This is a genomic window from Streptomyces atratus, from assembly GCF_014648655.1.
GTDB classification, from domain to species: Bacteria; Actinomycetota; Actinomycetes; order Streptomycetales; family Streptomycetaceae; genus Streptomyces; species Streptomyces atratus.
On record NZ_BMRN01000031.1, the window covers coordinates 1 to 57,671 of the forward strand.

The 57,671-nt window shown below is 69.8% G+C and carries 46 protein-coding genes and 5 pseudogenes; 17 read left to right on the forward strand and 34 right to left on the reverse strand.

Annotated features, from left to right (window positions below; translation table 11 throughout):
• Positions 1-99 precede the first annotated feature (99 nt).
• Positions 100-420, reverse strand: a pseudogene (locus tag IEZ15_RS31945) (pyridoxamine 5'-phosphate oxidase family protein); the annotation flags it as partial.
• A 526-nt stretch (positions 421-946) separates the two neighbouring features.
• Here IEZ15_RS31945 and IEZ15_RS31950 point away from each other — a divergent pair.
• Complete coding sequence (locus IEZ15_RS31950; RefSeq protein WP_189280476.1) at positions 947-1,804, forward strand: class I SAM-dependent methyltransferase; 858 nt, start codon at positions 947-949, stop codon at positions 1,802-1,804.
• A 179-nt stretch (positions 1,805-1,983) separates the two neighbouring features.
• Positions 1,984-2,121, forward strand: coding sequence for a hypothetical protein (locus tag IEZ15_RS45310; protein ID WP_189280477.1), 138 nt, complete (start codon positions 1,984-1,986; stop codon positions 2,119-2,121).
• Positions 2,122-2,963: 842 nt separating this feature from the next.
• Here IEZ15_RS45310 and IEZ15_RS31960 read toward each other — a convergent pair.
• Positions 2,964-4,190: an MFS transporter gene (locus IEZ15_RS31960; RefSeq protein WP_229846229.1), complete on the reverse strand. Its 1,227-nt coding sequence runs from the start codon at positions 4,188-4,190 to the stop codon at positions 2,964-2,966.
• 59 nt (positions 4,191-4,249) lie between these two features.
• Between IEZ15_RS31960 and IEZ15_RS31965 the strand changes: the two genes are divergently transcribed.
• Complete coding sequence (locus IEZ15_RS31965) at positions 4,250-4,819, forward strand: CGNR zinc finger domain-containing protein (protein ID WP_229846230.1); 570 nt, start codon at positions 4,250-4,252, stop codon at positions 4,817-4,819.
• A 3-nt stretch (positions 4,820-4,822) separates the two neighbouring features.
• On the opposite strand, the gene IEZ15_RS31970 is transcribed toward IEZ15_RS31965, so the two are convergent.
• The 3 genes from IEZ15_RS31970 to IEZ15_RS31980 form a co-directional block, all read right to left on the reverse strand.
• Entirely contained in the window at positions 4,823-5,275 is a 453-nt protein-coding gene (locus IEZ15_RS31970; RefSeq protein ID WP_189280478.1) for a hypothetical protein, read from the reverse strand.
• Between the two features lie 300 nt (positions 5,276-5,575).
• Positions 5,576-6,229 (reverse strand): hypothetical protein, encoded by a 654-nt coding sequence (locus IEZ15_RS31975; RefSeq protein WP_189280479.1) that lies wholly within the window; start codon positions 6,227-6,229, stop codon positions 5,576-5,578.
• Between the two features lie 366 nt (positions 6,230-6,595).
• Positions 6,596-6,895 carry a hypothetical protein gene (locus tag IEZ15_RS31980; protein WP_189280480.1) on the reverse strand — a complete coding sequence of 100 codons (300 nt, stop codon included), beginning with the start codon at positions 6,893-6,895 and terminating at the stop codon, positions 6,596-6,598.
• A 460-nt stretch (positions 6,896-7,355) separates the two neighbouring features.
• Here IEZ15_RS31980 and IEZ15_RS31985 point away from each other — a divergent pair, with 460 nt between their 5' ends.
• The gene (locus IEZ15_RS31985) at positions 7,356-8,399 is read left to right on the forward strand and encodes an AraC-like ligand-binding domain-containing protein (protein ID WP_189280481.1); all 1,044 of its coding nucleotides are present in this window, start codon (positions 7,356-7,358) and stop codon (positions 8,397-8,399) included.
• A gap of 224 nt (positions 8,400-8,623) precedes the next feature.
• A complete protein-coding gene (locus IEZ15_RS31990) occupies positions 8,624-9,208 on the forward strand; it encodes a response regulator (RefSeq protein ID WP_308427462.1) in 585 nt (194 codons plus the stop codon).
• Between the two features lie 234 nt (positions 9,209-9,442).
• Here IEZ15_RS31990 and IEZ15_RS31995 read toward each other — a convergent pair whose 3' ends face one another.
• Positions 9,443-10,165, reverse strand: a complete 723-nt coding sequence (locus IEZ15_RS31995) for a response regulator transcription factor (protein ID WP_189280483.1) — start codon at positions 10,163-10,165, stop codon at positions 9,443-9,445.
• Positions 10,162-11,388 carry a sensor histidine kinase gene (locus IEZ15_RS32000; RefSeq protein WP_189280484.1) on the reverse strand — a complete coding sequence of 409 codons (1,227 nt, stop codon included), beginning with the start codon at positions 11,386-11,388 and terminating at the stop codon, positions 10,162-10,164. The genes IEZ15_RS31995 and IEZ15_RS32000 overlap by 4 nt, the downstream gene beginning before the upstream one ends.
• A 247-nt stretch (positions 11,389-11,635) precedes the next feature.
• On the opposite strand from IEZ15_RS32000, the gene IEZ15_RS32005 reads away from it, so the two are divergent.
• The 5 genes and pseudogenes from IEZ15_RS32005 (at position 11,636) to IEZ15_RS32025 (ending at position 18,458) form a co-directional block, all read left to right on the forward strand.
• Complete coding sequence (locus IEZ15_RS32005) at positions 11,636-13,876, forward strand: MMPL family transporter (RefSeq protein ID WP_229846231.1); 2,241 nt, start codon at positions 11,636-11,638, stop codon at positions 13,874-13,876.
• A gap of 330 nt (positions 13,877-14,206) precedes the next feature.
• Positions 14,207-15,946, forward strand: coding sequence for an alpha/beta hydrolase (locus tag IEZ15_RS32010; protein WP_189280485.1), 1,740 nt, complete (start codon positions 14,207-14,209; stop codon positions 15,944-15,946).
• 229 nt (positions 15,947-16,175) lie between these two features.
• Positions 16,176-16,757: pseudogene (locus IEZ15_RS32015) on the forward strand (transposase); the annotation flags it as partial.
• A gap of 42 nt (positions 16,758-16,799) precedes the next feature.
• Positions 16,800-17,357 carry a YrhB domain-containing protein gene (locus IEZ15_RS32020; protein WP_189280487.1) on the forward strand — a complete coding sequence of 186 codons (558 nt, stop codon included), beginning with the start codon at positions 16,800-16,802 and terminating at the stop codon, positions 17,355-17,357.
• Between the two features lie 186 nt (positions 17,358-17,543).
• On the forward strand, positions 17,544-18,458 hold the full coding sequence (locus tag IEZ15_RS32025) for a ketopantoate reductase family protein (RefSeq protein WP_189280536.1): 915 nt from the start codon (positions 17,544-17,546) through the stop codon (positions 18,456-18,458).
• On the opposite strand, the gene IEZ15_RS32030 is transcribed toward IEZ15_RS32025, so the two are convergent.
• The 3 genes from IEZ15_RS32030 to uvrA all read right to left on the reverse strand — a co-directional run bounded on the left by IEZ15_RS32030 (position 18,455) and on the right by uvrA (position 22,917).
• On the reverse strand, positions 18,455-18,754 hold the full coding sequence (locus tag IEZ15_RS32030; protein WP_229846232.1) for a hypothetical protein: 300 nt from the start codon (positions 18,752-18,754) through the stop codon (positions 18,455-18,457). The genes IEZ15_RS32025 and IEZ15_RS32030 overlap by 4 nt on opposite strands.
• Before the next feature lie 300 nt (positions 18,755-19,054).
• Positions 19,055-20,071, reverse strand: a complete 1,017-nt coding sequence (locus IEZ15_RS32035; protein WP_189280488.1) for an RNA polymerase sigma factor — start codon at positions 20,069-20,071, stop codon at positions 19,055-19,057.
• Positions 20,068-22,917, reverse strand: coding sequence for an excinuclease ABC subunit UvrA (gene uvrA / locus IEZ15_RS32040; RefSeq protein WP_189280489.1), 2,850 nt, complete (start codon positions 22,915-22,917; stop codon positions 20,068-20,070). The genes IEZ15_RS32035 and uvrA overlap by 4 nt, the downstream gene beginning before the upstream one ends.
• Before the next feature lie 767 nt (positions 22,918-23,684).
• Between uvrA and IEZ15_RS32045 the strand changes: the two genes are divergently transcribed.
• The gene (locus IEZ15_RS32045) at positions 23,685-24,095 is read left to right on the forward strand and encodes a hypothetical protein (protein ID WP_229846233.1); all 411 of its coding nucleotides are present in this window, start codon (positions 23,685-23,687) and stop codon (positions 24,093-24,095) included.
• Here IEZ15_RS32045 and IEZ15_RS32050 read toward each other — a convergent pair.
• On the reverse strand, positions 24,060-24,707 hold the full coding sequence (locus tag IEZ15_RS32050; protein ID WP_189280490.1) for a UbiX family flavin prenyltransferase: 648 nt from the start codon (positions 24,705-24,707) through the stop codon (positions 24,060-24,062). The two genes, IEZ15_RS32045 and IEZ15_RS32050, sit on opposite strands and share 36 nt — an antisense overlap.
• A gap of 109 nt (positions 24,708-24,816) precedes the next feature.
• Positions 24,817-26,256: a UbiD family decarboxylase gene (locus IEZ15_RS32055; RefSeq protein WP_189280491.1), complete on the reverse strand. Its 1,440-nt coding sequence runs from the start codon at positions 26,254-26,256 to the stop codon at positions 24,817-24,819.
• Between the two features lie 219 nt (positions 26,257-26,475).
• On the opposite strand from IEZ15_RS32055, the gene IEZ15_RS32060 reads away from it, so the two are divergent.
• The gene (locus IEZ15_RS32060; RefSeq protein ID WP_229846234.1) at positions 26,476-27,468 is read left to right on the forward strand and encodes an Lrp/AsnC family transcriptional regulator; all 993 of its coding nucleotides are present in this window, start codon (positions 26,476-26,478) and stop codon (positions 27,466-27,468) included.
• 61 nt (positions 27,469-27,529) lie between these two features.
• On the opposite strand, the pseudogene IEZ15_RS32065 reads toward IEZ15_RS32060, so the two are convergent.
• Positions 27,530-27,758, reverse strand: a pseudogene (locus tag IEZ15_RS32065) (DNA glycosylase AlkZ-like family protein); the annotation flags it as partial.
• A 617-nt stretch (positions 27,759-28,375) separates the two neighbouring features.
• Between IEZ15_RS32065 and IEZ15_RS45315 the strand changes: the two are divergent.
• A complete protein-coding gene (locus IEZ15_RS45315) occupies positions 28,376-28,846 on the forward strand; it encodes a hypothetical protein (RefSeq protein WP_229846235.1) in 471 nt (156 codons plus the stop codon).
• Positions 28,847-29,128: 282 nt separating this feature from the next.
• Here IEZ15_RS45315 and IEZ15_RS32075 read toward each other — a convergent pair whose 3' ends face one another.
• From IEZ15_RS32075 to IEZ15_RS32090, 4 genes and pseudogenes are all read right to left on the reverse strand, one after another.
• Entirely contained in the window at positions 29,129-30,577 is a 1,449-nt protein-coding gene (locus tag IEZ15_RS32075) for an amidase (protein ID WP_189280492.1), read from the reverse strand.
• 251 nt (positions 30,578-30,828) lie between these two features.
• The gene (locus tag IEZ15_RS45320) at positions 30,829-31,263 is read right to left on the reverse strand and encodes a hypothetical protein (RefSeq protein ID WP_229846236.1); all 435 of its coding nucleotides are present in this window, start codon (positions 31,261-31,263) and stop codon (positions 30,829-30,831) included.
• A 215-nt stretch (positions 31,264-31,478) separates the two neighbouring features.
• Positions 31,479-32,822, reverse strand: coding sequence for an endonuclease domain-containing protein (locus IEZ15_RS32085; RefSeq protein ID WP_189280493.1), 1,344 nt, complete (start codon positions 32,820-32,822; stop codon positions 31,479-31,481).
• Positions 32,823-32,865: 43 nt separating this feature from the next.
• A pseudogene (locus tag IEZ15_RS32090) lies at positions 32,866-33,228 on the reverse strand (transposase); the annotation flags it as partial.
• A gap of 67 nt (positions 33,229-33,295) precedes the next feature.
• Here IEZ15_RS32090 and IEZ15_RS32095 point away from each other — a divergent pair.
• Positions 33,296-33,454, forward strand: a pseudogene (locus IEZ15_RS32095) (IS5/IS1182 family transposase); the annotation flags it as partial.
• Positions 33,455-33,568: 114 nt separating this feature from the next.
• Here the strand turns inward: IEZ15_RS32095 and IEZ15_RS32100 are convergent.
• A complete protein-coding gene (locus IEZ15_RS32100) occupies positions 33,569-34,096 on the reverse strand; it encodes a peptidoglycan DD-metalloendopeptidase family protein (RefSeq protein ID WP_189280494.1) in 528 nt (175 codons plus the stop codon).
• A 398-nt stretch (positions 34,097-34,494) separates the two neighbouring features.
• Between IEZ15_RS32100 and IEZ15_RS32105 the strand changes: the two genes are divergently transcribed.
• From IEZ15_RS32105 to IEZ15_RS32115, 3 genes are read left to right on the forward strand one after another with little or no spacing between them, the layout of a single operon-like run.
• Entirely contained in the window at positions 34,495-35,247 is a 753-nt protein-coding gene (locus IEZ15_RS32105) for a peptidoglycan-binding protein (protein ID WP_189280495.1), read from the forward strand.
• A 30-nt stretch (positions 35,248-35,277) separates the two neighbouring features.
• On the forward strand, positions 35,278-35,649 hold the full coding sequence (locus tag IEZ15_RS32110) for a hypothetical protein (RefSeq protein WP_189280496.1): 372 nt from the start codon (positions 35,278-35,280) through the stop codon (positions 35,647-35,649).
• Positions 35,650-35,652: 3 nt separating this feature from the next.
• On the forward strand, positions 35,653-36,243 hold the full coding sequence (locus tag IEZ15_RS32115; protein WP_114242385.1) for a hypothetical protein: 591 nt from the start codon (positions 35,653-35,655) through the stop codon (positions 36,241-36,243).
• A gap of 16 nt (positions 36,244-36,259) precedes the next feature.
• Here IEZ15_RS32115 and IEZ15_RS32120 read toward each other — a convergent pair whose 3' ends face one another.
• From IEZ15_RS32120 to IEZ15_RS32195, 16 genes are all read right to left on the reverse strand, one after another.
• Positions 36,260-37,630 (reverse strand): DUF6519 domain-containing protein, encoded by a 1,371-nt coding sequence (locus tag IEZ15_RS32120; RefSeq protein WP_189280497.1) that lies wholly within the window; start codon positions 37,628-37,630, stop codon positions 36,260-36,262.
• A 70-nt stretch (positions 37,631-37,700) separates the two neighbouring features.
• Positions 37,701-39,845: a hypothetical protein gene (locus IEZ15_RS32125; protein ID WP_189280498.1), complete on the reverse strand. Its 2,145-nt coding sequence runs from the start codon at positions 39,843-39,845 to the stop codon at positions 37,701-37,703.
• Positions 39,842-43,039 (reverse strand): putative baseplate assembly protein, encoded by a 3,198-nt coding sequence (locus IEZ15_RS32130; RefSeq protein ID WP_189280499.1) that lies wholly within the window; start codon positions 43,037-43,039, stop codon positions 39,842-39,844. The genes IEZ15_RS32125 and IEZ15_RS32130 overlap by 4 nt, the downstream gene beginning before the upstream one ends.
• Complete coding sequence (locus IEZ15_RS32135; protein ID WP_189280500.1) at positions 43,036-45,828, reverse strand: putative baseplate assembly protein; 2,793 nt, start codon at positions 45,826-45,828, stop codon at positions 43,036-43,038. Before IEZ15_RS32135 ends, IEZ15_RS32130 begins: the two co-directional genes overlap by 4 nt.
• Entirely contained in the window at positions 45,825-46,187 is a 363-nt protein-coding gene (locus IEZ15_RS32140) for a GPW/gp25 family protein (RefSeq protein WP_114248745.1), read from the reverse strand. Before IEZ15_RS32140 ends, IEZ15_RS32135 begins: the two co-directional genes overlap by 4 nt.
• A gap of 5 nt (positions 46,188-46,192) precedes the next feature.
• Entirely contained in the window at positions 46,193-46,546 is a 354-nt protein-coding gene (locus IEZ15_RS32145) for a hypothetical protein (protein WP_114242380.1), read from the reverse strand.
• Positions 46,547-46,553: 7 nt separating this feature from the next.
• Positions 46,554-47,081, reverse strand: coding sequence for a phage baseplate assembly protein V (locus IEZ15_RS32150; RefSeq protein ID WP_157986959.1), 528 nt, complete (start codon positions 47,079-47,081; stop codon positions 46,554-46,556).
• Positions 47,078-48,196: a hypothetical protein gene (locus IEZ15_RS32155; RefSeq protein ID WP_189280501.1), complete on the reverse strand. Its 1,119-nt coding sequence runs from the start codon at positions 48,194-48,196 to the stop codon at positions 47,078-47,080. The genes IEZ15_RS32150 and IEZ15_RS32155 overlap by 4 nt, the downstream gene beginning before the upstream one ends.
• A complete protein-coding gene (locus tag IEZ15_RS32160) occupies positions 48,196-48,522 on the reverse strand; it encodes a LysM peptidoglycan-binding domain-containing protein (RefSeq protein ID WP_189280502.1) in 327 nt (108 codons plus the stop codon). The genes IEZ15_RS32155 and IEZ15_RS32160 overlap by 1 nt, the downstream gene beginning before the upstream one ends.
• A gap of 31 nt (positions 48,523-48,553) precedes the next feature.
• Positions 48,554-49,195, reverse strand: a complete 642-nt coding sequence (locus tag IEZ15_RS32165; RefSeq protein WP_189280503.1) for a hypothetical protein — start codon at positions 49,193-49,195, stop codon at positions 48,554-48,556.
• Entirely contained in the window at positions 49,192-49,473 is a 282-nt protein-coding gene (locus IEZ15_RS32170; protein WP_157986958.1) for a hypothetical protein, read from the reverse strand. The genes IEZ15_RS32165 and IEZ15_RS32170 overlap by 4 nt, the downstream gene beginning before the upstream one ends.
• Positions 49,470-50,666: a Pvc16 family protein gene (locus IEZ15_RS32175; protein ID WP_189280504.1), complete on the reverse strand. Its 1,197-nt coding sequence runs from the start codon at positions 50,664-50,666 to the stop codon at positions 49,470-49,472. Before IEZ15_RS32175 ends, IEZ15_RS32170 begins: the two co-directional genes overlap by 4 nt.
• A gap of 1,477 nt (positions 50,667-52,143) precedes the next feature.
• Entirely contained in the window at positions 52,144-52,875 is a 732-nt protein-coding gene (locus IEZ15_RS32180; RefSeq protein ID WP_189280505.1) for a hypothetical protein, read from the reverse strand.
• Positions 52,876-52,879: 4 nt separating this feature from the next.
• Positions 52,880-53,401 (reverse strand): phage tail protein, encoded by a 522-nt coding sequence (locus IEZ15_RS32185; protein WP_189280506.1) that lies wholly within the window; start codon positions 53,399-53,401, stop codon positions 52,880-52,882.
• 11 nt (positions 53,402-53,412) lie between these two features.
• Positions 53,413-55,254, reverse strand: coding sequence for a phage tail sheath family protein (locus IEZ15_RS32190; protein ID WP_189280507.1), 1,842 nt, complete (start codon positions 55,252-55,254; stop codon positions 53,413-53,415).
• A 706-nt stretch (positions 55,255-55,960) separates the two neighbouring features.
• Positions 55,961-57,607, reverse strand: coding sequence for an esterase/lipase family protein (locus tag IEZ15_RS32195; protein WP_308427464.1), 1,647 nt, complete (start codon positions 57,605-57,607; stop codon positions 55,961-55,963).
• Positions 57,608-57,671: the final 64 nt, after the last annotated feature.

The window sequence follows — 57,671 nt, forward strand, 5'->3', positions numbered from 1 at the left end:
CCTCTCCCTCCTGACCTTCCATCAAGATCAGGTTCAGGCGAAGACCACCAAGTGGGTCACTTTTGATCCGCCGTCAGAGGGTCAGAATTCAAGCGACGCCGAGAACGCGTCCGCTGCGTCCCCGGGCACGTTCTGGTCGGTGAAGCACTCCGCCTCGCCCTGCAGAAGCACCACATCGAAGGTGTCCGGCAGCGACAGGCGCACCCGTGGTTCCTTGCGGACGTTCCGCGCGGTCACGGAAGTTGCGCTGGTGCACATCCACACCGCTCGACCGTCCCACGAAAACCACAGCGGCACCTGGTGCGGCCCGTGATCAGGGTGAGCTGTTGATACCCACACGTCGCGCTCTGTGGCGAGCCGTTCCAGAGAGTCGCGCCTACGTTCCGCCACCTGGCGACGAACGAATTCCGTGTTCTGCATGAGTACCGACCCTAGCCAGCAGGCTCGGGGTGCACATGGGGCGCCGGTCCTACTCCCAACGACCGACAAGCCCTTCAGCCTCGCTTCGGTTCTGCCTCTCCCGTTCCGCCATCCTGGCCACCTGGCCGGTGGAGGACCACCTCGACCTCCTCGGCACCTGCCGCCCATTCCGGCTCTGCCGCCTGGAGCCCGCCGAAGGCTTGCAGGTTGTGAGCCTCACACCCCATTCCCCCAGGCAGAAGCGGTGAGCTGCGAGGCTGTGAGACGGAGCTCGCGCTCATGCTTCCGCCCTGACCTCTGACACAAGATCTTGACCCTTTGCCAAGCGATCTTGACGGCCAACGAAGCAGGTCTGCCGCATGTGGGCGATTCAGTGCATGGATCCATTCGTGCTTCCGTACGCCCCGCCGTATGCCTCACTGCGCGGCCGTTCCGGGGAAGTAGTGGAGGCAGCGGGGCCGATCGGTCGGGTCGGCCCGGCGGCACCACCCCGCCCGGTGGGCCAAACGGAAGCGAGGAGTTGGACATGAGCGATCCATCGGCCCGGGAGGTCGGCGAATGGTACGACCGCTTCGGAGGCCTGTATGGCCTGACCATGGGCGACAGCATGCACCTGGGCATGTGGACCGACGGCGTGCGGACGCAGACGGGGGAGCCGACGGCCGACGAGATGTGGGAGGAACTCACCCGGGCCCAGGACTCCTGGACCGGCAGCCTCATCGACGTGGTCGGGCTGCTGCCGGGACAGCGGATGCTGGACGTCGGCTGTGGCACCGGCCGGCCCACCGTGCGAATCGGTGCCGAGTCGGGCGCGAGCGTGCTCGGCGTGACGGTCAGCGCCGCGCAGGTCCGGGCCGGCCGCGACCGCGCCTTGAAGGCGGGACTGTCCGACCGCGTCGCCTTCGAACAGGCGGATGCCATGGCTCTGCCCCAGGAGTCCGAGATCTTCGACGCCGCGTGGGCCATCGAGTCGTTCGCTCACTTCTCCGACCGCCCCGCCGCGATCCGCGAGGTTCGGCGGGTGCTGCGGCCCGGGGGCCGCTTCGTTCTCGCGGACTGCTACGAAGCCGTGCCCTTCACGCCCGAGGAAGTCCAACTCTTCCAGGCCGCGTTCGCCCTCTCCCGCCTCCCCGCCGGACCCGAGGACTACTCCCGCATGCTCGGCGAGGCCGGCTTCGCCATCCAAAACATCCGCGACATGTCCCGGGAGTTCAAGCCCACCTACGAGCTGATCCCGCGCCTGTTCGCCGCAAGGCGCGCCCAGATCGCGGAGCTGGTGGGCACCGCCGCGATGGCGCAGCTCGACACCGTCTACCCGAGCATCCTCGCCTTGTGCCGTGACAAGATGGGATACACCATGATCAACGCCGTAAAGTCCCCCTGACACGGCCAGGCCCGCCCGACTCTCAGGTTTCCGCCGCCAGCAGGCCAGTCACCAAACCGCCCGGCACAGCTCCCCATCACCAGCCGGCATCCCGGGCAGGCCGGGCCTTCGCCTGCGGGGAGGAGCGGTTCACCGTGGAACGGGCCGGTCAAACTAGCCTGGCAAACGGCCAAGATCGCTTGTCAGAGGACACGCACGCCCTGGTCCGGCCCGCCGGCACGGAGGACGATGGAGTCATGGGCGTGCATGACCAGGACCAGGGCGACGTCGCCGAACCGGCGCGGCCGCCGCTGACCGCGCCCGCGCCCCCGGGGTGACGGCCTCGCTGCGCGAGGCCATGGACGACGTCCGGCACACGGTCACGGTCCTCGCCGCCCGGGTCCGTGACGCGCACGCCGCCCAGGTCTGAACACCCCTCGGTTACCCGAGCTGGGAGGCGTATCTCCAGTACCCGGGCCCGAGGGCCCGGGGCTCCGCCATTCGGCGGGGCGTCTTCCGGCATTGCAGCATCCTTCCCTTCTCGATACCGCTGCCGCCCTTCCCCATGTGGCCGGCCTTCCCGGCCTCGGAGTACTACGGCGGCTCCGCCCCGTCCCGGACCGATCGGCGGTCGATGCGCCCAGCCCCGGCAGCCTGCTGGAGACAGGTGGCGGGGCGAGGTTCGGGACGGTTCCCGTGTTCACTGCGGTTCGCTCGACGGAGTAGGAGCCCGACTGTGTCCCTGCGGTATCGCCACGAGTACGCCGCAGGCTTTACTCGTGGCCTCCCGGCCAGCTTTCGTAGACCGGCCCAGGAGTTGTCAGACCACCCGAGAGGACGACCCGAGTACGCACCGCTTCCGGCCCAGATCCGCCAGGTTCGAGCCGGAGGCACTTTAAGGGACGTAAAACGCCGGTTCCTCGCGTACCCCTCTCCATCACGCTTGCCGGACCCGCCCCACCTGGCAGTACTGGTCACGTCCCGGCTTCGTCAGGGCCGCTCTCACCCTCCCCGGCATCACCCGGCTCAGGCTGCTTTCAGCTTCAACCCGCCTGCTGCGACAGGAGGTTGGTGCAGGTCTCCCACCTCCACTCGAACCAACAGAGCCTCACGGCGCAACCAAGATCTGTGCCAGAACCGAGAAGCGACAGCACCGGTCCGCGAGCCGGGCGGACCGCCGCTACGCAGCGTCCGGGACCCGGCGGCGAACCGCCTCCGCGACGTTGTCGAGACCGGGCGACTCCGGTGTCACCCGGAGGTGCAGGGCAGCGAGCAGCAGGCAGAGAGCGGCCATCGTGGACCACAGCGTGGTCGTCCCCGCGCGGGCGAGCAGTTGGGTGCCGAGGACGGGTGCGAGCGTCGCGGCGATGCCCCAGCTGGTGCCGAAGACGGCCAGGTAACGGCCGCTTCCGCCGGGCGGCGCGAGATCGGTGACGAGCGCGTAGATGCGGCCCATGACCAGCAGGTCGCCCAGGCTCCACACGGCGGCCGAGGCGAGCAGGGCCGGCAGGGTGCGGGCGAGGGCGTAGCCGGTCAGCCCCGCGGCCAGGAGGAGATGGGCGAGGGCGAGCGCGCCGGGTGTCGTGAGCCGGGTCGCCCAGGGCAGCCGGACGAGCGGCTGGGCGAGCACGGTGGTGGCCGCGGCGGCGGTGAACAACAGCCCGGCGTAGGCGGCGGGCAGGCCCTGCCGCGCGAGCGCTAGTGGCAGGGTCATCACGGTCTGCTGGTTGATCAGGGCGTAGGCGGTTCCGGTGGCCAGGACGCCCAGCAGGGCTCGGTCCCGCAGCGGTCGCACGGCGGTGCCGTCCTGGTCCGCTCCGGGCGGTGCCGGACGGTCGCGTGGAAGAGCCAGCCGGATCAGCAGCGCGCAGGCCAGGCACGTGGCGGCGTCGGTGACGAAGAGCCAGCGCAGGTCCCAGTGTCCGAGCAGGGCGGCGAGCAGTCCGGCGCCCATGCCGCCCGCCGCGAGCGCGGCGCTGAACAGGCTGAAGGCGCGTACCCGTTGCCGCTCCGGCACGGACTCGCCGATGATGGCCTGGCTCGGCGGTTCGTAAAGTTCGAAGGCCAGCCCGAGCAGCACTGCCCCGGTGACCGCCCAGGTGAGCGACGTGGAGGCCGCGATCGCCAGCTGCGCGGTGGCGCATCCGCAGAGCCCGAGCACGATGGTCGTGCGCCGGCCGATCCGGTCGGCCAGTCCTCCCCCGGCCAACCGCGAGGGGATCGTCGCGAGCCCGAAGACGGCGCTGACCAGCCCGGCGGTGGCCAGGCTCGCGCCGTGGTCGGCGCAGATCAGCGCGGTGAGGAAGGGCAGCGAGAAGGCTCCGAGCCGGTTGACGACCTGAGCGAGCAGCAGCAGGCGGACGGTGCGGGGCAGCGGTTCGGAGCGCAGCACAGCACCTCCCGTCACTGGCCAATCGTCTATTGTCAGTGACGTACACCGTAGGCGGGTGAAAGGTAACTGGTCAAGTGTTGTTCGACAGTCACATGTATGTCCTCCTCGATGCCTCGGTGGCGCTCGTCAACGCGCTGACCGACGGTGAGGCGCGCGGTCGTCGCTACCTCGCCCCCGAGGGCGCCGAACGGGTCGGGGCGGTCCGCGCGGCGCTCTCCGCCGGGGCAGACCTGGGACTCGGCGAGGCCGACCAGTTGGCCGACACCGCCCGCACCCTACGGACCGTGTTCGAGGCCGCAGCCGCCGACCGCCTCGACGACGCGGCTCCCGCCCTCAACGCGCTGCTGCGTGAGACCGGCGCCCGCCCGCAGCTCGACCGGGCTCCCGGGGAGCCGTGGCAGGTCCACTTCCACGGTGCTGACGACTCCTACGCCGTCGGTTGGAGCGCCGGCTGTGCCACCGGCCTCGCCATGGCCCTCGGCGGCGATTACGCCGGACGCCTCGGGGTTTGCGCAGCCCCGCGCTGCGACCGGGTCTATGTGGACACGTCCCGCAACGCCGGCCGTCAGTTCTGCTCGACGGCCTGCCAGAACCGCGTCAAAGCAGCGGCGTTCCGCGCGCGGCACGCGAGCGACCAGGCGTGAACCTCAGCCCCTCGCCTGTGCGAACCGAGCGGCCTTGCCCTCCACCCAGGCCCGTTTCGCGGCGCTTCGAGGTGGTGCAGGGACCGCCCACCCAGTGCAGGTGTTGCCTGTGACAGTGTCTCCGCCACGGCCCAGCGCCGAGGGCTGTTCGGCCAGTGCCTGGAGTGCGGTAATCGCCCGCTCGCGTTCGACGCCTTCCAGCGGTTCAAGGAACTCGGCGAGATCGGCCTGCCAAGCGGCCGCCTGAAGGGACCTTTGGAGCGCCCCGCCCTCAGTTGTCACCGCGTTAGCGGTACGGTCCAGCCTCCGGAGTTGGTGGCGCTCGCGCTCCGGGTCTCCCTGGGCCAGCAGGCGCGCCACGGCCGCGCGCACCCCGGCCCACGTATCCGTACCCGCCGCCTGCACCACGGCAGCGCCACCAGCCGCAGTCAGTGCCGTCAACGCCTCCGAGAGCATCCCCAGACCCCCTTCGCGCAACCCCACCGGACGAACAGAAAAGTAGCCCCGGCCATCCGCCCCCCACTGCAGAGTTCCGCGATCAGGCGCGCGTACACGGACACCATCATGGAGCGCTGATCCCCGCAGATTTGCCCCGCTCGCCCGCACCCTCAGCGGCCTCCAGGCTTTGACGGGCCGTCGTCGCACACCGTGGTCCGCCAAGCCGTGATGTCCGCACCCCCCCCGCGTCGCCTGCCCCTCCGAGTACGCGCGCCGACTGTCACTTCTGACATCAAATGCGCCAGTACCAGTGCCGTATTACGCGTCAGGTGTCATCGGATACGTATCCCCGTCGATCCACAGCTTGTCGTTGTCAGTGACGAAAAGGAAAAGGCCGATTCCGGGCGGCGGATTACGCAGATAGGCGACGGCGGACTCGGTGAGCCGGACCCTGCCGTTCCCGAGGTGGGTGATCCCCGCCGGTTCTGTGTGTCCGGCGAGCCACTCTGCCCGCTCCATACCCACGACCGTGCTGTACGACCGCTCCGAACTACGCAGGAGGTCGTCGTACCGGGCGAAGGTCAGGACGGTGTCCAGTGCCTCCTCGAACGTCTGCGGCCCCAGGAACTCCCTGTTCCTGAAGGTGCCGTCGCGCGGTACCCGGGCGTAGGAGAGCCACATGGATCCCGAGGACACGACGTGACCGACCGGGAAGCCGTCCGGAGAGCCTTCGCCCAGGCGCACGGACACCTTCTGCTCGCCGCGAGGATCGGAGGGCTCCTGGAAGAGGAAGAGGCGGCGCACCTTCAGCCGCTCCTTGAGGTCCGGGTCGATGCGGTCTATGTCCATGGGTTCCTCCTCCACGGCCAGCAGTGCCTCCGTGGAGCGGATGAAGTCGATGTTCACCGACGCGAGGAAGGGGGCAACCCTGACGCACTGCCAACCGGTCGGCTCTATTTGAGCGACGATCAAGTCGACCTCCTTGCGGATCTTCCTCATGGACAGGGCGCGGGTATCGACGTCGAAGCTGACGCTGAACGTCTGCTCACCCTGTTCAAAGGCGACCCTGGCGCCTGAAACCAGCCTCTGTATCCGCCAAGCGTGTAGAAGGCCCATTCTCTTCCCCGATCTGATAGGCCTCCGACGGCTCGAAAGCCTGCTCAACTATCGTGTGAAACCGCACGATTCGCGAGAGCACGGCAGCCCGCCGGGCGTCGGTGCTGGTGATACAACGCCGCCCGTCATCGTACGCTTCGACCAATCTTGATGTTCCAGGCTTTTGTGCCGCCCTTTACCAGGGTTCGGTTGGATGTGCGCCTGCTTCAGCAGGTCGGGAGATCAGCACTCGGACACCATCTCAGGCGTCACTTCACCATCGTCGCTCGTGATCGAGGTGCTTGCGTCGATATACCCTGAGCCGCCGTCGTAGGAGATCTTGTACGTGGCGCCGTAGCCGTAGCCACTGGCATCGGTCTTGCCTGGCTCGTAGCAGTCGACTGTGATCGGTGTCAGCGTCGTGAGCTGCTGTTCTGGCTGCGAACCGATAGGGTTCGCGTTCGGCCAGACGGCGACACTGTCGTAGTTCGCGATCTTTCCATCGATTCCGCCGCATCCCGAAAGTGTCAGCAGCGCGAGCACAGCGCCTCCCACTGACACCACGGCCCTTTTCCTGTTACCCACTCGTCTCCCCCGTGTCTTCGGAAACGCCGTAATCCTTAGGAAAACCGGCGATTATCGGCGCTGGCCGGTAGCCACGAGACCGCATAGTGCCTGCGCCGCCAGCCAGATCATTTGCATGCAGCCCAAGGGGATTCCTTCCCTGGCCCGCCGTACCTCGAACGGGGCCAAGCCCTGCCCATGGGTTCCTCCCTCGGATGGGACGGTTGCGGGGCTGCCCCACCTCAGTCGGGCGGGGACCCGCCCCGCCTTGCCCTGGCGCACAGCGGATCCTGTGACTGACTGTAGGACTGGATCGTGCGCCGTGAATTGCGCGTGCGCGTAAGGAAGTTGTTGCAGTGCGCAACGCTTGATGCCATGAGCGCGAGAATCAACTCTGGATATGCACACTACGAGAAGGCTGCGGTGAAGGGTGTCTTCGATGGCCGTGGAAACCTACGTTGTGGATACGTTGACAACCCGTGACGTGACGTTGCGTGAACGCACCGACTTCTGGAGCGAGCACGTGACGTCGTATCAAAGCCGGGTGGGCTACATGTACCCGCGCACCGACAACTTTCATGCGGGGACGATCCGCCAGTGCACTGACGCCTATCAGATCGTCATGTTCTGGTCGGACACGATCAAGTACACCCGGACCGCGGGCCAGGCGCGGCGCGACCCGGACGAGGACTACCGCTTGCTGCTACCGGTCGCCGGGGAAATGGTGCTGCGGCAGGACGACCGGGAGGTACGGCTGGTGCCGGGGGCCGGGTGCCTGATCTCGTTCGCCACACCGTTCGAGATCCTGCAGGAAGCCTCCATGCGGGCGCTCATCATGTCGATCGCCGCTCAGGAGGTGAACGGGCGATTGAATCGGTCGTCGCCGCTCACTGCAGGCCTCGACTTGACCACCGGCCTCGGCCGGGTGGTGGGCGGCATGCTGACCGGTCTGCATGAGGAGCGCGACACCCTCACCAGCGGCCAGTTCGACGCGGTGTCGGACCGGCTGGTCGAGCTGCTGTGCATGCTCGCCGCAGGCGAAGACCGCCCCACCGCCCCGGGCCATCTGGCCGATGTGGAGACGGTGGTCCGCCGGTACATCCGCGAGCATGCGGCCGACCCTGATATGACCGGCGTCACCGTGGCGCAGGCGCTGGGTTGGTCGCTGCGCCAGGTGCAGCTGGTCCTGCAGCATGCCGGGACGACCCCCCGCGAGCTTATCCGCGAGGAGCGGCTGCGGTTGGTACGAGACCGGCTGCGGGCACCCGCGTACCGGCATATGACGATCACCGAGCTGGCCTATGCCTCGGGATTCTCCTCCTCGAGCGCGCTCAGCACGGCATTCCGGCAGCGCTTCGGGGTATGCCCCCGCGAGATGCGGCACGCGGGCCCCAGTCCGTCGGCGATACGCGCCGGAATTGCTCGCACCGAAGGCCGGCCGGACCACAGGCAAGCGAGCGGGCGGCAAGACGGGCTCGCGTGAGCGCGGCCTCGCCCAGCACTCGCCCTGCTCACCCGCCTGAACCGCGAGCCCCGCGACACTGCTCAGGCTGCCGAGAGCGCGCAGACGCGGTACACCCAGAAGACTACGAGCCGACCGAGAGCGAAGTGGACGAGTCGTGGCACTGGCGGCGAGGGCCCCACGTAGTAGGCGGGCGGTGCAGGCCGGGGTCGGGGCGGGCAGTGTCAGGAACTCTCGCCGGGCGCTTGGCCGGAACGCCGGCGGTCGGGGAGGCTGCCGACGGCGTCGAGGCCGTCGAGCGGGCGCGGCAGTTGCGGCCGGACGTGGTCCTGATGGACGTGCGGATGCCGCGCCTCAACGGCATCGAGGCCACCCGGCAGCTCCTCGCGGAGTCGGCCGAACCGCCGAAAGTCGTGGTGATCACCACCTTCGAGAACGACGGCTACGTCACCGCTGCACTCAGCGCCGGGGCCAGCGGCTTCGTGCTCAAGCGGCTCCCGGTCCCGCAGATCGCGGAAGCAGTGCGGGTGGTCGCGGCGGGCGAGGCGATCCTCTTCTCGGCGGCCCTGCGCCAGATGGTCACCGCCCGCCCGCTGGGCTCCGCCGAGGCGCTGCCGCAGGCGGCGCTGACGGGCCGGGAGGAGGAGGCGCTGCGGTTGATGGCCACCGGCCTGTCCAACCCGGAGATTGCGGAGTCGCTCACGGTGAGCCTGGAGACGGTGAAGACACACGTCGGGAACGTGCTGACCAAGCTCGGCGCGCAGAACCGGACCCACGCGGTGGTGATCGCGTACGAAACCGGCCTGGTCGTGCCCGGGGTCACGGGCTGACGCGACATCAGGTGGCCTGACCCGGCCTGCCTGTGCCGCTGAACCAGCGTCCGGGGCAGTCCACGCTCTGGACGCCTCCCCACCCCGGGGCAGGCCCGGCTATGGGAACTTGGGGAGTTACCCGCCCTCGCGGTGGGAGAAGTCGGCCGCGTAGGAGTTTCGGGAGGCCCTGCCGATGGCCCGGCCCTCCTCGACACCACCCTGTGCAAGCAGTGAGCGCACCGGTCGGCCCGGCTATGCGGTGTTTCCGTCGCCGCGCGGGTTGCCGGTTGCCGCGCGGGCGGTGACCAGCCCCGATTCGTAGGCCGCGATGACCGCCTGGGCGCGGTCACGGACGTCGAGCTTGCCGAAGATGCTGGTGATGTAGTTCTTGACCGTGGAGACGCTGATGTGCAGGTCGTGGGCGATCTCGGCGTTGTCCAGACCGGTGGCCATCAGACGCCACACCTCGACCTCCCGGGGTGTGAGTTCGCCCAGGTCGGTGGGGAGTGGCTGCGACGCGCCGTGAGGGGCCCGTACGTAGGTGGAGATCAGCCGGGTGAGCAGACGCGGCGCGACGACGGCCTCGCCTGCGTGGACGGTGCGGATCGCCGCGCTCAGGTCCTCCGGCGAGCTGTCCTTGGGCAGGAACCCGCAGGCTCCGGCGCGCAGGGCACCCACGACGTACTCGTCCATGTCGAAGGTGCTGAGGGCCAGGACCCGGCAGCCGGGCACGGTGGCGGCGAGTTCCCCGGTCGCGCCGACACCGTCGAGGACGGGCATCCGAATGTCCATCACCACGACGTCGGGGCGCAGTCGGCGGGCGAGGGCGACAGCCTGCGCGCCGTCCTCGGCCTCTCCCACGACCTCGAAGGACGGGTCGGGGGAGAGGATCAGCGACAGGCCGCGCCGGACCAGCGGCTGGTCGTCCGCGATCAGCACTCTGATCCTCGGTGTGTTCGGCCGGGTCCCGGTCATCGGTGTGCCCCCTCGTGCTGGACGGCTGCTTCGGCCGCCTCGTCCGTGGTCAGCGGCAGGTCGGCCACCACTGCGAACCCACCGTCGGCCCGCGGGCCGACGGCGAGGGTGCCGCCGTGCAGGGCGACGCGCTCGCGCATGCCGATCAGGCCGTAACCGCCCGAGCCCACCGACGACGCCCCCTCCTGCGGCGGTGTGCTCCCGCCGTCGTCCCGCACTTCGACGGTGACCCGATCCTGGCGATACGTCAGCCGCACGGACGCGCGGGCGGGCCCCGCGTACTTGCGGGCGTTGGTGAGGGCTTCCTGGGTGATCCTGAACACCGTGAGGCCGACGGTCGGCGGCAGCGGGCGCTGCGGCCCGTGGACGCTGAACTCGGTCGGCAGTCCGGCAAGGCGGGATTCGGCCACCAGAAGGTCGAGGTCGTCGACGCCCGGCTGGGGCTGCGACGGCGCGGACTCCGGTTCGTCACCGGCCCGCAGCACATCGAGGAGCTGGCGCATCTCGCGCAGGGCGAGCCGCCCGGAGGATTCCAGGGTGACCAGGGCGTCCCGGACCACCTCCGGTCGGGCGAGGTTGGCCCGGGCTCCGCCGGCCATCAGCTGCATGGTGGTGATGTGGTGGGCCACGATGTCGTGCAGCTCCCGTGCGATGCGGCGGCGTTCGTCGGCCACCGCACGGTCGGCGAGAAGTCTGCGGTTCGCCGCCACCTCCCGCTGCCAGCGGTTGACCGCCATGGCGGTGCCGACGACGATCAGGGCGGAGAGGGGCGTGACAGCGGCGTCCTGCCAGGGCGGAATCCGGCCGTGGCTCTGGCTCAGCAACGTCAGCGACACCGTCGCGACGGCCGCGACCGCTGTCACCCGGCCGGTGCAGGCCCTGGCGACTGAGTACAGGGCGACCAGCAGGACGGCACCGAAGTGTCTGGGCAGCGGCGCGGTCAGGGTGGCTGTCGTATCGAGTGCCAGTACGGCAGCGAGCGCCACCACCGGGTGGCTGCGCCGGACGAGCAGCGGCAGGGCTGCCAGCGCGACGAGGAGGAACCCGGCCACGCTCACGGCGTATCGGCCGTCGGGGTCGTCGAAGAACACGTAGCTGAGCAGGTTCATCGCGCAGGCCCCGCCGGTCACGAGTGCGTCGTTGCGGGACCACGGCGGCCCGGCGCTGCCGATGTTCAGCGGCTCCCGGGCATCGCCGGGCCCGATGTGTCGGCGCCTGCGCATGTCTGTTCTCCCTGTGTCCGGCCTTACGGCCTCCGGTACAGAGTTGCACAGCAGCTGCAGCGACAGCACCGTCGGCGGCAGCTCGCGGCCCGCGACCAGGATGGGGACCAGGACCAGGACCTGGGTCCTGGTCCCTGGCCGGGGCAGGACCCAGGGCCCCGGCCCGGATCATCCGCTGCCAGGACGCTTACCGGCCCCTCGGGGTGATGGTCTGGATACCGGCCGGGAGCCCCCGGCAGACGTCCGCATGCAAGTCCGTCCGCCGGAGGACATCGTGATCCGCGCCCTGACCGGATACTCCACCAGACACCCGTGGAAAGTCATCGCCCTCTGGGCGGTGCTGGGTGTCGTGCTGAGCGCCCTGGCCCCGACACTGATCGGCCGCGTCACCCAGAACCAGACCGGGGATTTCCTGCCCAAGAGCTACGACTCGGCCGCCGCCCTGGAGATAGCCGAGGAACAGTTCGGGGTGAACCCCGACGCCACCACCGTGACGATGCTGGTCGCCCGGTCCGACGGCAAGGCTCTCGGCGCCGCCGACCAGAAGCGGGTCGAGGCCGAGGCGGCGAAGCTGGCGCAGCGCCGGGTGATCATGCCCAGGGAGGGCGACAGACCGAAATTCCTGGTCCCGGACCGCTCCCAGACACCCCGGATCGCCCCGGCAATGGTGGCACCCGACCGGAGTTTCGAACTGCTCTCCGTCGAGCTGATCGGGAACCGTACGGACAAGGGGGTCCAGGGCGTCTACCGGGCCTTCCGGGACGCCGCCCGGACGCAGTTCTCCGAGGCGGGGATGCGCACCGGCTTCACCGGAAGTCTCGCCGACACCGTCGACACCACCGATTCCCACGAGACCGCCGCGAAGGTCGGGGGCGCCCTCCTCATGGGGCTCATCCTGCTGATCAACGTGCTGGTGTTCCGCAGCGTGCTGGCGGCCCTGCTGCCGCTGGTCGCGGTCGCCATGATCATCGGCGTGGCGGGGGGAGCCGTCGCGGGTGCCGCGATACTCACCGGGCGCAAGCTCGACGCGGGCACCCCTGATCTGATCAGCGTGGTCCTGCTCGGCATCGGCATCGACTACCTGCTGTTCCTGCTGTTCCGCTTCCGCGAGCAACTGCGCGCCCGGCCGGAGCAGTCCGCCCGCGAGGCGGCCGGGCAGGTCTCGGGACGGGTGGGCACCGCGATCACCTCGGCGGCGCTGACCATCGTGGCCGGGTTCGCCACGCTGGGCGTGGCGACCTTCGGCCAGTCCCGCTCGCTGGGCCCCGCCATCGCCGTCGCGGTCCTGGTGATGCTGCTCGGCAGCCTCACCCTGCTGCCGGCGCTGCTCGCGGCCGCCGGGCGCAAGATGTTCTGGCCCTCCAAGGCCCTTGGCCACGAGCCCGACGAGGGCCGTGCCGCCCGCTTCGGGGCGCGGGTCGCACGACGACCGATGACGATGACGTTCGCCTCCGTCGCCCTGCTTGCCGCGCTGGCCGCCGGGCTGATCGGGATCCGCATGGACTACGGCCAGGGCAACGCCGCTGCCAAGACCCCTGCGGCGGCCACCGCGACCGAGATATCCCGTGCGCTGCCGGCCGGGGTGTCGGACCCGACGAGCGTCTTCGTCACCGCCACTGACGGCGGCACCCTCACCGCAGGCCGGCTCGACGGCCTCTCCCGTGCTCTCACCCAGGTCAAGGGCGTGGGCCAGGTCGCACGGACCGTCCTGAACAAGGACCACCGCGCCGCCCGGATCGACCTCTACCCGACCGCGGACCCGCAGAGCCAGCAGGCCCGCGACCTGGCCTCCGGGCCCGTACGGGCAGCGGTCGCCCAGCACACACCCGCCGGAACGACGGCACACGTGGGCGGAACGGCGGCGATCTACGCCGACATCTCCACCGCCGTCGACCACGACCTGAAGATCGTGTTCCCGGTCGCGGCCGCACTGATCGCGCTGATCCTCCTGCTGCTCCTGCGCAGCCTGCTCGCACCGGTGATCCTGATGCTCTCCGTCGGGCTCGGCTTCGCCGCCACCCTCGGCGCCGCCACCCTGCTCTTCCAGCACGTCCTCGGTAAGCCGGGCGTCAACTTCTCCCTCCCGCTCGTGCTGTTTCTGTTCGTCGTGGCACTGGGCACCGACTACAACATCCTGATCAGCGACCGGATCCGGGAGGAAATGCAGCGACCGGGCCCGGCCCGCGCCGCCGTGGCCCGCGCGGTGCAGCACACGACACCGGCCATCGCGACCGCAGGCCTGGTCCTTGCCGGCTCCTTCGCCACCCTCGCCACGACCCCGGGCAACGAGCAGATCGCCTTCGCAATGACGCTCGGAATCCTGCTCTCCGCGCTCGTCCTCTCGCTGGTGCTGGTCCCCGCCCTTACCGCACTCCTCGGACGGAGCATCTGGTGGCCGGTCCGCCCACGGCCCACCAAGGGCGGCCACCCGCAGCACCGTGCGAACGCACCTGCCCCGGAACCCGACCGGGTCATGATGGCGGACTGACCTAACGGCTCAGGTGACCTGTGAGCACCTCATCTGTCCGGCGTGGCCTCGCACGGTTGAGCGTGCGCACCCGTGACAGCCACCAGATGTTTCAAGAGCCGTCAGAAACACCCTGGAAGCCCACTGGAAATCTTGAAATCGCGCCCGGCCCAGGCAGGTTTGCCCCGATCGATATTCAGGGGCGAAGCGGTTGAGTCAGGCAGTCAAAACAAGATCTTCATCGGACTCCACAGCAACGAGGTGCCTGGTACCGAGCCGAAGCCGACTTCCGCGCCGCCCTGGACACCGCGTTCCGCGGCACCGACCGTACCCACCAACCCAAGGAGACCTGTGACCATCCTCAGCCCCACCGCGTGGCGCGCCTCCGCCGCGAACCTCACCCTCGCCGCCTGCTTCATCACTTCCCCCGCCCTGGCCTCAGCTTCAGAGACCCCCGCCAAGAACGGCACCGGAGCCGGGCTCGACCAGTACCACCGGCAACACCTCGGCTGGGGCAGCTGCGTCACGGGCCCCGTCGACACGACGGGCCGCGATCTGGACAAGGCCGGTGTGCAGTGCGCGGACGTCACCGTGCCGCTCGACTACGCCCACCCCGCAGGGCGCACGATCACCCTCGCGATATCCCGGCTCAAGGCCACCGACACCCACCACCGCATCGGATCGATCCTGCTGAACAACGGCGGGCCAGGCGGACCTTCAGTCCAGTCGCCGCCGGACGTCCGCAAGGCGATGAAGGACGTCGGCGCGCGCTACGACATCGTCGGCTTCGACCCACGCTTCGTCGGCCGCAGCACCCCACTGGACTGCGGCTGGCCCGTCGGCACGTCCTGGTTCTCGGCCGGCACCAGCCGGGCAGGCTTCGACGGCCAGGTCGCCCTGCAGAAGAGCCTTGCCAAGAAGTGCCGCACCCATGACGCCTCAGTGCTGCCGTACATCAGTACCCGCAACACGGCCCGTGACATGGATGTCGTCCGCGGCGCGCTCGGCGAGCGGAAGATCTCCTACCTCGGCTACTCGTACGGCACCTACTTGGGCGCGGTTTACACCCAGATGTTCCCCGGCCGCTACGACCGCGTCGTGCTCGACGGCGCGGTCGCCCCCGCCGACTACGGCCCCCGCCTGACGAAGGGCACCGAGCGCGCGAGCGAGAAGGCGCTGTCCGCCTGGGCCGCGTGGGCGGCGGACCGCGACGCCGAATACGGCCTCGGCCGCACCCGCGCCCAAGTGCTCACCACCGTCGACCGCGTCCTCAAGGCGTCCGCCAGTGGCCCGCTGACCGTCGGCACCGGCTCGGACACCTTCCGGATCGACGACACCCAGGTGCCGGTCCTCCTCTACTCCAGCATCGGGGACGACACCGACCCGACCCGGGCGTTCCTCGCCGAGCAGCTGGCCGTGCTGAGCAGGGCCGCACGGGGCACGGCGCCGACGCCGCTCTCGCCGGAGTTCGCCGCGACGCTCCGGTACCTACTGCATGGCGCGGCCGAACCGTCGGGAGTCCAGGCCGCGGTCCTCTGCGGGGACGTGGCCGCCCCGCGCGACCCCGAGGTCTACTGGCGCGACATCGAACGCAGCCGGGCCGCGCACCCGGTGTTCGGACCAATGACCAACAACATCGGCCCCTGCGCCTTCTGGGACCGCCCCCGCGAGGAACCCACCCAGGTCCGCCGCGACGCCCCGGTACTGATCGTGGCAGCCACCGGCGACCCCCGCACCACCTACAAGAGCAGCGTGACCCTGCACGAGCAACTGCCCGGCTCCAAGCTGCTCACCCTCAAGGGCGCCAACCGGCACGCCCTCTTCGGCCGCTACGGCAACGCCTGCGTGGACGACGAGGTCAACAGGTACCTGGCTACCGGAAAACTGCCGACGAAGAATCAGACTTGCGTCAAGCGCGCCGGTGAGGCGTCTTCGTCGGATTTGATGACGACGAAGGCGTTGTCCGCGCCGATGGGGGCGTCGATCAGCATCAACACCGCGGCGATCACTGGTGTAGCCGCCGCGCTGATCGTCGCTGGTGGCGGCACCGCCGTCGCAGTACGCCGCCGCAAGACCCGCCGCGCCGCCTGAGCGGAACCGGCGCAACCCAAGGGCGGCATCCCCTCGGCGGGGTGCCGCCCTTCGCCGGCGTCTGGCCCACCGTCATCCGCCTCCAACCCCCGAACCGCTCCCGCAGCATCCGGACCTCGGTATCGGCCAGCACTCCCGAACCAGCCAGGGAGCACTGCGACCACTGAACCGTTCCGGGTTTGATCGAGGCTCGGTGTCCTGCGACGTGCCGCGCGACATCACCGAGGATGCCGAACGGCTCCACACGCTGTTCCGGCAGCCCACGGCCCGCCAGCTGCCCGCGGTCGAGGAAGCCATGGGAATCCGGACCAAGGCCCTGCTGATCCAGTTGAACGCCGTTTGCAAGGCCGTCGACGAGCTCGCCAAGGCTGTGGAGCGATCCTTCCGCACTCACCCCGACGCGCCGATCATGCTCAGCTTCCCCGGCATCGGCCCCGGTGTCGGGGCTCGCCTCCTGGCAGAGATGGGCGACGACCGCACCCGCTTCGCAACCGCCGGCGGACTCAAGGCGTACGCAGGCGTGGCCCCCATCACTAGGGCCTCCGGCAAGCGCAAGTACGTCGGCCGCCGGTTCGTGAAGAACAACCGGCTCAACCATGCCGGACACCTATGGGCCTTCGCCACCCTCACCCACTCGCTCGGAGCCAACGCCCACTACCGACGACGCCGTGAGATTGGAGACTGGGATGCCCAAGCCCTCCGGCATCTGTTCAACCGCATGCTCGGCCAACTCCACCACTGCCTTCAGCAGCGGGTGTTCTATGACGAGAGCGTTGCCTTCCCTCCGGTGGATGGCTCCACCCTGGCATGAATACCGATTGGCTGACCGCAGAGTGGCCCGCATGATGGGTGCGTGATTTCGAAAGAGCGTGCTGTCGAACTGGTTGAGCAAGCACTGCTGCGTGAACACCAGGGCCGTCCGCTCTCGCAGGACACCGTGCCGCCCGAGGTGGTTTCGGGCGTGGCGCGGCACGAGTTCGGATGGCTTGTGTCAACGCAGTCCCGAGCATGGCTTGAAACGGGAGATTCACGGCATCTCATCGTCGGTGGCGGACCGATCCTGGTCGACGGCGAGGACGGCAGCGTCTACATGATTCCGATCGTGACCTTCAAGATGGACAACTGGCAGGACGAGTACCGCCGGCGCTTCAAAGGACATACGCCGTCCAACGCGAAAGCCCCGCTCAGTGCACATGTGGCGCAGATTCTCGCCGACAAGGGACGCCTGGCTGCCCTGCGCGCACTACGTCAGCAGGCACCGACACTGGAGCTGGAGCAGGCGCTGACATACGTGTCGGCACTGGAACGCGGCGATGCACCCAGCTGCGAACTCGTGGCGCTGTCGGAGCCAGATGTGCCGCCGTCCGAGGTCTCGCTGATCCAGATGGCAGGGCCTGACCTTCGCCCCTGAAGTGATCCACTTGACGGCTATCAATGGTTGGTCCGGTTGAGGATCAAGCTCTCCTGATACGGCGCCTCTGCGCGTTCTGGTCCGCACCCCCAGTCCCACGCATGGCGGGCACCTCTGCAACGATCGTCTTGAAGGCGGCCACCGATCATCGGGGCCGACCTACGAGAGGACAACTTCGTGACACTCATGACGAGCAAGCCCACGGTGGCCATTTTGGGTTCGGGCGGCATCGGCGGTCTGCTGGCCGCCCTACTGTCCCGCTCCGGGCACCGCGTCATCTGCCTGGCCCGCGAAGCCACGGCACACACCTTGCGCAGCAGCGGGATCGAGGTACATAGCCGCCAGTTCGGCGACTTCACCGCAGCCGTGGAAACGGACAGCGAACTGCGAGAGCCGGTCGACGCGTGCCTGATCACCGTCAAGCAGATCGCTCTGGATGCCGCACTTACCCGCGTCCCGCCCGCAGCCCTCGGCGACGCCCTCGTCGTACCGCTGCTGAACGGCGTCGAACACCCTGCCACCCTCCGCGCTCGCTACCGGCCTGACCGGGTGGCCCCCGGAGTGATCCGCGTGGAGTCAACCCGCCTTGCCCCCGTTGGCACCGGGCCCGTCGTCATCGAGCACGGCAGCCCGTTCGTCGAGATCGACCTGGCCGCCGGCACGGCACCCCGCCCCCACGTCGAAGCCCTGGCGACCGCCCTGTCCGCCGCGGGCGTGACGGCCCGCCTGACTGAGGACGAGACCACAGCCTTGTGGGCAAAAATGGCCTTCCTCGCCCCCTTCGCCCTCCTCACCACCCGGTACGGCGCGCCCCTCGGAGAGGTCCGCACCCGCCACCACGAGGAGCTGGAGAGCCTGGTCGCCGAAACCGCCGCGGTCAGCCGTGCCTGCGGCGCACCGGTGGACCCCGCTCAGGCCTTGGCGCGCTACGACGCCTTCCCTCCCGACGCCAAGTCCTCCATGCAGCGCGACGCGGAAGCGGGCCGGCCGCTGGAACTCGACGCCATCGGCGGAGCGCTGCTGCGCGCGGCCGACCGCCACGGTGTGCTCGTGCCGGTGGCGACCCGCGTGGTACGGGAACTGCAGTCCGCAGGACACTAGAAGGGTGACTCCAGGGAGTACCCGCCCTCGCGGAGAGGGACGGATTCGGGCTTTGATTCGGCAACGCGCTGTCTGGCAGCCCGCTGCTCGGCCACTGTGGGGTGGACGGCGATCGCCTCGGCCGCCTTACCTTGCCGGACCAGGACCTCGAACAGTTCCTCACGTGCCTTGATCGTACCGAGGGCCCGCAGTTCAGTGGTGGCGGCGTTGAGGTGGCCGGCGGTGCTGAGGAGGCCGGCCTTGACGATACGGGGGTCGATCCAGCGGCATCGGTATTCGCTTCGAGGGGTCCGCAAAGCAGGTCAGCCAAGGCGCGGTGGACCCTGCGTACACCCGAAACGAGTCCCCGCCCTCCGCCGTGCCGATCAACGTTGCCCAGTCGGACCGCACCGACGTAGCAGCAGAAGGGCAACCGACCAGCGCGCAAAAGGCCGAAGGGCTCTCATCCGAAGCGACCGCAAGCCGGAGGGCTCTCTCGTCGGGACTGTAGTCCTGAACGAGAGGTGGGCAAGCCGGTACACCGGCTCCCTGCTGCGGTTTGGTGGGCGGCTCGGTTGTCGCAGATCAAGCGGGCCTGGAACATCAAGCGGCGTGCGTCACGCGTCGCTGAGGTAGTCCCGCAGCTCATGGGAGCGTGAGGGGTGCCGGAGCTTGCTCATCGCTTTGCCCTCGATCTGGCGTATGCGCTCGCGGGTCACGCCGTAGGTGTTGCCGATCTCCTCCAGGGTCCGCGGGCGACCGCCGAGGAGGCCGAACCGTAGAGAGATGATGCCGGCTTCACGAGGGCTGAGGCCGGCCAGGATGGCCTGGATGGCTTCCTGGAGAAGTCCGAAGGCGACCACTTCCCAGGGGGAGGGCAAGTCGCTGTCCATGATGAGATCACCGAACCCGGTATTGCCATCGTCGGACAGACTGACGTCCAGCGAAACGGGCTCCTTGGTGTAGGCGTCGAGCTCGATCAGTTTCTCCATCGGGACTTCCGCCTTGTCGGCCAGTTCCTGCGGGGTGGGCTCGGACCCGGTGTCGCGGAGGAACTCACGGCGGATCCGTGCCACGCGGTTGATGATTTCCACGGTATGCACTGGGATGCGGATGGTGCGGCTCTGATCGGCAAGGGCCCGGGAGACTCCCTGCTTGATCCACCAAGTGGCGTAGGTGGAGAACTTGAAGCCCTTGACGTAATCGAACTTCTCGACGGCTCTGATGAGTCCGGTGTTGCCTTCCTGAATGAGGTCAAGAAAGTGGAGTCCTCGTCCGGTGAAGCGCTTGGCGACGGCGACTACCAGGCGGAGGTTGGCCTCGGTGAAGTGCTGTTTGGCGCGGTGTCCGTCTTCAGCGAGGAGGCTGAGTTCGCGACGGTAGTGCGGGTCCAGGCCTGGCTCTTCGGCGAGAAGGTGCTCCGCGTACAGTCCGGCTTCGATGCGTTTGGCCAGCTCCACCTCCTGTTCGGCGGTGAGCAGTTTGACCTTGGCAATAAGCCGGAGGTAGTCCTTGACTTGGTCGACGGTGCCGCTGTCCGTGGGAAGACTGGGTGGAGGCGCCTCGCTCTCGTCGTCCTGGTCCAGCTGGAGGTCCTGCGGGTCCTGCGGGTCCGGCAGATCCGTGGCGTTCATCGGTTCCCCACCAAGTGCTTGAGGAACTGCCCGGTGTGTGACCAATGGTGGGCCGCGATCTCCTCCGGGGTGCCCTCGGCGACGACCTCTCCGCCTCGGTGTCCGCCTTCTGGGCCCATGTCGACGATCCAGTCGGCCGTCTTGATCACGTCGAGGTTGTGCTCGATGACGACGACCGTATTGCCGCCGTCGACGAGGCGTTGCAGGGCAGTCAGCAGCCGGTCAACGTCGGCGACATGCAGGCCGGTGGTGGGTTCGTCCAGTACGTAGAGGGTTCGACCGCGGCTACGGCGTTGGAGTTCGGCGGCGAGTTTGACACGCTGCGCCTCGCCTCCGGACAGGGTGGTGGCCGCTTGGCCGAGCTTGACGTAGCCGAGCCCGACGTCGTCCAGGGCCCGTAGGTGGCGGGAGATGATCTGGTGGCCGTCGAAGAACTCCAGGCTTTCTGCCACGGTCATGGCGAGGACGTCGGCGATGGATTTGCCCTTGTAGTGGACATCCAGGGTCTCGCGGTTGTACTGGGCGCCTCTGCACACCTCGCACGGCACGTACACGTCCGGTAGGAAGTTCATCTCGATCCTGACGGTGCCATCGCCGTAGCAGTGCTCGCAGCGGCCGCCCTTGACGTTGAAGGAGAACCGGCCGGGCTGGTAGCCACGGACTTTTGCCTCCGGGGTCTGAGCGAACAGCTTGCGCAGGTGGTCAAAGACGCCCGTGTAAGTTGCCGGGTTGGACCGAGGGCTGCGGCCGATCGGGGTCTGGTCGACCTGGACCACCTTGTCGAGGTGCTCGACGCCGGCGATAGTGCGGTGTCGGCCGGGCACCTTGTACGCACGGTGGATCTGCTGGGCGAGGGCGGTGTGCAGGATGTCGTTGACCAGGGTCGACTTGCCGGAGCCGGAGACGCCGGTGACCACGGTGAACAGACTGAGCGGGAAGGACACGGTGATATCACGTAGGTTGTGCTCGCAGGCCCCGTGCACGGTGAGGGCCCGGCCTGCCGTCGGCTTTCGGCGCCGTGCGGGCAGGGGAATGGTTCGGCGTCCGGAGAGATAGGCGCCGGTGACGGACTCGGGGTGCTCGGCGACCTCCTGCACGGTGCCTGAGCAGACGATGCGGCCGCCGTGTGTACCGGCGCCGGGGCCGATGTCGACCACCCAGTCGGCGACCTGCAGGGTCTCCTCGTCGTGTTCGACGACGATCACGGTGTTGCCACGGTCGCGTAGCCGCTTGAGTGTTTCGATGAGGCGCTGATTGTCGCGCTGGTGCAGCCCGACGGAGGGCTCGTCCAGCACGTAGAGCACGCCGGTCAGGCCGGCGCCGATCTGCGTTGCCAGCCGGATCCGCTGGGCCTCCCCGCCGGAGAGGGAGGCGGCAGGCCGGTCGAGTGAGAGATAGTCCAAGCCCACGTCGAGCAGGAATCGCAACCGCTCACCGATCTCCGCGAGGACGGCTTCCGCGATCCGCCGCTCACTGCCCGTCAGCTGCAACGCCGCCACAAAGCGGGCGAGTTCACCGAGTGGCAGCGCGGCTGCCTGAGCGATGCTGTGCCCTCCCACGGTGACCGACAGGACGGCTGGGGCCAGGCGGGCGCCTCCGCAGGCCGCACAGGGCACTGCACGCATGTATCCACCGAAGCGATTCGACGCGCCACCGGACTCGATGCCTTCGGCGAAGCGGCGCACGATGTGCGGGATCACGCCTTCGAAGCGGGCCAGGTACGAACGCTCGCGGCCCAGCCGGTTCCGGAATGAGAGGTGCAGCCGACGGTCCGCCCCGTGCAGCACCATCTCCCGCGTCTCGGAGGAGAGCTGGTGCCAGGGAGTGGCGGTGCTGAATCCGGCGTCGGCGGCCAGAGCTTCGAGAAGACGGGTGAAGTAGTCGGCGCCGCTGGTGTTGGTCCATGGGGCGATGGCGCCCTCGGCCAGCGACTTGGTCTCGTCGGGTACGACGAGATCGGGGTCGACTTCCATGGACGAACCGATGCCCGTGCAGGCAGGGCAGGCGCCCCAAGGGGCGTTGAAGGAGAACAACCTCGGCTCCAGCGACTCCAGGCCGATGTCGTGGGAGCGTGGGCAGGCCATCGCCTCGGAGAAGACCAGCTCGCGCCCTGCCCGGCCAGGCTCCCGGTCGATGAACTCGACCCGCAGGACACCGCCACCGACTCCCAGCGCAGTTTCCACTGACTCCGTCAGCCGCTGCCGGATGTCTTGCTTGACGGCCAGCCTGTCCACGATTACGTCGATGGAGTGCTTCTTGCGCTTGTCGAGCGCGGGCGGGGTGGCCAGTGCGAGGACCGTCCCGTCCACCCGTACCCGGCTGAATCCGTCGGCGGACAGCTGACGGAAAACCTCGGCATGCTCGCCCTTTCGGTCACGGACGACCGGGGCCAGCACCTGGAAACGGGTTCCTTCGTCCTCGTCCAGCAGCAGGTCGACGATGTGCTGCGGGGTCTGCCGGCTGACTGGTTCGCCGCACTCGGGGCAATGGGGGCGGCCGATGCGGGCGTACAGCAACCGCAGGTGGTCGTAGACCTCGGTGATGGTGCCGACCGTGGAGCGCGGGTTGCGACTCGACGTCTTCTGATCGATGGCGATCGCCGGGGACAGCCCCTCTACGGCATCGACGTCGGGCTTCTCGAGCTGCCCGAGAAACTGTCGCGCATATGCCGAGAGGGATTCGACATAACGCCGCTGACCTTCGGCGAATATGGTGTCGAACGCCAGACTTGACTTTCCGGATCCGGACACACCCGTAAAAACGATCAGCGCGTCCCGCGGCAGTTCCACGGAAACATCACGGAGATTATGCTGCCGCGCGCCCTTGACGACAAGCCGATTTCTCACTTCGTCAACCTCAGGTGTTGAGAGTTAGCCAGATTCCACCGTAACACCACAACATTGCTGGCCAGGGCGGCTGCTCAGCAGTTTTCAGCTGTGGGGGATATCGCGCTTGACAGTGAGTCCAGCGGTGTGAGCAAAGAATTATGCAGCCAGCCGGAAGGCAGTGGGAATGGCCTAGTATTCGCTGTTGACTTCTGGTCGACCCTGTGTGCAACAACAAGGCATCAGGCGATGATGTCGGCGGCCATGGATGATTAGATGGTGTGGGGAAATCCTTCTCACGGTCGTGATTCGACGGGGTGATTCGCGACAGCTGAGCTACGACGCCCGCGCGCGAATCACGGAATGAGCCTCCCCGTTCGGCGACAGTCTCGTCGTCCATCTCGAGCGAACGGAGCGGGTGCGGCAGGGCGCGGGTGTGAGAGCGCAGCGGTCTCAGGCAGGGACATTACGGGCCGTATGTCCATGGCACTGACGCTCCCGGCCGCCGCCCACGCACGTCGATGGCCATTGGCTGTGACGCCCCGGGGCAGGAAGCCGGCGCGGTCTGGGGCTGGCCATCGGGGGTGTGCCGCCGTATTGCCTGGGGAGGTGAACAGGTCAGCCAAGGTCCCAGGGAGGGCCCGGATCCCCAGCAGGGCGATCCTGGTCGGCTCAACGAGCTCTTCCGTGACCGCGCCCCCCTGCAACGACGGTTGAAGGAGTGCTCACCGGCCCTTCGTTCCGGCGGAGGCGCGCACCGGGCCGGGCACGGCATGGAGCGGATCTGGTTGAGCGAGGACTTCCGGCAGCGCATCGCCACCGAGCCGGGCGCCTGGACCCAGCGGAGCATGCTGGCGCCGCCGACGGACACCGATCGGGGCCTGTGGCCGGCCGCAGATCACCTCTTCTTTCGCGGGCTGGTACGGGACTTCGGCGCCGAGCACCTGGTGGTCGACGCGCCCGGCTGCGGGTCGTGGCTGCGCGCGGGGCCGGTGGGCCGCAGCCGCTGGAACGTCACTACGCACGGGCCGCGCGACATCTGGAATGAACTCCAGGACCTGGCAGCCCGGTGGCGGGCGGCCGGCGGGCCGCATCGGCGTGCCCCGAGGCCGGACTTGCGCCATCCCTGTTCGCAGCGGACGCCCGCCGTGCCCTGGGTGCGGTCATGGGCTGCGCTGCTGCAGCCGATCCGTTCCTGACATGGGTCCGTGGCTGCGCGTATGGACCAGGCCCTGCCACCGCTCCGCGATGTCCGCGGTGCCCACGGGGAGTTCGAACTGGTCGAGGATCCGCATGACGATGTGATCCACGAGGTCGCTGATGCCGTTCGGGATGTCGTAGAAGGCCGGCATCGGGGGGACGATGCGGACTCCCATGCGTGAGAGGGCGAGCATGTTCTCCAGATGGATCTCGCTGAGCGGTGTCTCCCTGGGCACGAGGACCAACGGGCGGCGTTCCTTGAGTGTGACATCGGCTGCGCGGGCGATGAGGTTGTCGGCCAGGCCATGCCGCACCGCCGCAATCGTCTTCATGCTGCACGGGACGATGACCATGCCCGCGACCGGAAAGGAGCCGGAGGAGATCGTGGCACCCAGATCGCCGAACTTGTGTGTCACATCGGCTAGTTCGGCGCAGTGTCTGCTGGTGTAGGGCGTCTCCACCTCGATGGTGGAGCGGGCCCAGGTGCTCAGCACGAGATGGGTCTCCACCTGCGGCACCTCCCGCAGGATTTCCAGTAGGCGAACAGCGAGCGGGGCCCCGGTGGCACCGGTGACTCCGACGATGAGGCGGGTTGGGGAAGCGGTTGTCACGGCGGGCTCCAGTTGCGGCGGGGATGGGGGCAGAGGACGGACCGGCGGGGGAGGGGGCGGACTTGCGGGGGAGGGGGCAGCGCGCTGCCCCCTCCCCCGCGGTGCCGGGCTACATCGACAGGAGCCCTGCCCAGCGCTTGCGCAGCTCGTCGCGGGTCGCCTCGTCGACGCGGTTGGCTGCCGGGTACTGGTCCTTCCATGCGAACGGCTTGCATGCGTCGATCAGCACGATGCCCATCGACAGATCGCCAGCGGCGCGCTTGCCGGGCGACAACCGCGGGTCGATGGCGGTGGTGGGCGCGCGCAGCACCTGGATGGACTCGGCCGGGTCGACGCGGGTGAACATCGCCCACAGGACGTGGTTGACGTCGGTGATGTCGATGTCCTCGTCGACCACGACGAAGTACCGCTCCATGCCGCCGGTGCGCTTGCGCCCGGCCGCCGCGAGCAGCGCGTGCATGGCGTCGCCCGCGCCGGTCTGCTCGATGGAGACGACCATCATGAGCTGGCGGGCATACGCCCACACGCCCTTGATGTTCTGGACGCCGGAGGCCTCCAGGTGATCCCACGTCACTGATGCCGAGTACAGAGGGACGGCCTGGTCACCGGCCGGGACGGTCGGGAGCATCGGCGGTGCGCCCAGGATGATCGGGTCGTTCCGGTGCATGATCCGGTTGACCCGGACCACGGTCTCCTGGCCCGAGTGCGTGTAGTAGCCGGTCCACTCCCCGAAGGGCCCCTCCAGCACGGACTCCTCCTCGGCAGGCGGCAGTTCGCCCTCGATCACGATCTCCGCGTGCGCCGGGACCGGAAGGTCGCTGCCTGGTGCGTACAGGACCTCGACGCCCTGCCCGCGGAGTCCGCCGGCGAGGTCGTACTCCGACATCCCGGACGGTGCGGCGATCGCCGCGGCGGTCGACAGGATCGGGTCCTGGCCCACCACCACCGCGATCGGGCAGGTCCGGCCGCGCTCCCAATACTTCTCGGCGATCGCCCTGGCGTGCCGGTTGCCGAGCATCCACAGCGAGAGCCGGTCCGGGCCCTGGACGCAGGCCCGGTAGGTGCCGACGTTGACCCAGCCGCTGTCGGGGTCGCGGGTGATGACCATGCAGGCAGTGCCGATGTAGCGGCCGCCGTCTCCGTCGTGCCACTGCGGAGTGGGGAAAATGCCGAGATCCACGTCGTTGCCTACCAGGACGTTCTCCAGGACCGGACCCGTGGCGACCTCCACCGGCGGGACCGGTTCGAGCTGCCTGCTCAGGTCCTTCCAGGCCCGCACGATGTCGAGCTTCGAGGTGTCGCGCGGCAGTCCGAGAGCGACTGCGGTCCGGGCGGCGGTTCCCATGAAGTTGGTGAACACACGGTGCCCCGCCGGGTAGCCGGGGATATTGTCGAACATCAGGGCGGGGCCTTCCTTCTCCGCCATCAGTTCGGTGATACCGCCGATGTCCAGGTCCCGGTCCGCGCCGTCGATCTGGAGGATCTCGTCCTTCCCGAGCGTCTCCGTCATGTGGTCGATGTAGTGCCGAAGGTCACGGAATGCGTTCATGTGTCGTCGGGGAGCCGGGCAGTACGTCCGTGCCTCCCGTCCTCCTCTTCTTCTCTTTCCTGATGGCGGTGGCTGCGCCTGCAGCAGTCGCCATCAGGGGCGGCTTCACGGGGCCAGCCACCGCACGGGCCTGCGTCGTCAGGATTTGGACCGGCCGGGAGGGGGTGCAACGAGTCCGGACGCCTATGCCGGATACTGCGCGAGATAGAGTCGGGATGCGTGGAATGCATCGATCTCCAGCTCATTCATGCACTACAGATTGATGGGCGCGCACCATTGCGCCGGCTTGCCTCAGTGCTGGGCGTCTCCGATCAGATGGCCGCCCGCCGCTACGCCCGGCTGCGCGAGACGGCCGGGCTCCGGGTCGTCGGCCGGCTCAATCCCCGGCCCGTCGGTCAGACCGTGTGGGCACTGCGGCTGCAGTGCGTTCCCAGCGCCTCGCTCGGTCTGGCCCAGGCACTGGCCGAGCGCGAGGACACGCGATGGGTCCAACTCGCCTCCGGCGGAACCGAGATCATCTGCCATCTCGCAGTGCACAGTGACAGCGACCGGGACGCGCTGCTGATAGACAGGCTCCCTTCGAGCCGCCGGGTCACCTCGATCACCGCCCACCGCATGCTGCGGCTCTTCAAGGGCGGCCCGACCACCTGGGACGGTCCCACTGCCGCGTTGAGCCGGGAACAGATGGATGCCCTCGCGCCCTCGTACCCAACCCCTCGCTCCCAGGCAGCGCCGGTGCAACTCACGGATCTCGACCACGTCCTGCTCTCCGCGCTGAACCGCGACGGCCGCGCGTCGCACGCCGCGCTGGCCGTCGAGGCCCGCTGCCACGAGTCGACGGTGCGCCGCCGCATTGCGCACCTGCGCACGGCCGGAGCACTCTTCTTCGTCCTGGACGTGGACGAGCGTCTGCTGGGTGACCCGTCCGGCACCGTCATCTGGATGTCGGTGCAGCCCTCGCAGCTTGCTGCCGCCGGCGCCGCGCTGGCAGGCCACCCTGAAGTGGCCTACGCCGCCGCCACTACGGGGCGGACCAACCTCCTGGCCAATGTCCTCTGCTCCGACGACGAGTCCCTCTACGTGTACCTCTCCGACCGCATCGGTAGTCTCCTGGGCGTCGACACGGTCGAGACCGCGCCGATCATCCGCACTCTCAAGCGCGACGGCGCAGTCGCACGCAATCACAGCCTCGGGATTGGTGAGCGCCGTTGACCGTGTGGCAGGAACCGCCGCCCGCGACGCACAGCCGACACTCGAAGAGCTGTTCGTGGTGCACGGTCCATATGGCGGCGACGCGTCCGGCGACGAGGACGGCGCGTAGGCCGGCGACGGGCATGCCGAGGTGGGCGTGGTCGATGATGCGGCTGCGGTCCTGTAGCCGAGTACCGCGTTGTCGAACGCCGGTAGGAAGCGGACGGCTGCGGGGGTGTCCGGGTGTGGGCGCGGTGCGTCGGTAGGTCGAGAAGCTCACGGCCGCGTTCGTCGCGGAAGGTGACGAGTTCTGCGTCGAAACTCCCGCTGCAGGCTGCCGCATGAACCGACCAGAGGCCTGTCCTCGCCGGAACTGCGCCCGGGGCCGTGAGCGAGCGTGCTCACCGGCACGCACCACCGTCCATTGAAGAGATCGTTCAGGACCCGGCGAGAAACAGATTCACTCCCGAGCAGGTAGGCCAGGCGTTGCTTCACCAGATCCGAGGTGGTCGATACGGCGTCGAGCGGGCCGCTGCGTTCGCTGGGCTACTGGCCCGTGCCTATCACAGCGAGCAGGAGCGCCCTCGCTGAAACTAGAGGTACTTGCCCACGCTGATGCCAACGCCGGCCAGGAGCTGCTGTCGTTTCGTGGGGGTGTAGTTGAGGTACGGGGTGCGGTGTGTGCTGAGATATCCGGGATTGGTTGAGACCGTGTGAGCGCGGGTTCGCGGGGGCGTAGGCCTGCTGGTCTGGGGTTGTCTCTTCTTCGGTGAGAACACCAGGGTCTTCCCCAGGTAGCGTCGACGTGTAAAGAGCCGAGTGGTGTTTTCCCTGTTCACGGCCTTTCTGCGCTGCTCATGGCGGGGGCCGGGGGCAGAGGGAGAGGTTACCGGCGGGGTGTGCGGGGCCGGCCTGTGGTGGGCCGGTGGTGGGTTTCGGCGAGGTGGTCCAGACGGACGGCATCAAGACTTTGCTTGGTGATCCGTTCGGTGCCGTCAAGGATCGCGGTGATTGCTGCTTGCCGGATGAGTCGGGTCAGGCTCCCGATTCTTCCTGCGGTCCGCTGGTGGAGATAGGACGCGTGGCGGGGGAGCGTCCCGGCCCGGTGCGCGTGGAGGTCGAGTGCTGTTTCTACCCCCGCGATCAGCTCGCGGAAGGGTTCGCGTGTGCCGAGGCGTGCCGGGAAGGCCCCGCATTCCACCAAGCTCGCGCGTGCAGCGAGTTGCGCCCTGCGGACCCCGGAGAACAGGGCGGTGTCGGTGACGGCGATGCCCGCGGACACGAACGTCGCACCGATGCGTTCGGTGAGTGTTTTCTGGTTTATCTCAAGGGCAGGGACGTGACGTTGTGTTCTCGCAACTTCGCGCCTGACGGCCCGTTCTACGAATTCCTGCCCTGAAACCGACCGTGGTGGTATCTCCGGTCCCGGCGACAAGAGATACCACCGCGTGAAGGTACCCGTGATCGGGCCCAGCGGCTTCGGGGACGCGGTGAGCGAGCCGTGCGGGCCTTCTCAGTGCCTCGCGATCCGCGGCGGGTCGACCACGACCGGCCCGGCCTGTGCCTGCGGGCAGGCACAGGCCGGGCCGGGTCGGGCCGGGAAGCGTTCCGCGTACGACGAGAACACGGTGTCCAGTTCGCCGCCGCTACGCCGCGGGCCGGCAAAGCCCGGTGGCGGCGCTCAGAAGCCCGGCGGGCGGCGGAATCCGCCGATCACCTCCGCAAGGCACCGCACGAACTGGACCGCGGTGCGGTCGTGCAGGTAGGGCGCGATCACCTGGATGCCGACAGGAAGCCCGTCCCGGGTCGTCCCGACAGGTGCCACCGCCGCGGGCAGATGGTTGACCGCCGACGGCGCCATCCACGTGAGCATGTCGCGATACGGCCGGTCGGCGCCGTCGACCTGCAGTGTCCGGACCGACCAGGTGGGATCGGGCTGCTGGTCGTGGGGGAAGGCGGCCGTGGGGGTCACCGGGCAGAGGAGCACGTCGACGTCGCGGAAGAACTCGGACCAGCGGCGCCGGGAGTGCTGCCGACGTTCGTCGAGCGCGTGCCACTCACGGAAGCTGACCGTCAGGTCCGAAGCGAACCCGCCCGCGGCCCCTTCAGCGGCGGCGAAGTCCACGAGCCCGGCATACGATTCGTCCGACTCGACCAGCCCGCTCTGCGCCATCAGCAACGGCTCATAGAGGGCCATCGTTTCTTCGAGCCCGACCGGTCCCTTGCCCTCGACCACAACGGCGCCCTCGGTCCGCACCGCCTCCAGCGTCGCCTGCATGATCGCGACCAACTCGCTGTCGACGGGGCAGAACGGGTCTTCGAGCCATGCCGCGACCCGGAATTCCCGCAGAGTGCTCGACCTGGCGGCGGGCAGCTCCAGCCGCCAAGCCGGGGCGCGGTCGTGGTCCGCTCCTGCGAGGATGTCGAGACCCAGGTCGAGGTCGTCGGCGTGCCTGCCGAGCGGGCCGAGTACCGCCATATCGAAATCCGCCAGCGTCCCAGGAGCATGTCCCGAGACGCTTCCGTACCTCGGCACGATTCCGAACGACGTGCGCAGCCCGTAGACGCCGCAGAAGTGGGCAGGCACCCGAATCGAGCCCGCCGAGTCGCCGCCGAGCTCCAGGCCGGTCAGCCCAGCGGCGAGTGCCGCGGCGGACCCGCCGGACGAACCGCCAGGTCCGCGAGTCGGGTCCCACGGATTGTTCGTGGTCCCGTAGACCTCGTTGTAGGTCTGCCAGTCCCGGGCGTCCGGCGGCATGTTGGACTTGCCGAACACGATCGCTCCCGCGTTCTTGAGGCGCGCGACCGACTCGGCGTCGCTCGTCGAGACATGCTCCCCCCAGCGAGCCGAACCCCCGGTGGTCCGCATGCCCGCAACTTCGAGACTGTCCTTGATCGTCACAGGGACGCCGTGCAGGCGGCCGAGCGGTTCGCCGCGCGAGACCGTACGGTCGGCCTCCAGCGCTGCGGCCCTCGCACCCTCCTCGTCCCGGGCGACAATGGCGTTCACCTTCGGATCGAGTTGCTCCACCCGGGCGAGGTAGTGGTCGAGCAACTCGACGCTCGATACCTCCTTTGCCGCGACGGCGGCAGCGAGCTGGCCTGCGGAGCGAAATGCCAGATCGGTCATGCGAACCTCCAACAAAGCTTGACCCGCGGCGATCACATCTCTGTGGGCGACGCAAAATCCCAGTTCAGGGCGGGTCCAACTCGACTTTAGCGGACGTGGGGGACCATGTCGGGGTGTGGCTTTTCTCACTTTCCGCCACAGCTTCGCCCGGCACGCGGGGCAGCGACCGGAGGTCAAAAGGCTCACTGCCCGCGCTCTGGCATCAGAGATGTCCCTCATCGACCACGACGCGGATGCTTCGTGATGGTCAGTCAAGATGAGGCGTCTTCGGGTTCACCGTCGTGAGTCAGATCTGCGACGGCTTCCACCAAACCCACAAGGCCGTTGCGGGGCCACCGGAGCGTGATTGATCGGGGCCGGTGGTCCAGGTGGAAGGCTTGCTCGAACTCGATCTGGGTGAAGCCGGTGAGGTGCGCGACTCTGCGTTCGGTCTCCGGTCGCTGTGCCTCCGGGTCGGCATCCAGCCGCATCAGATGGCTGAGCTCCACCCACGACTCGTAACCCACCAATTCGGCGCTGGTCGCAGCCCAGTACCAGCCGGGGAAATTGCGCTGCCCCCGGTACGACGGGAACGCACGCACCTGCCCGGCCACCTCGAACCGGGCCCGCCACATCACTTCGAGCGGCCCACCGCGGGACTCACCCCGGGCATTGACGTACTCCAACCAGAAGTCCTCAGCCTCCACCAGGTAACCCCACTCGGCGTTGACCAGGTGGAACGGCCGTAGGGGCCGGAGGAGGCCCGATCATCCCGATGGTGTTGGCCTTACACCCGAGCTGGCGGGCGGCTTTGCGTAGTGCGGCAACTCTGCTGCGCATTTCGCTGGGGCGTGCGGGGTGAGCGTGTCGGGGGCCAGCAACTGCGAGGTGACGTTGGGGTGTCAGGTCTCCCGGTTCTCGCTCAGAACAGTGCCAGGCCCTCGCCGCTGGTGTCCGCGATGACTGGCCGGAACTGGGCAGGGAGGCCGTCCAAGCGGTCAGGACCGGCCGCGGCGGCCACGGCAGGGGCCGTCTCGGCCAACCAGACACGAAACCGCTCGGCGGCTTCGCGGTAGGGGACTCGCGCCAGGACACGGTGCTCGCCGGAGGGGCAGAAGTCGACGGCGACAGTGAGCAGGCAGGAACGGGGCGCGTTCTGACTGCCCGCCCAGGACACGCGCAGGACACCGCAGGGCGTGCGCCCGCGGGGGGCGCGGTGGGTCGGACGCAGCGATTGGCAGGCTATGCGGGCGGTCCATGCGGCGAGGTGCGGCAGGGGCAGGGTGGTGCGTGCGCGGCAGCCGGGGCAGCGGTGCCAGTGGCGGAGCCAGTCGTCGGTGTCGGTGTGGAAGAGGCGTGTGTAGCGGTTCGCCACGCGGATGTCGTTGCTGTACAGGTGGTCGGGGCGTTCTAGTGTGTTGCAGGACTGGCAGAGGGGGGCGCGGACGTAGCCGTGTTCGTGGCAGTGGTCGAGGACTGTGGCGGGCGCGGTGCGGCAGACGGCGCACGCCCACCCGGCCACCCTGCGGGAGGTACCGGGCTTCCTGCTGAGCACCGAGTACAGCTGGCCTTCCAGCTCTTTGTTGTACGGGCGCAGTGAGGCGGTGGGGCCCTTGGGGCTCGTCGTCTGCCGACCGTCGGCGGCTCGGGCCTGGCGGGGGTGGAAGGGCGGCTCGGTGACGGCTGCGCTTGCCTGGTGGGTCCGCGCGGCTTGCACCCACTGCGTTTCGGTGTGCTCGGCCGCATCCAGCAGCCTGACCACAGCGCGCGGCAGCCACCACGTGCGCTGCGTCCCGTCGCGGGTCTGCTCCACGAGTATCTGTCGCCAGTCGATCCCCGCCAGATGGTACGGCCGGGCGTCTTCACGTCGTGCTGCCCGCTCGGGGCCGCCCGGCTCCTGCAGTTCCCCCGTGATGCGCTGGCGCCAACGCAGCGGCGTTTCCTCGTTGCACTCCTGCCTCGGCGCCCCACGAAACGGGCCGATGCGGACGAGGTCTTGCCGGTCCATCCCCACCGCGTTCAGTTCCGCGGCCGCCCGGCGCACCTCAGCCTCCGGAACACTCAACTGACCGCCGCTCGCTCTCACCGTCGCCACCGCATGGCCGCCGAGCAGGACGTACCCCACCCGGGCATGGGCAGGAGAGCAGGTGAATGCCCCAGAAGCCGTCGGCACAGCACTGTCGGCCGTCAAATCGGCCCACAGAGCGTCCGCGGCAACCAGGGTGATCAGGCCGTCCGTGCGACCGGGCATGACACGCTCTGACATACCGACAGGCTAACGGCCTGCAACGCGGCAACGGGTCTCCAAGCGCCTCGGTCAGCCGGGCGATGAGGACGGGCGGATCGTCGGGGCCGGCGGCGTCGTGGTGAGCGCGCGGTCGTGGAGTCCACGAGGGACAGGTCCACCTCCCCCGCTTCGCAGCCTCCGCGATCAGGCCCTCCAGCAGGGCCTCGAAGACACCGGCGTCACGCCATTGCCGGAAGCGGTTATGGACGGTCGACCAGGCACCGAACTCCCGCGGCACCCCCCGCCACTGCCCACCGGTCCTGAACCGCCAGATCACGCCCTCGAACTGCTGCCGCAGCCGCTCGGGGTACGGGCCGTATCTCCCGATCGGTAGATACGGCCCAATGAACTCCCACTCCACGTCCGTCAGTTGCGCGCGAGTCATCCAAGATGATCTTCCGGATAAACCCTCCCGTAAGGGCCGATCCCTAGAACGATCACGACTCGATATGCAGAACGCCTTCCAGCGCCTCGTCCGCTGGTACGAGCGCCGGACCACCGTGATCAACGCGTTCTTCGATCTCGCCGACACCGTCATCACCGTACGCAGCCTGATCCGCCAGGCATGGACAACCCACCGCTGGGACGAACGCCCGCACCGCCGCTCATGAGAACACTGTGTGGGACACCCCCGGGGTGCACCGCGCGGGACCTGGTCAGCGGCGGGCCAGCACAAGTCCCCTCGCGAAGGGAACGGCCACTGCCGGATTCTCGGGCAAGGGCCGTCAACTCCCGGAGGTGGGAGGCGAACCGTCCTGGTTGAAGGTGACCGGGGTTACCGTGTCCGAGTTCGCCGTGTCCAGGAACAGCTGGTACAGGTCCACGCCTTGGTACTGGCCGCCGGGTGCGCCGCCGATGATCTCGACCAGCGCAAGATGCAGATGCGTCGCTGTGGGGGCGAACTCGTACACCTCACCGAGCACATCCCCGCGGGAGACCTGCGAACCGACGGTCAGCCCTTCCGGGACATTCGTGATGTGGGTGTAGAAGCCGCCCATCATGTCGTTGGGGGCGCGCATGAACAACTGGGCTCCGTAGACCTTGTTGGTGTCGGCCGAGGGGTCGTGCGGACTGTACTTGGTGATGTGGGCGTCGAAGGCGGCGAGGACCGTCGAGCCCGCGCTGGCGCCGAGGTCCATGCCGTACTGGATGTACCAGTCAGGAGACTGGTGGCCTCCCACGCCGGGGCCGCCCAGGCCACTCGCGAATTCGCTCGGGAACGGGTTCGACATGTCAATTGTGAATGCAGACACCTGTCTTGCTCCTTATTTGCGTGTCGCCGTACCGCTCTCATTTCAACTCCTGTTCCAGTCTCACGGCATTCGCGGTCGATGGTGATGGCAATCACTTTGCGGGAAGCCGCGGTTGTGGAATGTGAAACGAATTCGGCGGTCGCTGATCGGAGCGCATGCGAGCCCTGCCTGAGCTGCGCCGCGGCGCAGCTCATTCGTACGCCACACGAGTGAGCTGCGCCGCGGCGCAGCTCACTCGTGTGGCGTACGAACAGGATCGGCGTCATGATGGTCCTGGAAGCAGAGGATGACGATTCGGTTCCGACGGCGGAACGCCCTCTCATAGTCAAGGACTGGCGGCCGAATCGCCTTTTTCCTGGAGTCCGGTTGCCCAACGCTCTTAAGTGTCGGAGGCCACCATGGCTTGGGCCAACGCACCCGACGTGGAACCCGGCGATGTCATCAGCATCCTCGGTGTCGATCACGTCTTCTACGAGGAAGCGATGCGCACGGGAGGCACCCCTTCCTGGAACAACCAGAACCCGGGGAACATCGTGCGCTCGGAAGAGGCCGAGAGTTACGGCGCCTACCCCGGCAAGCACAACGACATCTTCGCCGTCTTCCCCAGTGAGGAGGTCGGCTTCGAAGCCGTTCGCCGCTACCTTTCGGGACGCGGGGACAAGACGATCCTGCAGGTGATGCAGGCCTACGCCCCGGCCGGCCACGGCTCCAACGATCCCCAGGCGTACGCCCAGAGGATCGCCGACGCCCTGGGCGTGGGAACCGACACCACCCTGGCGGGACTGGACGGCGGTCAACTCACCACGTTCGCTTCCGCGATCCAGCAGGTGGAGGGCTGGCGGCCCGGCCAGACGCATGGCCCCGAGGATCTGCCGGATGACATGGCGCAGTGGCTGACCGACCATCCGAGCCGCGCCGAACGGGAGGCTGCAGACCAGCCGTTCGCCCGGCAGGGCACCGTGGCGGAGGGGGTCAAGAACATTCAGCAGCGCCTGAACGACCTCGGCTGGGATCCTCCCCTCGTCGTCGACGGCAACTTCGGCCTGCACAGCGACGAGGCCGTGCGGTGGTTCCAGGCCAACAACGGCCTGGCGGCGGACGGCATGGTCGGCAACAAGACGTGGCTCCGGCTCATGGAACTCCCGGGCTGAGCGCACGGGAGAAGGACAGGAATGAGCGGCATGACAGCGACCAGGCTCGACGTCTGCTGCGTCCACGCGTCGACCGCTACCGACGTATCCGCGAGCGAGGCGGTGGCCGCGCTCGCGGGCACGATCCCCTTGAGCAGCCTCGGGACGTCCTTGCAGGGCTTCTGGCCGGGCAACGGCTCGAAGGGGACGATCGGATCCGGCCCGACCCAGCCGCTGGGGGTGACCGCGCCGGTCGACTTCGTCCAGAACCTGTCCCTGCGGGACCACGACGACGTGGGCAGTGACGACGTGTTGGGCTCGATCCGTATCGAGGAGTCGGAACGTGGGCCGGGTCCCATCGCCAAGCCCGCCCCGTCGCCCGTCGAGGGTTCGGTCCACTACGTCGCCTACCGGATGGAATAGACCATGGACGGCGCCTGGAAGTGCAATTACTGCGGCACCGTAGCGCCGCCCGATGCACAGCAGTGTTCTTGCTGCGGTGCCTGGATCCCGCCGTACGGCGAGGACGACGATCAGAGCCCACAACGGCCCCGCATCCCTCAGCGTCCACTGGTCCCGCCGCGCCGGTTCGAGGACGAGCCACCCCGGCACACGGACGGTCCCACACTCCCCGTCGGCACCCTCCAGGGCAAAGGGACGGTCGAGGGCGCGGCACGGAACGTGCAACTGCGCACCGAGGTGAGCGGGAATTCCAGCAACACCACCACGACGATCGTGTGCAACTTCTGCGTGGAGGTACGCAACCGCGAGGGCCGTCCGGTACGGCTGGTCCCCGTCGAGATGCGCGGCCACTCCTTCGAGGGCGCCGTCAACGAAGGGGACTGGGTGCGCGCCCAGGGCCAGGTCAAACGCGGCACGTTGCGGGTCAAGCGGCTGCACAACCTGACGACCGGCGCCGAGGTCTCGACCCGGAGCACGCCCGTGGCCGTGATCATTGTTGCCGTCCTGCTCTTCGCCGGGTGGATGGTGTACGTCATCGGGTTCGCAGGGCGCTGACGCCTCGCAGCGCTGCCTACCGGCGATGGGGAAAGGGCACTCGGAGATCCACCAGCTGGAATTCGTCGCCACCCTGCGGGTCGACGAACGCGAGGGGGGCGTAGTGGTAGGGGACGCCATGCGGGCGGCGCCGCAGCGGCTGTCCCTGGCGGCCGCGGGGCCATTCGATGTCGCTCGTGAGCACCCTGGCCGGGATGAGCCAGTAGTCGCCCCTTCGGTAGACGCGGGGCGATTCCTGGCTCGGTTCGAACCAGATCTCGACGCCGTCCTCGATCCGCAGCCACTCCCCTTCCCGTACGGGAAGGCCAAATTCACCCCCCGAGTATCCGCCCTCCCGGCCGCTCGTGTCGTGATCCCAGCGGCGCAGGAACGGACGATGTGCTGCCACCCGGCCGACGTTCGGCTGGTACGGATCGTCTGCGGGGTCGCCGTCCAGCTCGACCCGAAACCCGGCGTAGTCGATCCCTGTGACGGTGTACAGCCGGCTGCAGTCCTCGTCGTGCCGGTCCGACGCCCCGCGGCATACCGTGGCGTCGTCGACGAGTTCCACCACGTCGCCCGTGTCCACGCCGAGCTTGTCGTCCCGGCCGAGCGTCTCCAGCTCGACCGAGACACCGGAGACGGCCCGGACGGGCAGGATCACGGAGCCGTTCTCCCGGGACCACTTGAACGTCGCCGTCTCCGCGGTACCGCCCCGGTGCACCTCCACCCGGTACAACTGGTTCTCGGGGCCCCGGTAACCGGAGGACGGGGGCAGCTCACTGGGCGAGGCGTTCTCCTCGGGGCGCCGGGTCTGTGCCGCGAGCAGGCAGCGGGGCTCGAAGTCCTGGCGGATGCGGTCCCGCAGGAAGCGTGAGGCATTGCGCATGTCGGGCACGAACGAACCGGGGGCCAGCGGGAGCCGGCATACCTGCCAGACCACACGGGAGCGTGCGGTCGTGTCCGGGGCGGCCGGGCCGAGGGCCACCTCGCGGATCCAGGGTGCCTCCCACGCGGTGACCAGGCGCTCCCAGACACGCAGGTACACCAGGAAGGGCCCGGGGGGCAGCAGGTCGCTCTCGCGCTCGGGGTCGAGGTGGCCGTCGGGCTGCTCCCAGTAGTCGATGCCGTCGCACTCGCACAGAATGCCGTCGACGTACATGCGTCCCGCGGTCACGGTGAACGTCTGTCCGTCGAATCCGTCTACCCCGAATCCGCCGATGCCGTCCTCCTCGGGCGGGTACGCGGCGGGCCCCAGGAGGTCGGCGGCCAGAGTCCGCACGTAGTGCAGGAGGATCGCCGTCTGCTCGTTGATCTCGGCATCGAGCTGGACCCGGCCCTGCTGGGACAGCACGGCGGAGAAACGCCGAGCGGGATCGAAGATGACGCGGGAGAAGTCGCCGTGCATGGGTGTGCTTCCTGCCTGGGCCGAGGGCCGACGGTGAGGGGGTGGGGGCGGGGGAGTCCTGCGCGGGGGCTCAGGTGACGAAGAAGAGTCCCGTGTCACATCCGGCAGGTGTGTACTCGGTCAGCCGGGTACGGAGGTTGTCCTCCCGCTGCGGCTGGAAGAGGTGGTGCAGCGCGCCGGGTTCCGAGCCGTTGTCGCCGCCGCGGCGGATCTCCTCGGCGCAGCGGTCGGCCAGCCGGACGTAGTCGGGGGAGCCGTACCGGGTGGATGCGAAGTGCGGCACCACTCGCGCCCGGTCGCCGGAGTGGTCGGGTTCGCAGTGGAACCGGGGCGGGGTGGGGGAGTCCTGAGGCAGCCAGCAGAACCGCACGGAGCCCTGGTCGCGCCGGTCGATGCTCACCTCTCCGTACAGCAGGCAGTTCTCCAGCAGTTCCACGGCCCGGGCGCGTACGGATCCGATGACGGTGGTGCGCCGGGCCGTGAGCAGGACGTCTGCGTGGCCGTCGTCCGGGCCGCCGAGCGCCGACGCCTCGCGTAGCGTCGCGTCCAGCACGCTGTCGCACAGTTCGACACGGTTGGGCTCCGTCGCATCGTGGCGCGCGACCACCAGGATGGCGCCGAGGACGCTGTGGTGGACCTCGGTTCGGACCGGGCTGTCGGAGATGTCCAGGCTGGGTGCTCCGGGCGCCAGGGGCGTGCCCCGGGCCTCGAGTTCCCAGCCCGGTACGAACGTGCAGTGCCGGACGACGAGACGGTCCAAGCCGCCCCGCACCCGTACGCTGCCGCCCGTCACCACAAGCCCGTCGAGAACGATCCGAGCCGTGACCTCGGAGCGGCACCCGCTTGCGGTACCGGTGATCGTCAGGGCGCGCGGCCCGTCACCGCCGCGCCGGCCGGTCAGCCGGATGACAGGGCGGACGCCGTCCGCGGCGCGCAGGGTGAGGCGGTCTCCCGGGTCGAGGCGGATGTCGGTCAGATCCTCGTACACCTCGTTGGCGGTGATCTCCACGACCGCCTCCGCCTTGCCCGGGTGCCCCCGCTTCTCCTCGCGCCAGCGCCCGAGCGCGTCGGCGATGCTGTGGTGGTCCTCGCCGGGGCCCACCCGGTAACGCTCCGCCGCGCCGGCCGTCGCGGGTTCGGGACGGGGGTACTCGCCGCCGCCGAGGTCGCCGGAGAAGGCGTGGTGGTACGTCACTCGGACGTCGTGCGCGGGGGCGGTGCCCGGCGGGAGCACGAGGCGGCCGAGGACGGGGTCGACGGCGACCTGACCGGCATCGGGGCGGTACTGCCAGTCGGAGAGGTCCGCGACGACGATCCGCCCCAGGGGCACCACGGAGTCCTCGGCGTCGGGGCCGGTCCACACGCACAGGCTCTTGCCGGGCCCGTAGTAGTCGTAGAGCCGTTCCGCCAGGGCCCGGCGGCCGATGGGTTCCGGTACGTTCGTCTCGTCCGCGACGTGGTAGCTCGACGGTTCGGGCACCGGGGCGGTGAACAGGGGCGTGTCGATGGCGAGCACGTTGAAGGTGTAGCAGGCTCGGTCGCGGTCCAGACAGTATGCGGGGGCTCGTGTCACGGAGTACGTGCGCAGCCGCCACAGGTGCAGGCCGACGGACTGGATGCCGTACCGGCCGGGGCGGCGCGTGGAGCCGGCGCGCGGTACCTCCACGGTGCGGGCCAGCTCATCGAACGGGCCGCCCAGACGGTCCAGGGTCCCGGCGCGGCGCACGTCCACCAGTCCGCCGCGCGCCGACCTGCGGCGCGCGTTGTGGCCGTCGGAGGTATAGCGGCGTACGGGCTGGGTGACGCAGAGCAGACGGCGGTACTCGACGACCCGGGCGGGCCACCCGGCCACGTCCGACGCGAGGTCTTCCAGCAGCGCGAGGGTGCCCTTGCGGCGCCGGTTGACGACGGTGTCGGCGACGTCCCGCCGGGGAACGGCGGCGGAGGGCAGCCCGGTGGCCCGGGAGGTGTCGTCGGACAGGGCGGCGGCGAACCCGGGCAGGATCTCGTACCCGACGAGGTCGCCGATGTAGGGCACCACCCAGTCGTCGCAGGTTTCGATGAACCAGTTGTCATAGAGCCGCTCGATGTCCTCCTGGACGACGGCTGCCTGCTCGGCGACGATCGTGAGCAGCGCGCGCAGCGGGCCGCCCTGTTCCGCGTCACGTCTGCGGTGTACGGCGGGCAGCAGCGAGTACAGCTCGTCGGGGGTCATGGAATCCTCCGCAGGATCAGGGTCCCGGGCACGGCCGGGTCCAACAGGACCAGCTGGGCGGGGCGCAGGACCAGGCGCGGCGCGGCTGCGGCGGCCCTCTCCCGCGGGCCCTCGGCGACCCTGCGGTCGAGCAGAGCCGTCGGGGCCTGCGAGGCATCGACGGCGGTGGCCGGCTCCGGGGGCCGGGTCCCCGCTGTGCCGCCAGAGAGCGAGGGGGCCCGCACCGTGCGCAGGCCGGCGGGCAGCGCGGGGACGCAGGAGACCACGGAGGGATGTTCGGCGAACCGCACGACGTCGTCCGCGTCGGCGCTCTCGGATACGCCCCCGAAGGCGTCCACATGAACGAAGTCGACGCCGGGAACCGCGTGCGCGGCGGCGACGACGGCGCTCAGGTACACGGGCTGGCCCAGGTGCGCCCCCGAGAAGCCCAGGCGGTCGGCCAGCGCCTCGCGCACCTGCCGTTCCACCTTCTCCGGAAGGTGACCGGGGACCGTTCGGACGCCGAGCACAAGCACCAGTCGTACGCGGTCGCAGGGTTCGACCCGCACGGGCATGGTGGGGTCGCCGTACTGGCGCAGTGCCGTGCCCAGCGCGGCCAGGAGGGGTGAGGAGGGGGCCAGCGGAGCGTCGTCGGCGGCGGCGACGGTGACGTGCAGGACCGGGCGGTTCCCGTCCAGGCAGCGGCTTGCCACGGCCTTGCCGACGCCCGCGAAGGCGCGGGCGAAGGACTGGTAGTCGCGCACCGACACGAGCCGGTCGAAGGCGGCCAGCCGCAGGGGGATCGCCTGGCGCATCTCCGCCGGGCCGTCGGCGTCGGCTCCGCCACTCGCGGCCAGCGGGTTGGTGACACCGCTGACGCCGAGCGGCCTGCTCACGACCTGGCTGATCCGCCCGGCCGCGACGTTGCCGGCGCGTCCGCCGCCGATGCGGTAGCGGGCGGTGACGTTCTCCGTGCCGGAGGGCAGGCGGGCGCCGTGCCGGCCGTCACCGAACTCCACCGCCGCCCTTGTGCCGGCGCCCGCGCGCAGCCGGAACACCTGGGCAGCCGGGCCCGCCCGGCCCAGGTCGGCGGTCCGCCGCCACGCCACGTCGTCGACGCGGACGGTGAGTGCCTCCTCACCGCCGTCGGTGGTCGCCGACGGCAGCCAGACGAGCGGAGCCTGCCGCAGGGGCAGCACTTGGCCCGCACGGGAGGCGTCACCGCTGCCGAGGACCTCGGCCACGGTCTCGCCCGCGGTCGCCGGGACGACGTTGCCGTGGACGACGACCGTGTCCCGCCGGTAGCGGTGCGTGAGCGGGCCGGTCAGCAGCAGCGTCGTACGCACCCGGTCGTCGAAGGACGTCCCGTCGAAGGCATGGCGTACGCCCGCGAGGACGACGAGTTCGCAGCCCCGGACACCCGGGCCGCGACCGGTGCCCGCCCCGTCCCAGGGCACGACGTCCGTGCGCTCCCCCGAGACGACGAGCAGCCGTCCGGGAGCCAGTCCCTCGAACGTTCCGTCCAGGGGGATCGTGTCGCCCGCCACCTCTGTGGGGTTGGGCGAGGCGGCGAGAACGAGCGGCGCGCCCGCTGCCCACACGGTGGTGGCCCGCCGGACGGCCATGTCCTCGCAGTCCTCGGTCCATGGCCCGGCGAGGTTCAGCCGCGTCACGCGCACGGCATCCTGGTCGTTGGCGACGGACAACTGCCCGGCCTCGGTGACCCGGACGACGCGGGTTCGCGCGCGGCCCGCCACCCGCACCGCGATCCAGCTGCCGGGCTGGATCTCCTCGTGCACCGCGTCCAGCAGCAGAACGTCGCTCGCGAGCGGGCCGCCTCCCTCCGGCCGGGACGGTGCCGCCGCACGCAGCAGCCGTTTCACACGGGTGTCGTCGGGGAGGGAGGAGCCCAGTGGGGTGGCGGTGACGCGGAAATGCCCCAGGCCCGGCGCGGTGGCCGGGGGGCAGACGGCGGACAGCGCCGCATAGAGTGACGCGGTGAGGCCGGGCCGGTTCCCCGCCAGCAGGCGGGGCAGGGCATCGGATCCGGCGCCCAGGGCGTCGGTGACCGAGAGCGGTGTCCGTGCCGGCTGTTCGCCCTGGCCGAGTGCGTGCACCAGCGGATCGACCGCGTGCAGGACCCGGCCGCCGGGGCTTGTGAGGTCCCGCAGCAGCGCGGGCCCACCGGCCGACGCCGCCCGTTCGGGCTCCTCGCCAAGGCGCCGGACCGCATCCTGGACGGTCGCGAGCCGTACGGCGGCCCGCTCGGCCAGCGCATCGGCGTCCACGCCCCCGCCGATGTCGGAGAGGCGCTCGCGCAGTTGGCGCAGTCTGCGGTCGAGCCGGGCCGCGAACGTGTCCGGGTCGCGCAGGTCCGCGGCGCGCTGCTGTACCTCCCGCAGCAGCGCCAGCAGGTCCTCGAACGGGCCCCCGGACGGCGCTCGGTGCGCGGCTTCCTCCATGTCTTCCCGCAGCGCGTCCACCGCGTTGACCAGCTGCCGGGGAGGGGCCGGCACTCTCAGCCGCACGGTGGTCCGCCCTCGTGCGGGGTCGCGCTCCACGCCCTCCACCACGCGCGTGAGGTTCAGGCGGGCGTCGGGATAGGTGAACAGCAGACGGTCACCGGGGCGCAGCGTGTGCTGGACCCCGTCGACGTCGACGGCGGGGATGCGGGTCGCGGCGTCGGCCGTGAGGGCGGTCGGGCGGGTGGTGCGCACGGGCAGCCGGTTCCATTCCGCCCTGGCGGCGAGATCCTTGGCGGTCTCGAAGACGAGGGGCACAGCGCCCGGTCCGGGCTCGCTCCTGACCTGCGAGCCGGCCGGTACGAGGCAGGAGGTCCCGGCGTCCAGGGTGTAGGCGAGGTGGGTGGCGGCCGCGAGCGCGGGGCGCGGCCGGTGGCCGACCAGCCGCCCGAGCCGGACCAGAGACTCGTGCTCGGTCGCGGTGCGCAGGAATCCCTCGTTGGCAGTGCGCTCCTGATAGAAGGTCAGCACGTCGGCGATGACGGCCCAGGCGTCGAGCAGGGCGATCGACGGGTCGTCCGGCTCCCGCGTGGTCAGCCGTGCCGGGGGCGACTTGTCGCCGGCCGCGGGCAGCCGGGCCAGCATCGCGTCGAGGAACTGCCGGTGGCTGCCCACGCGGTAGGACAGCGCGGGCAGACCGGGCCGGTTCCACACGGGTGCCGGCCCCTGCGGGCCGGAGGAGAAGTCGGTCATCGTCCTCCTCGCAGACGCAGGGTCAGCCATCCGTTCTCGGGGTGGGTGACGTCGCCGTCGAGCCGCGGGATCTCCAGCGGGCGCATTCTCAACTCCCCGGAGGGCGGCACGTCCGGGCCCTCGCCCCCCGGGCCGGAGGCGGGCCACCTGCGCAGCCGGGTGACCTCGGCGTGCCGCACTCCGGGAACCCCCATGCACAGGGCCACCAGGACACTGGACCGCACCGGGGTGCCGAAGGTCAGTGCCGCCGGGTCGAAGAACCCCGCCTTGCCGCCGGGCCGGCGTGCGGGCAGGAAGCGGCGCATCAGGGCCTCACGCACATGGGCGGTGACGTAGTGCGGGTCGACGAGCACGTTCAGGGCCACGTCGAGCGGCACCAGCAGGGCGGGGTGGGTGACGACATCGTGGCCGATGCGCCGGTAGCGGTGCAGCGCGGCGCGCACCTCCTGCAGCAGCCGCGGCGACGGCACGGAGGTGCCGGCCGGGTCGAGGGCCACGTCGGCCTCGTACCAGCTGCCGGTCCAGCGCAGGCAGGCGGCGGCGCGCTGCACGCCGGGTTGGTTCCCGGCGAGGGTGGCGTAGTCCTCGGCGGTAACGGCGCGCAGGAGCGTGCGGAAGGGGGCATGGGGGGCGGCCAGCCGCACCTCGGCCACCGGCTCGGGGTCGGTGCCGCCGGTCGCCGGTACCGGGTTGCGCACCCGCGTGATGCCGATCAGATCTCCGTCGCGGTGGGCGATCCGGTTGACGGCCTCGCTGCCCGCGTTGCCCGAGCGGCCGTTGCCCACGCGGTAGACGGCGTGCAGCCTGGTTCCCGGCTGTGGAGCCTGTCCGCACCGGTCGTCGCCGAAGCGGAGGGTGAGCACGCCCTCGTCGTCGGTCTCGCCCACCATATGGCGGTCGCGGGGGCCGCTTTCCAGGAGGTCCCGGCGAGGGATCCATTGCACGCCGGAGTCCGCCGCCTCCACCAGGTGCAGCGCGGGCAGAGCCTCGCGAGGGTCGGGGCGCAGGGCGTTGCTTGCCGGGCCGTGCAGGGCGGGGTTGTCGCTGCCCAGCTCGTGCGCGGCTTCGTCGCCCCATGTGTGCCTGAGTTCCCAGCCTGTGTCCGCAGGGTCGAGCACGTATCCGGACCGGGCACGCCGTGCGAGAGTCTCGAGGCGGCGCAGTCGGGCTTCGAGGAACTCGTCGAAGCGGGCGAGGAGTCGGGCGACGGTGTCCTGGAGATCGGCGGAGGGGTCGTCGAGGAGGGAGGCCCTGAACAGCTCTGTGAGGAAGTCGCGTTCGTGCCGACTCTGCGCGGTCACCCCTTGGTGGAGATCGCGCAGGCGGTCGCGTGCCCGGGTCGCGAGGGCCATGAGCTGCCGTGCCTGTGCTGCGCCCAGGTCGGCCGCGCGGGGGTGCGGCGGGGACCAGGTGACGGGGGTGCCGCGCAGTGTCGCCGTGAAGGGCCGGGGCGGCGTGGCGGTGTGCGCCCCGGTCGTCGCCCCTGGCACCTCGATGATCTCGTCGGCGTCACCACCGGGCAGCCAGGTGTTCTCCAGGCCGTGCTCGACGAGGAGGGCGTTGCCGCGGGCCACGACGGTCGCGCTCGGCCGCCCGTCGGGTCCGCGTGGGTTGCGCACGCACAGCGGGAAGGCGAGGGAGTCCTCGTCGGCCCAGGCGATCTTCAGGACCGGAGTGCCGGTGTTTGCGTCGAAGTCCCGAGTTGCGCGGGTGAGCCGGACGGCCTGCCGGTGGCCGGGGTCGGGCGCGCTGTCGAAGGGGCCCGCCATCTCCTCCAGGACGAGCAGGTCGCCGGGCGCGAAGTGCAGTGCGCGATGTTCGCCGTTCCCGTCGAGGAGGGCGGCCCGGGTGGTGCCGGCGGGCAGCCAGAACGTGTCCTGCCCCCAGGCCCACAGAGGTACGCTGTTGTGCTCGGGACGCAGCCGCATCCTGCCTTGCTCCAGCGGCTGGTAGACGGGATGTGGGCCCGCAGTGAGGGCCTCACGTGACATCACCGGGCCGCTCGCCTGCGGGAGTTCGTCTCCCGGCAGAGCCGTGAACGCCAGGTCGCCGGTCCGCACGGTCCGTTCCGCGTCGGTCTCCACGCAGACGACGGTGCGGGCCGCACAGCCGTCGTGCATCGGGTAGCCGACGAGGCGTGCGTGGCGTCGCACGGAAGTACGCAGCCGTGCGGTGTCCAGGTACGCCTCGGTGGCCACGGCGTCCTGCTGATAGCTGAGCCGGTCCCCGATGTGGGCCAGGAGCTCCACCAGGGTGACCCAGAGGTCGGGCGCGTGCCGCTCGGTCCACTGCGGCAGGGTGAGTGCCAGCCGCTCCAGCAGCAGGCGGCGGAAACTGGCGTAGTCCTTGGCCAGGTAGTCGATCGCCGGTGCGGTACGGGCGGGCGGCCCGCTCGCGGGGGCCGGTGCGGTGGCGGTCGTGTCGTGCGAAGGGCGGCGGACAGTGGGGTGAAAGGTGAAGCGGGCCTGGTCGTGGCCGCCGTGGAAGCCCCGCCCCAGCACCCGCAGCCGGTAGGCGGAGTCGTCGCCCGGCCGGTCCAGGGTCAGCCGGAGCCGGGTCGCCGTGCCGCCGTCCGTTTCCCCGACAGTGTCGCGGGTGACCCGCAGGACGCGGATGCCGACGATCCGCCGTCCGCCCTCGATCACGAAACTGTGGCGGTCCACGCCCGGCGGGAGCACGCCGAAGAATGTCACGGTAAGTGTCCGCCGGTCCGCGTGCGCCCGCACATCCTCGATACCGGCCGGTCTTCTCTCACGCAGGCCCTCGTCAGGGCCGTCCAGCACGGTCATGAAGGGACACCCCCGCTCACCGTGACGGCGTGGTTCTCCCCGGTGGCCGTGAGGAGGTAGGCGACGTGCACCCGCAGAGTCGCCTCTTCCGCCGTCACAGTGAGGGACTCCACCGTGAGCAGGTCGCCGAGCCAGCGTTGCAGGGCAGCCTGGGCGGTCATCTCCAGGGTCGCGGCGAGTTCGGGGCTGTTTCCGGCGAAGACCATGTCGAGGAGGTTGCACCCGAAGTCGGGCCGGTTGACCCGTTCTCCCGGGCTGGTGAAGAGAACCAGTTCGACCATGTCCCGGACATGGCTGACGTGGTCGACCGACGCCGTGCAGCCGCGGGCGTCGACACGGTAGGGGAAGCCGATGTCCATCGCGGTCACATCCCCCGGACTCTTGGCTGCACGGCCTGCACCATCGGGGGGTTGGGCGGCGGCGTACCCACGCCGATCGCCGGGGCGAGGCTGACGGGCGGGGTCGGCTGGAGGAGGACGGGCAGGCCTCCTACGAGCACCCGGGTGGAGGTGTGCAGCCAGGTGACGCTTGTGCAGGGCGGCGCCCCCGGCACGGTGGCCGGGAAGCCACAGCCGGCCACGAGGAAAACATCGGCGCTGGTGGCGACCGGGTTGGCCCCGACCCGGACGCGCTGCTGGACCGGCGCGGGGATGGTCACGAGGCCGGGCGGGTGGGCGCACATCATCAGGGCGCCGTAGTGAAGCAGCAGTCCGGGCATGGGTTCCTCACAGCACCGTCAGCGCATCGCGGTTGACGCGGACCTCGGGTCCGGAGAGTCGGATGGTGGCGAGTTCAGACCCGCAGGAGATCTCGATCGACGTCTCGTCGATCTTGATGAATGGGCCTTCCTCGCCGTGCAGTTGTAGCTTGATCCCGCCGTTGGGGCCCGGCACGTCGCTGATGACCAGGGCGTTTCCGGAAGGCGTGGCCAGGACGATCTGCGGGACGCCCGGCGGTGCGGACTTGGCGGCCGATGGTACGTCCCCCGGTCCGCCCCGCCGGAATCCGACGCACACCGCCCGCTCGGGGTCCCCGTCAAGGAACTGCACCCATACGCCGGAGTCCGGCGGCGGCACCACGTACATGCCGCAGTCCGAGCCGGCCAGCGGGGTGGGAGACGCGACCCACACGTGGGCGTCGCCCAGGACCTCGGGGACGCGCACCTTGAGCTTGCCGACGCGGGTCAGGTCCTCGGCGGAGACGACGACACCCTCGTACATGCCGTGCCACTGTCTCGCCTGTTCCGTTGTCATGCGGTCACCGCCTGGGTGTCGGCGCCGAGCCCGTCGCGGACCAGCGTGAATTGCTGCTTGTAGGTGTCCCGGGTGAGCTCGTGGGTCACACCGGCCACGAAGAAGCGCCCGTCGTACGCCCGTCCCGCCCCCCGCACGCCCACCAGGCCGTGGACGCTGAGGACATGGCCATAGCGCAGCACGTCGACGGTTCCACGGCCCGTGAGGGGGTCGGCGGCGACCTCGCGACCGAGTCCGGCCAGCAGGGTCCGGGTCAGGGAGCGGCCGGTCTGCCCGCTGAGCGGGGCGGCGCGCAGGGCCCGGGCGGGGCTAGCCGCCAGGCTTTCGCGCAGCAGGCGCGTCTCGGGCGCGGTGACCTCGCAGGCGGTCGTCGACGGGGGTTCGAGCCGCTGGGTGCTGTAATCGGCCGTGGCCAACCCGTCGAAGGAGAAGATCAGTTCGTCGACGTTGTCGGCCGCGCCGCAGCCCGTGGTGAGGGCCGGCTGCAGCGCTCCGGCGCGGTTCTGTGGCCCCCAGTAGGCGGTGCTGACCCCTGGGACGGGGCCGGGTTCGATGTGAAAGACGTGCCCGACGTCCGCGGCCATCGAGCGCAGGTAGGCGAGATCGGTCGCCGACTGGACCGGAATGTCGGTCACCGGATTCGGTTGGTCGGTGAGGACCGGGGCCACGGATCGCGGTGTGATGCCGTACTGCGCGTACGCGGCGCAGACCGTGCTCGCCCGCAGGTGCGGGGGCAGCCCCGGGTACGCGCGCCGGACGTGGCGCAGGTCCATGAGCAGGGAGAGGTCCTCGCCGGTGACGACGAGGAACGACGAGCCGGGAGCCCGGCCCGCATGCATCTCCTGCTGCGTGATTAATCCGTCCATGAGTACGTGACACCGGCCCGCCAGGACCACGGCGACCACGACCCGCTTCTTCGCGTAGAGCACCCCGTCCGGCATGACCGCCCCGGCCAGCTGCGAGCGGGCGCTGACGGCGAAGGTCAGCTGGAAGCCGCTGGTGGCACCGCTGGCGGTGGTGATCCGCACGCTGTGCAGGGCATCGACGAGCACCGCCGGGGCCGGAGCGGGCACGACGTCCCCGACGAGCAGCATGAGATGCAGGCTGTAGGTCATCACCGCGCCGGTTCGCCCGCGACGACCGCCGCCGACGCCTCGGCGGGCAGGGTGATGCGCAGCCGCCGGCCGGGCGCGGCGGTCAAGTCGTCCGGGCGCATGGCCCGGTTGGCATCGGCGATCCGCCACGACTGTTCGGGATCGCCGTACCGCCGGGCCGCGATCCGGTCGAGCCGGTCCCCGGCGACGACGACGTGCTCGCCGACGGCCATCAGTTCCTCGGGCCGGGGCAGGAAGCGGCGTCGCAGATGGCTGACGGTCCTGCCGTCCGTGAGGGTGTACGTCGTCGTGGGAATTGCGTGGTACCTGCTGCTGGGCTCGAACATCGCTGACTCCTCCGGCTTGGTGGTGCACGGTTCAACCGCCTGCGTAGCCGATGGCTTCGGGGCCGTATCCGACGAGTGACGCGAAGCGTTCCCTGCCCTGCAGGTACTGCAGGTAGAGGCCGCCTGCCTTGTGGCTGAAACCGACGTCGTCGACGGTGAGGATCCGCACCGTCAGCCTCACCTGCGCCCTGATCGGATTCAGTTCCCCGTCGTACGCCTCCTCCGTGACGCCGAGGTCCAGCATCCGCACGGGCAGGACCCGGTGCGGCCCGAGCACCAGCACGGGCAGCGCGGCCTGCGTGGGAGCGATCTCCAGGATGCCCTTGGCGGACAGGTCGTTCTGCTGGGTCAGTTGCGCACCCGTGGGACTGACGGCCGTCTCCAGCGCGGACAGCATCCCGAACAGCCCGGATCCGGCGGGTGGTGCCGGGCCGGCCGCCGAGGCCACCTGGTCCGTGGCGTCGAACTCCGCGTCGATCCGGAACGTCTCCCGGGGCGGCCCCTGCAACCGCAGCGCCTCCAGCCGGTCGCCGGCATCGGCCCCGATGCCCCGCGGCTGGAGCGTACGGACGATGCTGTCAGGGTTGTACTGGAATGGCACGACCCGCAGGGCACGTCCCTGCTCGGGGTCGAGGAAGACGAAGCCGCCCCGCCGCGGCGCTGGTCTGGTCATGACGTGTGGTCACCTGCCTTCGGTCGTGGCCCTGCCGTCTCCTCGGCACCCAGCGCCCGGTGGACGGCACGGGCGATGTGCAGGCCGAGTGCCGCGGCGCCGGAGTCCGCCGGTACGGCCGGACGGCCGGCCCGGCCACGGCTGCCGTCGGCGGGCGAGAGACCGAGCAGCACGGCGAGTTCCGCCTCGATGGCCACGCACAGCGCGGCCCGCGACGGCCTGGTGGTCGAGTCCAGCACCAGCCGGCGGATGCGCAGTTCGACACGGGTGGTCGTCATGTGATCACCACCGCCGCCCCGGCGTCGAACCGCTCGGCGCCCATGTCGGCCAACGGGCTGTCCACTCCGTCGACGCGCAGCCGCAGCGGATACCGGCCGGGCGCGCCCGCTGCCAGCCGGAACCGCAGGGTGCGGGTCGCCCGCGCGAAGGGCTCGGCGGGCACGGGCAGATCCCCCACGACCAGTTCGGCCTGCTGACCGGGGTGAACGGCGGGGACGCAGTCCACCGACAGCAGCACAGCCCCGTTCCCCTTCCGTGCGGCGGTCAACGGCAGCGCGCTGGTGATGCGCGGAGCGACATGGAGGGCCCGGGGCCCAGTGGTCCGTTCGCTGCCGTCGGCAGCGGTGAGGACGACGACCACGGACCAGCGGCCCGCGCCGTGGTCCTCGCCCAGGGTGGCCCGCACCGCGGCCTCCCCGTCGGCACGGGCCGGCAGCACGACCGGCGTCCCGAGCAACGGGTGGGTCAGGCGTACGCTCGGCGCTCCCGCGCGCAGGCCGCTGCCACTGAGCACGATGTCGGCGCCCGGCGCGGCGACGGACGGCAGGACGGCATGCAGGACCGGCCACGGTTCGGCCGTCGTCGCCGTGGCCTCGGGCCCGAGCCCGGTTTCGCCGCGCCGCAGGACCGGCAGGGGCGCCCGGCCGGGCACGGCGCTGTCGATGAGCACGACCCGCGCCTCGTAGGGCACCGACAACCGGTAGCCGTGGCCCAGGGCCGCCCACAGGCAGTACATCTCTTCGGCCGTCATCACCGCCGGGGTGACCCTCACCGGCTCCTGCTGCAGATGCAGATCACTGAAGTCCGCGGCAGCCCTGAGGGCGTCGGCGCGCAGTTCCGGCCGGTCGTGCAGAGCCGACATCGCCGCGCCGAGCAGCCGCTCGGGGACGGTGGAGTCCTCAGCGGGTGGCGCGTACCCGGTGAACAGGTAGTGCAGGACGAGCGGAAGCGCCGGGTGGCGGGTCTCACCGGGGTGCGTCCCCGGGGGGTCGGTGTTGCGCCAAGCGGCGTCGACGGTGGTGCGGTACAGGAAGACGTTGAGCGTGGGCGCCGTGCCTTCCTCGTCGGCAGCGGCTGCGCCACCGGGGTGCCGCACCGTCACCACCGCACCGGGCACCGCCCGCTGGACGGCTTCCTGCAGCACGGCCCGCAGTGTCTCCGTCACCGCGGCAAGGGCCAGGGCATCACTCACGACCGTCTCCCGAGGTACTCCTCGAGACTCAGCCGCGACCGCCGCTGTGGATCCGGAGTGTCGTTGGCGGGCTGGGAAGCCGTGGTGTGGACGACCAGACGATCGATGGTGACGCGTACGACGGTTTCCGCAGAGGGCTCCGTTGCGGTCGACACCTCTGGTGCCGGCCACGCCCGTGGTGCGGTGGGTCGGGCCGGCCGGGAGGCGAGGACGGGCCGGCCGGCAACCGGCCTCGTGGTACGGACAGGCAGCGCCGGGTCGAGTGGAGGGTTCGAGGGGGAACTCGAAAGGGAGTTCGCCTGCGTCGCGTCCGGGACGGTGACCGATCCGGACGCGGGCTGAGGAGGGGACGGTGACGGTTCGGCGCGGCTCGACGACGAGGCGGGCCCGGTCGGCACTGGTGCGAACGGGACGGACAACGCTTCGGGCGCCTCGTACGCCCCCAGGACGTCGGTGGATCCACCGAGGTCCCCTTCAACGCCGACTCCTCGAACACTGCCGCGCGCCCGCGCGGCGAGTTCCACCGTGTCAGGGACGCGGCTTCCGTGGGGGACGTCCTGCGTGCGATGCATCGGGGTGTCGGGGCGGCCCGGGCGAGTCGGGCGGCGTACGGGGCGCTCGTCAGCCGTACGCGCGCGGCCCTCGACCGCCGGGGCCGGTTCGCCTGGCACCGGACCGTCACTCATCGCGGGGACGCCCGCACCTGACCGTGCCTGCGGATGCCGCCCGGGCAGTGGCGTGCACGGTGCGGGTTCACCGGCGGCACGGGGCCGGTGAACCGGGAACGACGGGGAATCAGCAGAGTACCGTTCGGCCGCCCGCGTACGGTTCTCAGCCGAGGGTGCCTGGCCGTCCGGCGCAGGACCGTCACCGACCACGGCACCTGCACCGGACCGCTGCGGCTCCCGCGCGAGCGGGGACACGGCCGACCCATCGGATACTCCGACCCCTTGAACCGTACGACTACACGCCTCAACCGGCGGTACACCAGCGGCCTGCGCGCGACGGTCGACCTCCTGGGCGGCCGCATGAAGCGCGGTCTCCGACTTCGGCCCCGTTGGCACGGTCGGCAAGGTCGGCGCGATCGGCTCACCGAGCACCTCGGCCGGAGAGGCGGGAACGGGCGCGGACCAACCGGCAACGCCGTCGTCTTCCGCCCGGTTGGGCGAAGCGCGGAGGCCGGTGTGGTGCTCGGCCGGACGTGCCGGACCGAGCGGTGCCGTCGAGACCGGTTGTACGTCCTCCCCCTCGATGGGGGAGGGGCCGTGCGGGAACTCCGTGAACCCTGTCGGTGCCGGGTTCCCCGACGTCGGCGCCCCCGGACCGGGCGGAAGCGCGAGCGCCTCTCCCTGAACAGCGGGCGCGTAGGCCGGACTGCGACCACCCGGCAAGCGCGTCACACCCGGGTCGAACACGTTCGGCGCCAGCGGCCGAAGCCGCGGCCCAGGCCCCCCGAGCAGCCGCTCCACGAAGTCGCTCATCCGGTGCTCGCCTCCAGATAGAAGTGCCGACGTGTCGGGCTGATCGACAGCACATCGGCCTCCGACCAGCCGTAGGCCCGTGCCAGGGTGTGGACCTCATGCAGGAGCCTGTGTGCGTAGCCGGAAACGTCGGTCCACAGGTGGTCGGCGATGTCGAGGGCTGCCTCCCAACAGTGCCCGCACTGCGGGCAGTTCAGGGTGAGCACGGTGTCGGCTCCCGGGTCGAGGCCCGGGAGCCGCCGGGCCACCTGCTCGAGGACCTCGTCGGGCAGATCGTCGGCCGGTGGGCTGACGTCCACGACGCACCGGCGCAGCAGGGCCTGGCGTGCCCGGGGCGCGGTGGGGTCGACGTCCCGGACATCCCGGCCCGTCAGGGCGCGGTACGTGACTGTCATGCCGTATGCCGTCAGCGTCCCCGTAGCAGGCACGGCACCGCCTTCACCGGTGCCGCCGCCCGCCGCACCGGGACGCAACTCCCCGACGGCCACGGTGACGTCGAGGCTGTCGCCGCACGCCGGGCAGTCGGCCGTGCAGGGCAACGCGTCGCCGAAGGCGCCGCAACGTAGTTCCAGCAGAAGGGAGTTGACGGCGCTTAGGGGTAGATCCGCGACGCTCTGACCGGCTGGGGCCGCCACCGAGGCAAGCAGGAGAGAGCGGGCCGCCGGATTGCTGCCGAGGCCGTCCTCCCACACCTCGAGGACGTTCGCCTCCGTCAGTCGATGCGGCATGCCGTCACCCGGCGGTGTCGGTGAACTGCGGCTCCTGCGGCGGGTTGGTGTGTTCCCGCACCCAGCCGTGGTGCTCCAGCTTGATGTGTTCGAAGGCGACGGCATTCGACCCGGCGTCGAGTTCGGGAAGGCCCTGGTACTCCGAGACCCAGCAGTCGTGGACGGAGTAGGACAGCACCTGCTGGTTGCCCTCATCGAAGACGTCGATGATGAGGTCCCGCCGGAAGTCCTTCAGGGAGGTCTCGAGCCCGCCCGCCGAGTTCTTCAGGCTCCAGACCCTGTTGGCCCATTCCTCGAAGGCCGTGTCGACGGTGCATCCACGCTCCAGGGTAATGGCCTCGTACTCGGTGCGGCCTGGGAGTTTGCGGCTGGTGCCGGGGTCTCCGCCGTCGCGGTGCCGGATGACCTCGGTGGTGCGCTTGAGTCCGCTGACCCTGCTGATTCCGGCGATGTAGGCGGTCTCCCCGCTGAACTTCACCCGGAAGCGGAAGTTCTTGAAGGGGTCCCGGCGCGTGACTTCCGGCATCGGTCGTCCTCCTAGACCTGGATTTGTCCGGCGAGCTGCTGGATGTGGACGATCACGAACTCCGCGGGTTTGAGCGGGGCGAAGCCGACGTGGATGTTGACGATTCCGCGGTCGATGTCGTTCTGCGGGTTGGTGTCCTTGTCGCACTTGACCAGATAGGCCTCCTGAGCAGTCTGGCCCTGGAACGCACCCGCGCGGAACAGCGAGTTCATGAAGGCGCCGACGTTCAGCCGGACCGACGCCCACAGCGGCTCGTCATTGGGCTCGAACACCACCCACTGCGTGCCCCGGAACAGGCTTTCCTCGACGAAGAGGGCCAGTCGGCGCACCGGGAGGTACTTCCATTCGTCGGCGAGCCGGTCGGCCCCGCGCAGGGTGCGTGCTCCCCAGGCGACCGGGCCGGTGGCGGGCAGCCGCCGCAGGCAGTTGATGCCGACCGGGTTCAGGCGTCCGATCTCCAGGTCGGTCAGCGGCACTTCGAGGTCACTGACCCCGCTCAGCGAGGCATCCGTGCCGGCAGGGGCCTTCCACACCCCGCGCTGGACGTCGGTCCGGGCCAGGACGCCGGCCATGACCCCACACGGAGGAAAGGCCTGGAGGGCACCGCCGCGCAGGGGGTCGGGTGCGAGCACACGGGGGTAGTACACCGCGGCGTTCTTGCCGGAGTCGCCCATCTCGAGCTCCGCCGCGTTGTCCAGAACGGTGCCCACCACGTCGGCGTTGGAACCACCGCTCGCCCGCTGGCCGGTCCAGGAGGGCGGCGGGTCGACCAAGAGGATGGCCCGCCGTTCGAGGCACAGTGGAAGCGCCTCGTTCTGCAGGGCCTTCGCAGCGCCCGCGCTCTGCCCGTCGAGCCAGTGGGCGTCGGGCAGGCACAGCATGTTGAAGATGTCCGTCTTCAACAACTGGTACAGGCCCGTCTTCTCGGCTTTCTTGCCCAGGTACGTGTCCACGTCCTGGGGGCGTTCGTCCTCGTCGCCCGCGCGGGCGACGTTGTCGGCCGGGGCGTAGCAGAACGGCTGCGGCCCCTGTGTCCCGTCCTCGGCCTTGGCCGTGAACGGATCGGAACCGTCTTCCGGGCTCGTGTTGTCCTTTGGCAGCGCCTTGATGGGCGCGTCGGGGTCGATACGGACGAGTCGCGAGGAGCCCAGGAGGTGCGCGAGGTTGCGCGGGCTGTCCGGCTTGATGCTGACGTTGAGGTATCTCTCCTCGGCGCCGGTCTCCATGTCGCGGACTGTCAGATTGAACAGTTCGCGCCGTTGGTCCTGCGTGCCCTTGGGTTCGGAGGTGTCGTAGTCGACGCGGGCGCGCAGGTGCTGCGCCCACCGTCCCGGGGAGGCGGCGAGGAGGCCTGGGACCGCGGTGGAGCTCCTGCCCGAACGGCCGGAAGCCCCTGTCTTGGCGTCACCGCCCGTTCCGTTCCCGCCCCGTCCTTTGCTCTTGTCATCGGAGGCGGAGTCCTCCCCGGAGGTGTCGGAAGCGGAATCCTCTTCCGCGCTGCTCGCCGCCGCGGCGGGCGGAGGCGCCGATCGGGTGGGTTCTCTCGCAGGCGGGCTCGTCCCGAGGGGCAGGCGGACGGGATCTCCGTCCTTCACCACCCTGACGATCTCGGCCTCGCTGCCGCCATTCAGGTAGAACTGGTAGACCGCATAGCTCAGCGGGCAGTTCGCTTGCAGGCCGCCGAAGACGGCCTCGTAGTCGGCCCAGCCCGTGAGGTGCACGGGCCGGTCGACCGGGCCGCGGGGCGCGTAACCGACGAAGGCGGCGACCGAGGTCGGAACGCCCGTGATCGTCCTGACGGAACTCTTGACCTCATTGATGTAGACGCCCGGATAGGTGACGTTCACCGGCATGCCGGCCCCTTCTCTCCATAACTGGATGCGCCTGTCCGGTGCATATGCCGGGGGAGGGTGCGGGCGGACCTGGGTCCGCGGGCGCCAACCTGGAAGGACACCGCTCGTGATCCGTGATCAACGTATACATACGTATTCAGACAAAACGCTCTGCGTGGCCGCCGGGATGCTGCGATCGGGTGATGAGATGTCCACTGATCAGCCGGACGGCGCAGAACAGGGCCTGACCGGCGGGCTGGCCTCCAGGGGGCCGGTCGTGGCGCGCCCGCTCAGCGCCGTGGTGGTCGGCCTGTATGGCGACAGGAGGGGCCGCAAAGCCGCGCTGCCGCTCTCCATCGGCGCCATGGGTGCCGGAACACTGGTGCTCGCGCTCACCCCGTCCGCCGTGTACATCGGGATCGCGGCACCGGGCACCGCTGGCTGGGCTCAGCGTGGAGTCGGCGTTTGGGCGGCTGCCATCTCGTCGTGCAGCAGGTGGTGCTGGTCGGGCGTGCCCCCAGGACCCGCGCCCCGGAGGACGTTCGCCGAGCACGGTCTGACCGACGACCTCACCTTCATCGGCTCCGGCAAGCTCGGCCTGTCCGAGAACGCCGCCGTCGCCTTCGCCCTGGGTGTCGACATGATCAACGTCGCCCGCGAGGCAATGCGTCGGTGGCGGACGCCCGCTCCAGCTCAATCGTGTCGCTTCAAGACTCAATTTCGGAGTTCACTCGTGGCGTGCCACAGTCAGGCAGAGACGGGCCCTGGCGCCGAGGTGAGGCTGGGCGCCTTCGGGCAGTGGGATGTCGGCGCGGAGTTCGCCGCCGTCCACGGTGAATCGGCAGGCATCTCCCGAGATCGGGTCGAGGTCCTCGATGATGCCTTGGACTTCGGACTGCCATGCCGCCCAGGCCTGCAGCATCGTTTCGGGTTCGTCGTCGTGGCGCCCGACATCGACGATCAGGTTTTCCTCCCAGTCGGCCATCTGCTCGAGGTGGTCCTGCCAGAAGAACTGGCCGTGCTTCTCGTCAAGGTGGAAGACCCGCAGCGCCAGGCTGTATCGGGAGCGGCGTAACGGCTGGCCGCGGTTGTCCCGGTGGAACTGGGCGGGGTCGAGGAGGAATGTGGTGGCCAGCGGCACCAGGCCGTCGGGGCCGTCTTCCCTGACATGGCGATCGGCTTCCAGGTCGAGTTGGACGGGACAGTGGTGAGCAGCGAGTTGCTCATGCATGACGATCGGCAGGCCCCGGACCGAAAGCCGTACCTCGGCCTGGCGGATCCGGGACCCTGTGGGCGGCTGTTCAGGCAGTTCCACACCGCGGAGGTCGACGCGCACCTGGTAGGCCCCGAAGAGGAAGCGGCGGAGGTTCTGGTAACCCTCCTCGGAATTCACCAGTCCGTAGCGGCCCGAGTGGGAGCGGTGGACATAGGCGCGGTGGGCCTGCCGCACGTAGGCGTTGTCGATGTGGACGAGCCCGTCGCTGCGCGGTCCTACGGCCTTCTCGACCAGCCCGTAGTCGGCCGCGTTTGTTCCGACGAGGCAGAACACGCGGCGTACATCGAAGGCCTCGGGCGGGATTTCGTTGGCCCGCCAGCCAGCCGGTGGTGCGGCGCCCTCAAGCGCGCCCGGCGTCAGGTAGGCGTACATCCGCTCCGGGACGAACATGTCCGATCCATTCGGTCCGAAGGTCTCCATGGCCCAGTCCACGAGCCCCCCGCCAACATCGAAGGAGATTCCCCCGTGCGGCGTGCCATAGGTGAAGAGACGGTCCACCAGCTCGCTGCCGGGCCGGCGGGGCTCACCGGTGGCCGGATCGGGCGTGCGCGACACCTTCTGGATCATGCAGCGTGCAAGCAGGCCGCCCATGGAGTGGGCCACCAGGTGCACTTTGGGAGCGCCGGTTTTGAGGCGGACCAGTTGGACGAAGTCGTACAGCCGCTCCGCGGCCCTCTCAAGGTCGAACTCCTCTGGAACCCCGACGACAGAGGTGCCGAAGGTGGAAGCGGCGTAGTCGTAGAAGCGATGCACCCAAATGGACGCAGGGGGTACCGTGCCATCGTCTTGCGACGCCAGATACGCCTGCTGATCACCGCGGACCAGGAGCTGGTACCCCTCATCGTTCATCAGCCGCAGGAGCGGGCCTTCGAATTGGTAAAAGGTCGGTACCTCGTCGCCACCGACGCGGATATGCGTGGCACCGCTGTTGAGTCCGTAGAACGGATCATCAGTCTGCTTGTCCACGCCGCTCGGCGGGCCGGCGTACCCGCGCAAATAGACAATGGGCTGTCGCTCCGCCATGTCGCGTGCGTCCTCCCTGGCCGGTAAGCCATCGGCGACAACGCCAGCGTCACGCCAGGAGAGAGCCCGCGCCACCCGACAAAGCCGAACGGGCGTCACATCGGGACCTGTCACCGTACTGCAGGGCATCGTCGGCACG

Bases quoted from the DNA above. Each gene is read 5' to 3' on its own strand.
- IEZ15_RS31950 (WP_189280476.1), top strand. From the start codon at position 947: ATGAGCGATCCATCGGCCCGGGAGGTCGGCGAATGGTACGACCGCTTC.
- IEZ15_RS31970 (WP_189280478.1), bottom strand. From the start codon at position 5,275: ATGCTCTCGGAGGCGTTGACGGCACTGACTGCGGCTGGTGGCGCTGCC.
- IEZ15_RS31985 (WP_189280481.1), top strand. From the start codon at position 7,356: ATGGCCGTGGAAACCTACGTTGTGGATACGTTGACAACCCGTGACGTG.
- IEZ15_RS31995 (WP_189280483.1), bottom strand. From the start codon at position 10,165: ATGACCGGGACCCGGCCGAACACACCGAGGATCAGAGTGCTGATCGCG.
- IEZ15_RS32000 (WP_189280484.1), bottom strand. From the start codon at position 11,388: ATGCGCAGGCGCCGACACATCGGGCCCGGCGATGCCCGGGAGCCGCTG.
- IEZ15_RS32005 (WP_229846231.1), top strand. From the start codon at position 11,636: ATGCAAGTCCGTCCGCCGGAGGACATCGTGATCCGCGCCCTGACCGGA.
- IEZ15_RS32025 (WP_189280536.1), top strand. From the start codon at position 17,544: ATGACGAGCAAGCCCACGGTGGCCATTTTGGGTTCGGGCGGCATCGGC.
- IEZ15_RS32035 (WP_189280488.1), bottom strand. From the start codon at position 20,071: ATGAACGCCACGGATCTGCCGGACCCGCAGGACCCGCAGGACCTCCAG.
- IEZ15_RS32055 (WP_189280491.1), bottom strand. From the start codon at position 26,256: ATGAACGCATTCCGTGACCTTCGGCACTACATCGACCACATGACGGAG.
- IEZ15_RS32075 (WP_189280492.1), bottom strand. From the start codon at position 30,577: ATGACCGATCTGGCATTTCGCTCCGCAGGCCAGCTCGCTGCCGCCGTC.
- IEZ15_RS32085 (WP_189280493.1), bottom strand. From the start codon at position 32,822: ATGTCAGAGCGTGTCATGCCCGGTCGCACGGACGGCCTGATCACCCTG.
- IEZ15_RS32105 (WP_189280495.1), top strand. From the start codon at position 34,495: ATGGCTTGGGCCAACGCACCCGACGTGGAACCCGGCGATGTCATCAGC.
- IEZ15_RS32110 (WP_189280496.1), top strand. From the start codon at position 35,278: ATGACAGCGACCAGGCTCGACGTCTGCTGCGTCCACGCGTCGACCGCT.
- IEZ15_RS32115 (WP_114242385.1), top strand. From the start codon at position 35,653: ATGGACGGCGCCTGGAAGTGCAATTACTGCGGCACCGTAGCGCCGCCC.
- IEZ15_RS32120 (WP_189280497.1), bottom strand. From the start codon at position 37,630: ATGCACGGCGACTTCTCCCGCGTCATCTTCGATCCCGCTCGGCGTTTC.
- IEZ15_RS32125 (WP_189280498.1), bottom strand. From the start codon at position 39,845: ATGACCCCCGACGAGCTGTACTCGCTGCTGCCCGCCGTACACCGCAGA.
- IEZ15_RS32130 (WP_189280499.1), bottom strand. From the start codon at position 43,039: ATGACCGACTTCTCCTCCGGCCCGCAGGGGCCGGCACCCGTGTGGAAC.
- IEZ15_RS32135 (WP_189280500.1), bottom strand. From the start codon at position 45,828: ATGACCGTGCTGGACGGCCCTGACGAGGGCCTGCGTGAGAGAAGACCG.
- IEZ15_RS32140 (WP_114248745.1), bottom strand. From the start codon at position 46,187: ATGGACATCGGCTTCCCCTACCGTGTCGACGCCCGCGGCTGCACGGCG.
- IEZ15_RS32145 (WP_114242380.1), bottom strand. From the start codon at position 46,546: ATGCCCGGACTGCTGCTTCACTACGGCGCCCTGATGATGTGCGCCCAC.
- IEZ15_RS32150 (WP_157986959.1), bottom strand. From the start codon at position 47,081: ATGACAACGGAACAGGCGAGACAGTGGCACGGCATGTACGAGGGTGTC.
- IEZ15_RS32155 (WP_189280501.1), bottom strand. From the start codon at position 48,196: ATGACCTACAGCCTGCATCTCATGCTGCTCGTCGGGGACGTCGTGCCC.
- IEZ15_RS32160 (WP_189280502.1), bottom strand. From the start codon at position 48,522: ATGTTCGAGCCCAGCAGCAGGTACCACGCAATTCCCACGACGACGTAC.
- IEZ15_RS32165 (WP_189280503.1), bottom strand. From the start codon at position 49,195: ATGACCAGACCAGCGCCGCGGCGGGGCGGCTTCGTCTTCCTCGACCCC.
- IEZ15_RS32170 (WP_157986958.1), bottom strand. From the start codon at position 49,473: ATGACGACCACCCGTGTCGAACTGCGCATCCGCCGGCTGGTGCTGGAC.
- IEZ15_RS32180 (WP_189280505.1), bottom strand. From the start codon at position 52,875: ATGCCGCATCGACTGACGGAGGCGAACGTCCTCGAGGTGTGGGAGGAC.
- IEZ15_RS32185 (WP_189280506.1), bottom strand. From the start codon at position 53,401: ATGCCGGAAGTCACGCGCCGGGACCCCTTCAAGAACTTCCGCTTCCGG.
- IEZ15_RS32190 (WP_189280507.1), bottom strand. From the start codon at position 55,254: ATGCCGGTGAACGTCACCTATCCGGGCGTCTACATCAATGAGGTCAAG.